Source organism: Stenotrophomonas sp. KH_052 (assembly GCF_057838755.1).
Map to the genome: position 1 here is coordinate 2,841,969 of NZ_CM174475.1, position 56,863 is coordinate 2,898,831.

The following is a 56,863-nucleotide window of genomic DNA, read 5'->3' on the forward strand; positions in this document are numbered from 1 at the left end:
TCGAGGGGGGTTGCCATGGTCTTACCTGCAGGGGTAGCGCCGGGCCATGCCCGGCGGAATATACGATTCCCGCGCGGTGCGCTCGCCGGGCATGGCCCGGCGCTACCGTGCGGTCCGCGCGCCGATCAGCTGGAGCACCACTCGCACTCGCTGATGTCGATGTCGTTGGAGCGCACGTAGTAGGTGGTCTTCAGGCCTTCGCGCCATGCGCTCAGGTGCAGCTCCAGCAGCGTGCTGGCGCGGATGGTGCTGGGCACGTACAGGTTGAAGCTGATCGACTGGTCGACGTGGCGCTGGCGGCGCGCGTTCTGGCGCACGCTGGCGAACTGGTCGACCTTGTAGGCACCCTTCTCGTAGTACGGCCAGGTTTCCAGCGACAGGCCCGGTGCAGCCACCGGACGCCGGAAATCCTTCTTTTCCTCGTAGTAGAACGCGCTGTAGATCGGGTCGATCGATGCGGTGGAACCGGCAATCTGCGCGGTGCTCATGTTCGGCGCGACGGCCAGCAGCCAACCGTTGCGCAGACCGTGCGTGGCGACCTCGCGGGCCAGGCTGTCCCAGGCCGCGCCACTGTAGTCGCGATCGCTGAAGTAGCGGCCGTTGTGCCAGTCGCTGCCGGCGAACATCGGGTAGCTGCCCTTTTCCTTTGCCAGCTGCGCGCTGGCCTGGATGGTCAGGAAGTTGATGCGCTCGTAGAGGCGGTCGGCCAGCTCTTCGGCATCCGGCGATTCCCACTGGATCGCCTGCTGCGCCAGCAGGTGGTGCCAGCCGAAGGTGCCGAGGCCGATGGCGCGGTACTTGCGGTTGGTGATCGTGGCCTGCGGTACCGGCAATGCGTTGAGGTCGATCACGTTGTCGAGCATGCGCACCTGGATCGGGATCAGGCGTTCCAGCACGTCGGTGGCCAACAGGTCATCCGGCGCACTGATCGCCCGACCGAGGTTGATCGAGGACAGGTTGCAGACCACGAAGTCACCGGCGCGGCGCGTGGTGACGATCTGGTCGCCGCTGACGATCTCCTGGATCATCCGCGTCGGGCTCATGTTCTGCAGGATCTCGGTGCACAGGTTGCTGGAATAGATCATGCCCGCGTGCTTGTTCGGGTTCCGGCGGTTGACCTCGTCGCGGTAGAACAGGAACGGGTTGCCGGTCTCCAGCTGGCTCAGCATGATCCGCTTGAACAGATCGATGGCCTTCACCGTGCGGCGGCTGATGCGCTCATCGGCCACCAGTTCGGCGTAGCGGTCACGGAAGCTGCCCGCGCCGCGCTTCTCGTCGTAGAAGTCCTGCAGGTACCAGCCCTTGGCCTGCTTCACCTCGTGCGGATCGAACAGGTACCAGTCGGCGCGACGTTCGACCGCTTCCATGAACAGGTCCGGCACGCAGACCGAAGTGAACACATCGTGCGCGCGCAGGCGCTGGTCGCCGTTGTTGAGGCGCAGGTCCATGAAGGCTTCGATATCGCGGTGCCAGATGTCCAGGTACACCGCCACCGCGCCCTTGCGCTGGCCGAGCTGATCAACCGACACCGCAGTGTTGTTGAGCTGCTTGATCCACGGCACCACGCCACCGGAGGAATTGGCCACGCCACGGATCGGCGCGCCGCTGCTGCGCACATAGCCCAGATAGGCACCAACGCCGCCGCCGTGTTTCGAAACACGGGCGATATCGGTGTTGGAGTCATAGATGCCCTGCAGGCTGTCGTCCACCGTGTCGATGAAGCAGCTCGACAGCTGCCCGCCCACCTTGCCGGCATTGGCCAGGGTCGGTGTGGCCACCGTCATGTACAGGTTGGACAGCGCCCAGTACGCCTCTCCGACCAGCTGCATGCGCCGCTCGCGCGGCTTTTCCTCCTGCATCAGGTACAGCGCGATGGTCAGCCAGCGCTCCTGCGGCAGTTCATAGACCTCACGGCTGCGGTCGCTGGCCAGGTAGCGCGTGGCCAGCAGGTACAGGCCGTTGTAGGCGAACAGGCGGTCGCGTTCCGGGTCGATCATCTCGCCGGCCTGCTGCAGCTCTTCCTTGGAATAGCAGCGCAGGATGTCGTTGCTGTAGATGCCGCGGTCGGCCAGGCTTTCCTGCAGGCCCACGTAGGAACCGTACTTCAGTCCAACGTCGTAGAAGCGGTTGCGGCTGGCGCGCTTGTACAGGCGGCGCAGGTAGATGCGCGCGGCAAACTGTTCCCACTCCGGCGCGACCAGGTCCACCCGCGACTCAGCCTCGCGGATCAGCAGATCGACCAGATCATCGGCGCTGATGCTGGACTTACGCTCGACCATCGCCTGCACCACGCGGCGGTAGTCGCTCACATCCAGCTGCGGGAACTCGGCATGCACGGCATCGATGCTGCGCTGCAGCCGCTCGGCCTCGAACGGCAGGCGACGGTTGCCGGCCTCCTTGGTGATCCAGGTCGGCACGCGCTCGCCACCGGCGCGCAAGGCGTCGCCAGCGCCGGCCAGATCGGCCACGCGGAAGGTACTGTCGGTCATGGTGGTGAAACTCCAGGCTCGCACGCGCGTTGGCGGTCGATGCCATGGCGGCCCTGCACGCGATACCGGCGCACGGGGCGAACGGGTGGATTGCCAAGGCACGGGAACGTAGGTCGTCGGCATCTGCCTGCGCCTGCGGCCGGTATCCGGGCCGTGGGGGCGACCTGCGTCCGCACGGTGGCGGCCGCGTCGACACGGCAAGCCTTCAGGGGCGGGCCGCGGGACGTTTGCTGCATGTCCGGCGGCGGCGGCTGACCGGGAGTGACGGCCACAACATAGTGGGGATATCCGAACCCGTCAACACAAGATGCGGTAATCAACACATGTCGCGACGATCAGTCGCAGGATGCCGTGTTGCACCTGCGGCGCCTTGTCGACAACGCCTGCGTCCCCAATTCGGTACAACATCAACTTTCCCCGGAACACCGCCCATGCGCGCTGCCCAGTACCCCTCCTTCGGCGACCCGGCCGACGTCCTTGCCATTGCCGATGCCGCCCTGCCCGAGCCCGGCCCCGGCGAGGTGCGCATTCGCACCGTGCTGGCCTCGATCCACAACCACGACCTGCTGACCGTGCGCGGTCTCTACGGCTACAAGCCGACGCTGCCGGCGATCGCTGGCAGTGAAGCACTGGGCGTGGTCGATGCAGTCGGTGACGGCGTCGAAGGCCTGCAGATCGGCCAGCGGGTTGCTGCCGCCTCGGTGCACGGCACCTGGGCTGAGGCCTTCATCGCACCGGCACGCATGGTGATTCCGATGCCAGAGGCGATCCCCGACGAAATGGCCGCACAGCTGATCGCGATGCCGCTGAGCGCGCTGATGCTGCTGGAGTTCCTGCACGTCGAGGCGGGCCAGTGGGTGGTGCAGAACACTGCCAACGGCGCGGTGGGCAAATCGCTGGCGATGCTGGCGCGGGCGCGTGGCGTGCATGTGGCCAACCTGGTGCGCAATGCCGATGCGGTCGCACAGTTGCAGGCATTGGGCATCGATCATGTGTTCGACACCTCGGTGGACGGCTGGAAGGATCGCGTGCGTGAGGCGACCGGCGAAGCGCAGGCCGCGGCCGCGGTGGATTCCATTGGCGGCGACGCCAGCGGCGATCTGGTCGACCTGCTCGGCCACCACGGCACGCTGGTGTCGTTCGGTGTGATGAGCGGCGAACCCATGCGCATTCCCGCCGGCGGCCTGATCTACAAGGAAGCCACGGTGAAGGGCTTCTGGGGCAGCAAGATCAGCCAGGCGATGGCGGTGGAGGACAAGCGCCGGCTGGTTGGCGAACTGCTGAAGCGCGCGGCGAGCGGCGAACTGACCCTGCCGGTGGAGCAGGTCTTCGCGCTGGACGACATCGCCCAGGCAGCAAAGGCCGGTGCGGGTTCGGGCCGCAACGGCAAGGTGCTGCTGCGGCCTTGATGGCCGGACAACCGGGGTCGGATCCCTTTCCGTTGGAACGGGATCTGACCCGCAGGAGGAGTGCGGACCAACGGTCCGCACCCACCGGAGCACAGACCGCCCCACCGAGGCCACAGACTTTCGTTAAGAACCTGTGATGTATAACTGAATGCGCTTTCGTCATTGGAAGGCGCATGTACCTGCGTGCGGTACTGACGGCTCCTCCCCCGTTCGGCGTTGTCGCTTCCATGTACCGCACCACCCTGAACCTGCTTGCCGGCGCGATCGCGCTGGGCCTCTCCGCCGGCGCTGCCGGCGCCGCTGAAACCGCCGACACCGGCAAGGACAGCACCACCCTCGGCACCGTGCTGGTGACCGGCTCCAACATCAAGCGCAGCGATACCGCCGGGCCCAACCCGGTGCAGATCGTCAGCCGCGAACAGATCGAACAGACCGGTCGCTCCACCCTTACCGATGTGCTGCGCAACCTGTCGGCCAATGCCGGCAACAGCTTCGACGAGCAGTACACCGGCAGCTTCGCCGCCGGTTCTGCATCGATCGGCCTGCGTGGCCTGTCACCGAAGAACACGCTGGTGCTGGTCAACGGCTATCGGGTGTCCAACTTCGGCTTCGCACTCAATACCCAGGACACCTTCGTCGACCTCAACGCACTGCCGATCAGTGCGGTCGAGCGCATCGAAGTACTGAAGGATGGCGCCTCGGCGGTGTACGGCTCCGACGCCATCGCTGGCGTCATCAACATCATCCTGCGCAAGAACTTCCAGGGCGTGGAAGTCGGCGGCGGCTTCGGTACCGCCACCCAGGGCGGCCTGAACGAACGCAAGGCCAACCTGCTGGCCGGCTTCGGTGATCTGGAACAGCAGGGCTGGAACGTGCTGTTCGGGCTGGACCTGCTCAAGCGCGACCGCCTCGATGGCGATGATCGTGCCTATACCCGCAGCGGCGATTTCCGCGACAAGCCCGGTGGCCGCCTGGCCGGCTGGTCCACTGCCGGTGGCAACTGGCTGAGCAACCCGCGTGCGCCGCAGCCGTTCGCCAACTGCCCCGATGGCAGCCAGCTGCGTCCGTACAGCGACTTCGGCAGCACCCTGCCCGGCCAGGCCTGCGCCTTCAATGCGCAGCCGTTCAAGACCCTGCAGCCCGGCGCCGAGCGCCTGCAGGCGTCGTTGAGTGCGACCTACCGCTTCAATGACAGCGTCGAGGCCTTCGCCGATGTGCTGTACAGCCACAACAAGGCCGACCAGATCTTCAGCGCGCCGCTGACCGTCGGGCCGGGCCTGCGTGCCTACAACCCGGCCACCGGCACCCTGATCGATGTGCCGGCGGTGCTGCCGGTCGGTCACCCGAACAACCCGGGCAGCACGCCGCTGCCGTTCGAGTACACCTTCTTCGATCTCGGCCCGCGCCTGAAGGACAACACCCAGGTGTTCTACCGTGCACTGGCCGGGGTGCGCGGCAGTGGCGAGCGCTGGGACTGGGAAGTGGCTGCGCTGACCTCGCAGAGTGCACAGCGCGAGTACGTCGACAACTTCGTCAACCGCTACGCCTTCGAGCAGAACCTGCACGATGGCAGCTACAACTTCCTCAACCCGTCCAGCACGCCGGGGGCGCTGGATGCACTGCGTCTGCAGACCAAGCGTCCGGGCTGGTACAAGCTGCACGCGTTGAACGTAAAGGCGTCGACCACGCTGTGGGAGCTGCCGGCCGGTGCAGTCGGCTTCGCCTGGGGCGCCGAGTTCCGCAAGGAATCATTGGATGCGCGCACCAGCGCACAGGTGCTGTCGGGTACCGAGCTGCGCCCGGCCATCAACGTGGTCAACGGCGAGCGCCAGGTCAGTGCCGCCTACGCCGAACTGAGCGTGCCGCTGCACCGCACTCTGGAGCTGCAGGTGGCCGGTCGTGGCGATCACTATGACGACTTCGGCAAGGCGTTCTCGCCGAAGGTGGCGCTGCGCTGGCAGCCGCTGGACAGCCTGCTGCTGCGCGGCTCGTTCTCGCGCGGCTTCCGTGCACCGTCGCTGCCCGAAATCGCGCCGGGCCAGACCGTCAGCTACGGCTCGGTGATCGATCCCTTCGACCCACTGCAACCGGGCGGCAGCCGCGGCGTGACCAACATCCGCACCGGCAACCCTGACCTGAAGGCCGAGCGCTCGCGTAACTTCAACGTGGGTGCGGTGTGGTCGCCGGATGGCGATACCAGCATCGGCCTGGACTGGTACCGCATCGAACAGGACAACCTGGTCAAGCCTGACAGTGCGCAATTCATCGTCGACAACCCGACCCTGTTCCCGGGCCGCGTACAACGCGAGAACGGACGCATCCAGTTCATCACCAACCAGTACGCCAACCAGGGCGAACTGACCACCTCGGGGCTGGATCTGGACGCCAGCCGCACCTTCCGCACCGACGGTTGGGGCAACTTCACCGTCGCCGGCAGCTGGACCCACCTGCTCAGCTTCAAGCAGCCGCTGGTGGCCGGCCAGGCCCCGTATGAAGGGGCTGGCAACAACCGCCATGGCGCGCTGCCGCGCACCCGCGGCACCACCTCGTTGAACTGGGCGGTGGGCGACTGGAGCAGCACGCTGAGCCTGCAGTACGTGAGTGGCTACGACCAGCGTGTGGCGACGGCCACCAGCAATCCGGGGCTACGCGACCGCATCAAGCCGTATCACCAGCTGGACCTGTACGTGGCCTACGAAGGTATTCCCAACACCACGCTGTCGCTGTCGGTGCTGAACCTGACCGACAAGGACCCGCCGTTCGACCCGGCCGGTGGCTCCAACGGCTTCGACATCAGCCAGTACAACCTGCGCGGGCAGTTCGTCTCGCTGGGGGCGCGCTACCGGTTCTGATGCGGCAACGGGGCGGCGGTGATGCGCCGCCCCAATTGTGCTGCCGGCCAGCGGCCGGCACTACCACTGACCAACGGTCCGCACCCACCGCATCAACGGCTCAGGTGCAGGAACTGCAGGTGCCGTTCGTACTGGCTGATGATGTCGTTGATGATCTGCTTGCGGCTGTAGCCGACCAGGTCGTAGTCCTGGCTGCCTTCGTACAGATGCACTTCGGCGCGGTAGTAGCGCTGGTTGCGCAGCTGTTGCGCGGCGAACGACGGCGTCAGGTAGCCACTCAGGATCACCCGGTACAGGAAGTCCTGCTGCTCGCCGTGGTTCACCGTCAACTCCATGTCGCCGGCCTCGAAGCGCGTCGCCACATCCCAGCCCTGCCCGCGCAGCTGTTCGGCCACCGCTTCCATCGCCGGCTTCACCGTGTCATCCATGAAGCGGTAGACCTGGTCGCGCACCGGGAAGTGCATGGCCTGGCTCAGGCGCTGGCGCCAGCCCTGGTGGTGGCGGTCGTCACCGATCAGCGGCGAGGGACGGTACTGCAGCGCGCGCTTGCGGTGCGATTCGTCACTGAAGGCGCGGGTCAGGCCCCACATCATCAGCAACAACACCGCCGAGAACGGCAGCGACGCCAGCACCACTGCCGATTTCAGCGCATCGATGCTGCCGGCCAGCAGCAACCCGGCGGTCAGCACCGCGATGACCGTGCCCCAGAACACGCGCAGCCAGCGCGGACCATCATCCTCCGGCGCCCCGCCATGCGAGGACAACGTGGACAGCACCACCGCGCCGGAGTCAGCCGATGTCACGAAGAAAATGAAACTGACGAACACCGTCACCGCGATCACTGCCTTGCTCCACGGGTAGCCGTCCAGCAGCGCGTACAGCACAGTGGGTGGATCATCCACCGCCAGTTGCGCCAGTTGCTGCTGGCCATGGTGCAGCACCTGGTCCAGTGCACTGTTGCCGAAGATCGACAGCCACGCCAAGGTGAAGCCGAGCGGGATCAGCAGGACGCCGAACACGAATTCGCGGATGGTGCGGCCACGCGAGATGCGGGCGATGAACAGGCCGACGAACGGCGCCCAGCCGATCCACCAGGCCCAGTAGAACACCGTCCAGCCGCCCAGCCATTCCGGTCGGCCGCCATAGGCGTACACATCGAAACTCTTGCCGACCACACTGCCGAGGTAGTCACCCAGGTTCTGCATCAGCGTGCTGAGCAGATACTGGGTGGGGCCGGCGCACAGCATGAACAGCACCAGCGCGATCGCCAGCAGCATGTTGATGTTGGCCATCCAGCGCACGCCCTTCTCCACGCCTGAAACGGCCACGGCCACCGCCGCGCCCATCATGCTGACCACCAGGATGATCTGCACCAGGTTGGAGTGCGGGATGTTGAACAGGTGCGACAGACCGGCGTTGAGGTGCAGCACGCCGAAGCCCATGTCGGCGCCGATGCCGAACACGGTGGCGACAATGCCCAGCGCGTCCACGGTGTAGCCGATCGGGCCATTGATGCGCTTGCCGATCAGCGGGTACAGCGCCGAGCGCAGCGCCAGCGGCAGGTTGTGGCGGTAGGCGAAGTAGGCCATCGCCATCGCCGCCAGCGCGAACACGCCCCAGCCATGCAGGCCCCAGTGCAGGAACAGCAGCTGCATGGCCTGGCGCGCACCGGCTTCACCGGCCGCCGGATCACCCTGCGGCGGCTGCAGGTAATGGGTCAGCGGTTCGGAGACGCAGAAGAAGAACAGGGTGATGCTGATGCCGGCGGCGAACAGCATGCCGGCCCAGGAGAGATAGCTGAACTCCGGCTCGTCATGGTCGGCACCGAGCTTGATGCCACCGTACTTGGACAGCGCCACGCCGACCACGAACACCAGGTAGAGGGTCATCGCCAGCAGGTAGTACCAGCCGACATTGAGTGCGGCCCAGTCCTGCGCCTTGACCAGAAGGCGGCCCGCACCGAGCGGGAACAGGCTGACAAACAGCGCGAACGCCACGACAACGATCGCCGCGAAGGCGAACACAGGTCGAAGAGTGCGCACCGGGGATTGTTGCGGCTCCAGTACTTCCATGGGGCGGCGTTCTCCGGTAGATCAAAGGGTTAGCCGACCGATTCTGGCTGAACCGCAGTGGACAGAGCATGAAGTTGCAGCCTGTGGTCACAGGCCCGGCCCACCATTCCGTGTTATCACGCGCGCGCCGAAGCGCGCCTGCGAGCGCGGCCGCGCGCGGACCGCGTGCATCGCGGCCACGCGCGTACTGTCCAATCACGACATCACATGCACCGCGCACAGCTTGTTGCCATCCGGATCGCGAAGGTAGGCCAGGAACAGCTGCCGCCCGGCCATGTTGCGGATGCCGGCCGGGTCTTCGATGGCGGTGCCACCGTGGCTTACGCCTGCGTCCTGCCAGCCACGCACGGCATCGGCGCTGTCCAGGGTGAAGCCGATGGTGCCGCCATTGGCATGGCAGGCCGGCTCGCCATCGATCGGTGCGGTGACGATGAACATGCGACCGTCCTTGAAATACACCAGGCGCCCCTTGTCATCGAAGACACCCGGACGGGCGCCCAATGCGGTGAACAGGGCATCGTAGAAGCGATGGGCGACGTCCATGTCGTTGGTTCCAACGGTGATGTGGCTGAACATGCGGGCACTCCCTGCTGAAAGACCGCAGTGTCGGCGAGCCCGGCGGGCATCGCAAACGCCCTGGCCATTGCCCCCTGCGCAAGGTTTGTCGTACACCGCTCGATCGCACTATAATGGGAATCATTCTCATTAATGATCGATGCCGATGGCCGTGCCCGCCGCCTCCAGCACTGCGCTGGCGGGGTTCTACCGCGAACACCATGGCTGGCTGCTGGGCTGGCTGCGCCGCCGCACCCACAACGCCGACTGCGCCGCCGACCTGACCCAGGACACCTTCGTGCGCCTGCTCAGCCGTCGTGTCGATCCGTCCGAACTGCGCCTGCCGCGTGCCTATCTCAGCACCATCGCGCACGCGCTGCTGGTCAATCACTGGCAGCGCGCGGATCTGGAGCGCGCCTACCTGACGGCCTTGGCCGCGCAGCCGGAGCCGGTGCATCCATCGGCGGAGGAGCGCACGCAGGCGCTGCAGCTGCTGCATGCCATCGCCGACATGCTGTCCGGCCTGGCCGAACGCCCACGCCGTGCGTTCCTGCTGGCACGACTGTCTGGCCTGGGCTATGCGGAGATCGGCCAACAGCTGGGCGTGTCCGAACGCATGGTCAAGAAATACATGGCGCAGGCGATGCTGCATTGCCTGCGCCTGTCCGGCGACGCAACAGCATGAGCACCGCGCTGGCCAGCCCGGCACTGGAGCAAGCCGCCGAATGGTTCGCGCTGCGCGAGCAGGGCTGGAGTGATGATGAGCAGTACCGCTGGCGCGCATGGCTGCAGGCTGATGCCGGCCACGCCGATGCGTGGCGTCGGGTCGAGTCGGTCTGGCAATCCTTTGCACCCCTGTCGGCACCGGCCGCTGCCACAGCGCTGGATGCCGCAGGCCGTCGCCGCCGGCAGGCTCTGCGCGGCCTCGGAGGTGCACTTGGCATCGGCGCAGTCTCGCTGCTGGGCCTGCATGGCCTGCAGACGCAACGCGGCCTGCAGACACAACGCACTGCTGCCGGGCATACCGGGCACTGGATACTGGCAGATGGCAGCCAGCTGTGGCTCAACGCCGACAGTGAAGTCACGATCGACATCGGCAGCGACCGCCGCGCCCTGCACCTGCTGCGTGGCGAACTACTGCTGCAGACCGGCCATCACCCTGCCTTCGCCGACATGCCCTTGAGCGTGCACGTGCCAGGCGCACGCCTGCAGCCGATTGGCACCCGCTTCGCGGTCGGTCGTGAGGCGCAGGGCAGCCGCCTGGATGTGTTCGACGGTGTGGTGCGCTGCCTGCCGCTGTTCGGCGCATCGTTGGACGTGCCCGCCGGCGGTGCGGTGCAGATCGGCCCGATGGGTGGACTCTCCCCGGTGGCTGCGGATCCGTTGCGCGGTGACTGGCAGGAGGGACGCCTACAGGTACAGGACACGCCTTTGATCCGCGTCATCGATGAGCTGGCCCGCCACCATCAGGGCTATCTCGGTTGTGATCCGGCGCTCGCCGCATTGAAGGTCACGGCGGTACTGCCACGCCTGGACAGCACCCAGGCGCTGCATCTGCTGGCCCGCGCCCTGCCGATCCGTGTCGAGCAGCGCTGGCCGTGGTGGACCGTCGTGCGTCCGCTTTGAAATCGCGGTTCCCTTTCTGTGCGCTCACCGGGCACTACAAGGGAACCCATTGCGGATGTTGCCGCCCCCATGAAACTGCCCTGCCCCTCCCCTCGCCCCCTGGCCATCGCCTTGTGCATGGCCCTGGCGACCCCCTGCCTGCTGCCTGCCTCGGTCCATGCACAGGAGACCGCCGCTGCGGTCCGCTGGCAGATTGCGCCCGGCCCGCTCGACCAGGCCCTGACCGCATTCGGCCAGCAATCGGGCCTGTCGATCGCCGCCGACGCGCGCCTCACCCGCGGCCGCCACAGCAAGGGTGTGCAGGCCACGCTCGGTACTGACGCTGCATTGGCGCAGCTGCTGGCCGGCACCGGCCTGGCCTTCCAGCGTGATGCCAGTGGCGTGGTGCTGCAGGCGGCGCCGAACGCCGAAGCCGGAGTGCGCCAGATCGGCACCCTGCGCGTGGCCGGCCAGGCCAGCGAAGGCGCTTCGCCGTGGGGGCTCGCCGATGCCGATGCGGTCTACCGTGACAGCGGCTCGCGCGTGCACCTGGACCACCAGCAACTGGAACGCTTCCGCGGTCAGTCGATCGGCGACGTGCTGGCCGGTGCGGTGGGCGTACACACCGCTGACGTCCGCAACGGCGGTGCTCTGGACGTCAACATCCGCGGCCTGCAGGGCCAGAACCGGGTGCCGGTGATCATCGACGGCGGCCAGCAGGCCATCGACGTGTACCGCGGCTATGCCGGCGTGCAGCAGCGCAGCTACCTCGACCCGGACCTGATCAGCGCGATCAGCATCGAGAAGGGGCCAAGCCTGGCCGCCAACGCCGCCAGCGCGATCGGCGGAGTGGTCTACATGGAAACGCTGAAGGTGGATGACATCCTCGACGACGGCCAGCACTGGGGCCTGCGCGTACGCGGCGGCGTGGCCGACAACAGCATCGACCGCACCCGCACCTTCAAGCAGATCGCGCGCGGCAGCGACAACCGCAACAGCCTGCGCGACCCGCGTGACTGGAATGGCAGCGTGGCCTTCGCCCAGCGCGGCGAGGACTGGCAGCTGGTTGCGGCCTATGCGCGGCGGCGCCAGGGCAACTTCTTCGCCGGCAGCAACGGTGCGCATCGCTATGACAAGCAGCACCTGTCCAGCGGCGGCACCGGCATGTCCAGCCAGGCCGTATCCAAGCTCTTCCATCCGGGCGATGAAGTGCTCAACACGCATACCAACAACGAATCGGCATTGCTGAAATTCACCTGGACGCCCAATCCGGACCAGCGGTTGGAGCTGAGCCACCGCTACTTCAATTCGAGCTTCGGCGAGATCATGCCGTCGGCGATCGGCCGCGTGGGTGAGTCCAACGAATGGGTGACCTACGTGGACAAGGCCAACACCATGTTCCAGTTCGAGCCCGGGAAGATGCGGGTCAACGCCACCTCGCTGCGCCATCGCTACCGGCCCGAGGCGCATCCGTGGCTGGACCTGAGCAGCACGCTGTGGTTCACCACCGCCACCAGCCGCATGTTCAACAGCAACATCGCCAACACGCCCCTGTTCAAGGACGTGCCCAACGACCAGATGCCGGACACGCTGGGCGAAACCTATGGCCCGGGCCTGCAGTCGGACGTGAAGACCCAGCGCTGGGGCGTGGACAGCAGCAACACCACGCGCTTCAGCAATGCTCTGGGCGACTGGACGCTGCGCTACGGCGCCTCCTTCCAGCACGAGGACACCGCGCCCAACTCACCGGTGCTGCCGGTGGATTTCAACAACAACCGCTACCTGCGCTCGGGCACACGCCGCGAAGCCAGCGTCGTCGCCTCGCTGCAGTGGCAGCCGTGGGACTGGCTGTCGCTGACTGCCGGCGGCCGCTTCACCGATTACCGCACCCGCGACCGCAATCGCGTCGCTTTCGTCAGCGAATCGCGTGACCTGCGCTACACCTTCGCGCGCCTGAGCAAGGGCGGCCAGCTGCTGCCGGGCTGGTACAAGGAGTGGTACCCGGATGCCCAGGGCAACTACACCTATGACTCGCTGCGTGCCACGCCCTATGGCGACAGCACGCTGGGCCAGGCCTACGATTTCGATGGATTCATTCCTGATCCGCGCGGCGCCAACGGTTTCTATACCAAGCAGATTCCCACCGCCTGGGGCTACAAGCCGGCGATCCGGCGCTCCGGCCACGGCTTCGCGCCGTATGCAGAGGCGCGCTTCAACCTCGACCAGGACATGTTCTTCTACGTGAAATACGCGCAGGGCTGGAAGATGCCCAGCCTGTTCGAGTCGACGCTGGGCAACAGCACCTCGGCACCGGTGGCCGACCTGAAGCCGGAGAAGAACCGCTCGTGGGACATCGGCTTCAGCCTGCTCAAGCAGGACCTGTGGCGCGACGGTGACCGCCTGGCGTTCAAGGTGGCGTGGTTCAAGAACGATATCGACAACGCCATCACCCGCCGCTTCGATTCCAGCAACTGGGCGTTCTACGTCGACAACGTCGACAACTACACGGTGTCCGGTTACGAGCTGCAGTCCGGCTATGACGCCGGCATCGCCTACCTGGACCTGTCGGCCAGCTACTACCAGCGCGCGCGCACCTGCGATGCGGCCACCGCCAAGCGCCTGCGCGAAGACCCGTATGCGAAGTGGAGCAAGCTGGACGCCACGCCGGACTGCGTGGACGGCGGCTTCGGCACCTCGTTCGTCAACGCACAGAACCCGCCGAAGTACTCGATCCACAGCACGCTCGGCTTCCGCCTGTTCGACAAGCGGCTGGATACCGGCATCCGCCGTACCTACAACAGCGGCCCCACCCACGAACTGGACAAGCCCTGGAACACCACCGGTTCGACCGGCCTGCAGAACATCTACCTGCCGACCGCGATCTATGACTTCTACGCACGCTGGCAGTTCACGCCGCGCAGCGAAGTGGAGCTGGTGGTCAGCAATCTGCGCAACACCTACTACATGGACACGCTGGCGATGAGCCTGATGCCGGGCCCGGGCCGCACCACGCGGCTGAACTTCACCGCACGCTTCTGAGTGCTTCAGAAACAGCAACGCCCCGGGGAGATCATCCCCGGGGCGTTTGCCCGCGGCGGCTCACGCTCTGGAAGGTGCCAACCGTGGTTCTGGTAGGCGCCAACCTTGGTTGGCGCAACGATGCATCACTTCGCGGTACTCAGCAGCAGCACTGCAATAGTGACCAGCGCAATGCCGACCCAGCCGATCGGGCGCAGTCGGTTGCCGAACAGCAGGCGGCCGCAGATGGCGGTACCGATCACGCCGATCGCACCCCACATCGCATACGCGGTGGCCAGGTCCATGTAGCGCACCGCCTGGCCCAGCAGGGCGAAGGCGATCCAGACCATGACGATCGCAGATACGCCCCAGCGCCAGCGGCGGAAACCTTCCGACTTGGCCACCATCATGTTGGCGGCGACGTCGATCAAGGCCGAACAGATCACGAAAAACAACGCCAAGGTATTCATCAGTGCGCCTCCCCAAGGGTGACGCAGACGATGCCGACCACTGCCAGCACCAGGCCGGCCAGCTGCTGCAGCGACAGGCTTTCACCGAAGACGGTGAGGCCGACCACAGTGAGCAGGGTCAGGCCGAGGCCTTCCCAGACCGCATAGGCCACGCCCACGGCGATGCGGCGCACCGACTGCGCGAGGAAGAAGTAGGACAGCGCCAGCGCGCCGGCCATGATAAGGTAACCGGTCCAGCCGCCATCGCGGGCGGCATGGGCCATGAACGAGGTGCCGACCACTTCGGCGACGATCGCCACGGTCAGGCAGGCCCAGGCGACCAGCGCGCCACGGGCGGGAACAGTACGGGACATGTGAAGCTCCTTGCAGGGCGGGGACCACGCCGCCTCATCAATGGATCCACGCCGAGCGTGGAGGGTCCGGAACGCCCCGCAGACGGGGGCGACGGAAGCCAGTATCATCGCCTTTTACGGTGGTATCAAAATGGATTCCATCGACAGGAGCGATGGATCAATGCCCTACTCCCCTGAATCCCTGCAGGCCTTCGTGGAAGCCGCGGCGCTGGGCTCGTTCTCGGCGGCGGCGCGACGCCTGCGCAAGACCCAATCGACGGTCAGCACCGCCATCGCCCACCTGGAAGCCGACCTGGGCGTGAGCCTGTTCGACCGCAGCGGGCGCTACCCGCAGCTGACCGAGGCCGGGCGCCAGGTACTTGGGCACGCGCAGGAAATCCTGGCTGCCGATGCCCGCCTGCAGCAGTTGAGCGTGCGCCTGGCCGCACCGGTCGAGCCGCGCTTGACCGTGGCATTCTCCGACGTCTACCAACTGGACCCGGAACAACGGGTGCTGCAACGCTTCGCCGAGGCATTCCCGGAGATCGAGCTGGAATGGCTGGATGCCGAGGGCGAGGACGTGCTGGAACTGGTGAGCAACGGACGCGCCGCGCTGGGTCTGCTGCCACGGCAGGAGCACTATCCGGACGGACTGGTGGCACGTCCGCTGGCGCACCACAGCGAGCTGTCGGTGTATGTGGCGCGCGAGCATCCGCTGGCCAGCGCTGGCCGTCGCGCCGCCGCACAGCTGGCGCGGCATAGACAGGTGCGCTTGAGCGCGGAAGTCGATCAATCCCGCGTGGTCACCGGCCTGGCCTGGACCGCCACCGACTACCTGATGGTGATGGAGATGGCCGAGGACGGCCTCGGCTGGGCCGAGCTGCCGCGGGCGCTGGTGCAGCGCTACGACCGCGGGCACCTGGTGGAACTGGTGCTGCCCGGCTGGCCGCGGCGCATCCACAGCGACCTGCTGTGGCGCCGTGATACGCCGCCGGGACCGGCCGCACTCTGGTGGGCCGACGCATTGGGGTGAACCGAAAAAGGGGACGGAGGGGATTAAGTCGTTTGTGGCACAAACGACTTAATCCCCTCCGTCCCCTTTTTCAGTTGCCGGCCAGAGGCCGGCACTACCGATCAACGATGGGCGAGCGCGTAATCCAGCGCCGAGCACACGGCTGCCACCTGCGCGTCATTGCACTGCTGCGGGGTCGCCCGCGGGCTGTCTGGGTAGACCTCGGTGGTGGTGGTGTACTTTGCGCCAGTGATGCCTGCACACAACGCCAGCTTCACCAGCGGGTACTCGATCACGCCATGCGCCACCACCGCTGAACCGATGATCTCGCCCTTGTCGTCGGCCGGCGCGATGTGGGTGACCTTTTCCACCGCGGCGATCACCGCCTGCTGGAACGCCGCCTGCGGGTTCTCGCTGTCGTCCACCAGGTAGAAGCCATCGGGAATCAAGCCCGGCTCGAACGGCTTGCCGTCACGCGCGGCCAGCGCCGGGCGGAACTCGCTCTCGTCGCTGTCGGTGGTCTCGTGCAGGTCAATGTGCAGCACGAACTGGCCCTTGATTGGTGCAACCAGCTCGATCAGCGCGGTCGATTCGCGGGCCGGGCCATCGGCGCGGAAGTTGCGATTCGGGTCGATCGCATCGAAGTTCCAGCGGTTGATGCGCTCGAAGCCCCACGGATTCACGCACGGCGCCACCAGCAGGTTGGCCTTGCCGGCGTAATCGGCTGCGTGCTTTTCGAGGAACTCCAGCGCACCCATCACGCCGCTGGTCTCATAGCCGTGCACGCCACCGCTGACCAAGGCGGCAGGCAGCGCCGGGTTCCAGTCGCGGCTGCGCAGGGCGAACAGGGTGTAGGTCTCGCCCGCGTAGTCGAGCTGGCCATAGGCCACTTTGTCGAAGCGCGAAGCCAGTGCCTCGATGCGCGGCAGCACCTCCTCGTCATAGCGACGCAGGCGCTGCTGGCGGCCCCGCCACGCCTCCCGTTCCGCCGCTCCCCACGGCTGGCCTGGGGTTCCGACGGGGTAGAAAGCGGCTTGGGACATGGCAGATCTCAGCGAGTCAGGAAGCAATCACCCACTTTACCACCGGCCCATCAGCATGAACCGGAGACGCATTCCATTGGCGAATGGAATCAGCAATAATTCTCATTTACACCATTCCACGACCTGCATCGATGCCCATCCACGCCCCGCAAACGGCCCGCCTGCCGCTGGCCGCCGCCCTCGCCCTGTGCCTGCTCCCGGCCACCAGTGCCTTCGCCCAGGACGGCGCCACCACGCTGGACAGCATCCAGGTCTCCGGCAGCTGGCTGGGCACCGGCCTGCATGACAGCGTCAAGAGCTTTGCCGGCGCACGCACGGTGGTCGACCGCCAGCGCATCGAGGCCAGCGGCGCGGCCAGCATCGGCGATGCCATGCGCCGCATCCCGGGCGTGCAGGTCACCGACAACTCCGGCACCGCCGGCAGCTCGGTCTCGCTGAACATCGGCGTGCGCGGCCTGACCGGGCGCTACTCACCGCGCTCGACCGTACTGCTCGATGGCGTACCACTGGCAGTGGCGCCGTACGGCCAGCCGCAACTTTCGTTCGCGCCGACCAGCCTGTCCAACATCGAATCGATCGACGTGGTGCGCGGTGGCGGCGCGGTGCGCTATGGCCCGCAGAACGTGGGCGGCATCATCAACTTCAGCACCCGCGCCATTCCCACCGAGGCCGGCCTGCACGGCGAAGCGGGCGTGCGCTACACCGCCTACGACCATGGCGGCGGCGACAGCACCCAGTACAACGCCTTCCTCGGCGGCACCGGCGACAACGGCCTGGGCGCGGCCCTGCTGTACTCCGGCCAGGACGGCCGTGGCTGGCGCCAGGGGAGCGATGACCGCTTCAACGACCTGGCGCTGAAGTTCGCCTATGCCATCGACGAACAGCAGGAACTGCGCGCCAAGCTCTCCTACTACGATGTTCGCTCGCTCACCCCGGGCGGCCTGACCCGCGCCCAGTACGAAGCCGACCCGTTCCAGAACACGCGCCCCACCGATTTCTGGAAAGGCCACCGCACCGGCATCGACCTGGGCTACACCAATACGCTCTCGGCCAACAGCGAGTTCGAGGTACTGGCCTATTACAACGAAAGCAGCCGTGCCAGCTCGCTGATCAACGCCGCCAATACCCAGCTGACCGTGCAGCCGCGCGACTACCGTGTGCTCGGCATCGAGCCGCGCTACACCCAGCGCCTGCACTGGGGCGCCAGCGTGCACGACATCACCGCCGGCTACCGCTTCCTGCGCGAGCGTGGCAACGACCGCAGCTACACAGTCACCCGCCGCACCGGCGCGGCCAGCGCCACCAACCGCTTCGACAACGCCACCGACGCCCACGCGTTCTACATCGACGACCGCATTGCGATCGGCCAGTGGCGGATCACCCCGGGCGTGCGCATGGAATGGATCGACATGGACCGCCGCCAGGCCGGTGGCACGGCGACCTTCAGCAGCCGCAACGACAAGGCCCTGCCCTCGCTCAACATTGCCTACCTGCTGACCCCGCAGCTGACCGTGTTCGGCAACTACACCACCTCGTTCGGGCCGGTGCAGAACATCCAGCTGAATTCGCAGACCGCGAGCAATCCGCTGAACCCGGAAATCGCCAAGACCACCGAACTAGGTGCGCGCTGGCAGGACGGTGCACTGCGCGCGGAAGTGACCGTGTTCAAGATGCGCTTCGACAACCAGATCCTGCAGGTGCCGGGGATCACCCCGCCAACCTTCCAGAACATCGGCGCCACCGATCACAAGGGCGTGGAGAGCGCACTGGAATACCGCTTCGCCGAGGACAGCGCGCTGGCCGGGCTGGAGCTGTACGCCAACTACACCTGGACCAAGGCGATCCAGCAGTCCGGTGACAACCGTGGCCTGGACGTGCCGTTCTACTCGCGCGACACCGACAGCGTCGGCGCACGCTATGCACTGGCCGGCTGGACCTTCAATGTCTCCAGCACCCACCAGAGCGGCCAGTTCTCCGATGCGGCCAACACCTGGGCCGAGAGCGCCGATGCGCGCGTGGGCCGCGTGCCGGGCGTGCGCCTGTGGAACGCGCAGGTGGCCTGGCAGGTGCCGGGACTGGGTGACAGCGAGATCGCGCTGGGCGTCAACAACCTGGCCGACAAGCGCTGGTACACCCGCAACGTCGATGGCAACGCCGGCCGCATGGTGGCTGCGCCGCGCACCTTCTACGTGCAGGGCCGCTACCGCTTCTAAGCCGGTAACCACCCGATGCAGTGACGGCGGCGATCACGGTGGCGGCGTATCATGCCGCCACCATGTCACTGCCTGTTTCGCCATCGCGCCTGCATGCGGCCTTCCAGGGCCTGCGCCTACGCCTGCGTGGCAGTGACTTGTGGTTCATTGCGCTTGCCCTGCTGGTCGGCCTGATCGCCGGCTACCTGACCCTGCTGCAATCCGGCATCGCACGCTGGCTGCAGGGCACCCTGTATGGGCTGGACGAAGGCATGCGCCTGAGCTCCCTGCCCTCGCTGACCTGGACCGCGCTGTTGGTGCTGCCGCTCGGTGGCCTGCTGGTCGGGCTGGTCAGCCTGGCCGCGACCCGGCTCAAGCGGCCCCTGCTGGATGCGGTGGAAGCCAACGCCCTGCATGGCGGCCGCATGTCGATGCGCGACAACCTGATCGTGCTGACCCAGACCCTGCTGTCCAACGGCTGTGGCGCCTCGGTCGGGCTGGAGGCCTCCTATACCCAGATGGGTGCCGGCAGCGGCTCGCAGCTGGGCCGGGTGATGCGCCTGCGCCGCAATGATGTGCGCATCCTGGTCGGCGCCGGTGCCGCCGGTGCCATCGCAGCCGCCTTCGGCGCACCGCTGGCCGGCGCGTTCTACGCCTTTGAGATTGTCATCGGCGCCTATACTCCGGCCGCGCTGGCGCCGGTGGCGGTCGCTGCACTGGCCGGCGCGTTCGTGGCCGACCAGGCCGGCATTGAGGCCTACCTGCTGCCTGCCGCCTCGACCATCGACGTGCGTGCGGCGGACTACGCCATTTATGGCCTGCTCGGCTGCTGCTGCGCGATGGTCGGCATCGCGGTGATGCGGCTGATTGCCTCGATCGAGGGCACGGTCAAGCGCAGTCCGTTGCCGCTGTGGGGCCGGCCGGTGGTCGGTGGCCTGCTGCTGATCCCGCTGGCGCTGGCCAGCCCACAGGTGCTGTCGTCCGGCCATGGCGCCCTGCACCTGGACCTGACCACGCACCTGCCACTGATCTGGATCGGTGGCCTGCTGACCCTGAAGTGCCTGGCCTCCGGCATCTCGCTCGGGTTTGGTTTCCGTGGCGGCCTGTTCTTCGCCTCGCTGTTCATGGGTACCCTGGTCGGCACCCTGTTCGCCGGCCTGCTCGCCATGGCCACCGGCGTGCCGGTGATCGACGCCACCTCGGCCGCACTGGCCGGGATGGCAGCGCTGGCCGCTGCGGTGGTCGGCGCACCGATGACCATGGCCATGCTGGTACTGGAAGGCACCCACGACTTCCTGCTGACCAGCGTGGTGATGAGCGCGGTGCTGGTCTCCAGCACGCTGGTGCGGCAGTGGTTCGGTTATTCGTTCTCGACCTGGCGCATGCACCTGCGCGGCGAGACCATCAAGAGCGCGCGCGACGTGGGCTGGGTGCAGAACCTCAACGCCGGCCGGCTGATGCGCAAGGGCGTGGCCACCGCGCCGGCCGACCTCGACGCCGCCGCCTTCCGCCAGCGCTTCCCGCTGGGCTCGGGCAGCCGGGTGATCCTGATCGACAGCGAAGGCCACTACGCCGGCATCGTGCAGATTCCGCGCGTGTACGGCGACGGCGTGAAGCCGGAAACCGCCATTGGCGAACTGGCCGAGAACCGCGACGTGTCGCTGCTGCCAGGCGCGGACGTGGTTGCGGTGATGCAGCGCTTTGACCAGACCCAGGCCGACGAACTGGCCGTGGTCGCCGCCGACGGCCAGGTGCTGGGCGTGGTCTCCGAAGCCTTCGTGCGCAAGCGCTACGCCGAGGAACTGGACAAGCGCCAGCGCGAACTGATGGGCGAGCGGGTCGAGGACACCGACTGACCCCGCAAAAAGGGGACGGAGGGGATTAAGTCGTTTCTGGCCGCCTCGAAATCCACGCATGGCGTGGATCTACTGTCACCTCGACCGGGTAGACTCCGGCCATGCGCTTCATTGAAACCTTCCAGGCCGGCCCCTTCGCCGACACCGTGATCAGCCTGCTGGCGGCCTTCGTGCTCGGCACGCTGATCGGCGCCGAGCGCCAGTACCGCCAACGCACCGCCGGCCTGCGCACCAACGTGCTGGTGGCGGTCGGCGCCGCTGCCTTCGTCGACCTGGGCATGCGCATCGCCGGCAGTGCCGAGGCGGTGCGGGTGATCTCCTACGTGGTCTCCGGCGTCGGCTTCCTCGGTGCCGGCGTGATCATGAAGGAAGGCATGAACGTGCGCGGCCTCAACACCGCCGCCACCCTGTGGTGCTCGGCGGCGGTCGGTAGCTGCACCGGCGCGGACATGCTGGCCGAAGGCGTGCTGCTGACGGTCTTGATCATCGCCGGCAACACCCTGCTGCGGCCGCTGGTGAATGCGATCAACCGCATCCCGATCAACGAGACGGCCACCGAGGCGACCTACGAGGTGCGCCTGAGTGTGGATGCCGAAGCGGTGCCACGTGTACGCGAACGCCTGGTCGATGCGCTGGAAGCGGCGCAATATCCGGTCGGTGATGTGCAGGTGGTCGAGCATGCCGACGCGCCCACCGATGTGATCGCGGTGCTGGTCAGTACCGCCGTCAGTGCCGATGAGCTGGACGTGGTGCTGGCGCGGATGGAGCATGTGCCGGGCGTGCTGCACGCCACCTGGGAAGTCAGTACCCGCGATTGATTCATCCACGCATGGCGTGGATCTACCGAGGTCGTGGTGCAGTAGATCCACGCCATGCGTGGATGCGCTTCTCTCACCCACCCGCCATGCGCTGCTGGGCCCGCAGCAACTTGCGGAACGAACCGCACTGGCGCGCGTCCTGTGCTTCCGGGCAGGCCGCCGCGCGCTGTAGATGACGGCGCACCCGCTGCAGCTGGGTGATCTGCTGCTGCAGCACATCGGCCTGTGCCAACAGGGCCTCCCGGTCCAGCGAGATGCACCCACGCTGTGGCGGCAGCGATGCACCGATCTGCTGCAACGACAGTCCCGCCGCCTGACCGAGACCGATCAGCGCCAGACGCTCCAGCACCTGCTCGTCGTACTGCCGGCGCAGGCCGCGCCGCCCCAGCACCTGCAGCAGGCCCAACTGTTCGTAATAACGCAGGGTCGAGGCCGGCACGCCACTGCGCTTGACTACCTCGCCGATATCCAGTTCACGCATGAGCTTGACCTCAAGTCGCCTTCAAGCATCAACCTATGGGCAACTTCCCGGCAGGACAAGGCCATGGCCAGTACATCCCCCGTTGATCAGAATGCGCTCTGGAATGGCCCTGGCGGCCAGATCTGGGTCGCCCAGCAGGCCATCCTCGACGGTCTGTTCCAGCCGATGGCCGACCTGCTGGTGGCCGAGCTTCCGCAAACCGTCACGCAACTGCTCGATATCGGCTGTGGCACCGGCGCCAGCCTGCTGGCATCAGCCGCCGCTCGCCCGGCGGCACACAGCACCGGCCTGGACATCTCCGCGCCGATGCTGGCTCTGGCCCGGCAGCGCGCAGAAACGGCGGGACTGGACGCGGACTTCATCGTCGCCGACGCGCAGCGGCATCCGCTGCCCTCCGCGCACTTCGACTGGATCCAGTCGCGGCTGGGCGTGATGTTCTTCGAGGACAGCCAGGCCGCCTTCGCCAACCTTCATCGTGCCGCAGCGCCAGGCGCGGGCCTGCGTTTCATCGCCTGGCGCAGTGCCGACGAGAACCCGTTCATGACCACGGCCGAACGCGCCATTGCTGATGAACTCGAGCTGACACCCCGTGCGCCTGGCGCACCGGGCCAGTTCGCCTTTGGCGATGGCAAGCGGGTACAGCGGCTTCTGCAGGCGGCCGGCTGGAAGGACGTCGAAGTGGTTGCGGTCGACCTGCCCTGTTCGATCGCCCGCGATGAGCTGCCAACCTATGTCGGCCAACTTGGCCCGCTGGGACTGGCCCTGCGCGCGATGCCGGAAGACCGCGCCGACGCACTTCGAAACAAGGCGCTGGCCGCGTTCGCGCCCTTCATCGAAGGCGACCGGGTGCGCGTGGATGCCGCCTGCTGGCTGGTCCGCGCCCGCGCCTAGAAAAAAGGGGACGGAGGGGATTAAGTCGTTTCCGGCACAGCCGGGGCAAGAACGACTTAATCCCCTCCGTCCCCTTTTTCTTCTACAGCGCCTCGCCGGCATCGGCCAGGCGCGATTCAATCAGCGCATACCACTGCTGCAGCACGTCGATCAGCATGTCCAGCTCGGCGTCGGTGCGCTGTGCGCGCCCACTGCGCAGGCAGGCCTGGGCTTCCTGCAGCTGGGCGAGGAAGCCGGCCACGGTATCGGCCTGCAGGATCAACCCCGGCAGGCGCCGCCCGGGAATGCGCACCACCGCATGATTGCCGAGCTGGCCGTACACACTCAGTGTGGTTTCCGTCTTCATGGAAAGAGGCAGGAATTGGGCGTTCATCGCGTGCACCAAGGAAAACCTGAGCCGCCGGCAGGCGTGGACAACGGGGGAGACGTGGCCACGTCCTGCCGGCGGTCAGGGGGGACTCGGGATGCCGGGGACTTGCCCCGGCGCAGGATTCTCAGCGTGGCTGCGCCACACCCGCGATCTGCACGCGGCGGTTCGGAGCCAGGCACGCGATCAGCTCGCGACGATTGCGCTGGTCGCACTGCACGACCGGCTCCGCCGCACCACGTCCTTCGGCACTGATGCTGGCAGCCGGCACTCCACCCTGCACAAGTGCCATGCGCACCGCTTCGGCACGTCGCTGCGACAGCGTCTGGTTGTAACTGGCACTGCCGATACGGTCGGTATACCCGGTCACCCGGATTGACTGCACCCGACTGGCCTCGCGCACCTGTGCCAGCACGCCCTGCACTGCTTGCTGCCCCTCGGCGCTGAGCACCGCGCTGTCGAAACCGAACAACGCGTCGGCGGACAAGCGCAGCGGCTGCTCCGGCAACGGCGCCGGAGCGGGCGGGGCCGGAGGCCGCGGCGGGTCCAGCACCGCCGCACATGATTCAGGCTTCCAATAGCCGCCCTGGGCGATGCCCTTGCTGTCGAATCGCACCTGGAACTGGCAGGTGAAGTACTCCGCGCCCTGCGCAGTGCGGAAGTTGAACAGGTAATTCCACTCACGTACGCCCCACATGCCTTCGTTGAAGTGCGGCGTACCCAGCAGCGTATACAGCTGGCGCTTGCTCATGCCCGGCGCGAAGCGGCGCAGGTCGGCGACGTCGGGATAGATACCTTCCTTCAGCGAGGCCTTCGAGGCCTTCGGGAAGTGCACGGCGGTGGCTTCGGCAGGACCCTCGGCGGCCGGCGCATGGCTGCGGCAGGCGGCCAGCAGGCTCATCCCCAGAATCAGGCCCAGCGTGGCGGCCAGCTGGCCGGCGCGGGCGATGCGATGCTGTTTCATGTCATTCCCCCTATGGACGTTTCCGCAATGCCGGGCCGCGGTTGCGGCCCGGCGGCGGGGATCACCACTGGATGCCGGCACCGACGGCCACACCGGCCTCGCCACGGCTGTTGGTCGAGCCGCTGAACTTGTAGATCCAGCGGCCACCTTCCGAGACACCGGAGATGCCGACCGCAACGCCGGATTCGCCGTTGTAGCTGCCGGCGGCGACCGAGGCCATGCTGCGGCCCGCTTCGCTGGGCTGCGGCAGTGCTGCGGTGGCCATCGCCGAGGCGATGCCGGCCGAGGCGCGGTTGTCGGTCTTGCGCAGGTCGCGCTCGAAGCCGCCCATGCGCTCGTCGGTGTAGGCCTTCGACCAGTCCAGGGTCTGCGCCATGCCCGACTTCAACTGGTCGACGTTGACTGCGTCGGTACCGGCGGTACCGGCGGCGACGTTGCGCACCATGGTCGGGCCGCCGTTGGTGCTGCCCAGCGTGACACTGTTGTAGTTGGTCGCGCCGTTCACCGTGGTGTCGTAACGGATCGTGCCCTGCTGCGAGGCCTGCAGCTGGCGCACGTTGACCGCATCGGTGGCCTGCGAGCCATCGGCCACGTTGACCACCTGGCGTTCGGCACCGCTGGCACCCACCGAAACCGTGTTGGCCCGGTTCGCCACCGAACCCGCGCCCAGTGCCACCGAGTTGTCGGCCTGTGCCTGCGAACCATTGCCGAGCGCGGTAGAGTTGGCACCGGCGGCGGTGGAGCCCGCACCACCGGCAGCCGAGTTGGCACCGCTGGCGGACGGATCGGCCAGGTTGTTGGTGTTGTTGGCGCGGAAGCTGCCGGCCACGTTGGTGATGTTCTGGATCTTCTGGTCGGTGTACTTCTTCGATTCGTCGATGGCGTAGTTCACGCCGTTCTTGAGCTGGCCGACGTTGGTTGCGCTGCTGGGGCAACTCCCAGCCACGACCGTCGGGCAGGACCAGATCCAGCAGCAGCAGATCGAAACGGCGCCCCTGAAGCTGCTCGCGTGCCTGCGCGAGGGTGGCGGCTTCAGCATCGACCCTGACCTGCGGAATGCCCGCCAGCAACTGGCGCAGGCGGTCACGTGCCAGCGCCACGTCATCCACCAGCAGCACGCTCAGCGGACGCGTCACGCGATGCACTCCGGCAAGGTCACGCGTGCACGATAGCCGCCGCCCTCGCTGGCGGTCTGCAACCGGCCTCCCATCATCGCCAGGCGCCGCTGCAGTGCAGCCTGGCCAGTGCCCAGTCCATCGTTCGTGCCGGGACGCAGGCAGGGGTTGAACAGCACCACATCAAGCAGGCCGTCTTCCACTCCGGCCCATAGCTCGATCCGCAATGGCCCGTCCCCCGGCTGCCAGCCACTGTGCAACACCGCATTCTCGATCAACGGCTGCAGCAACAGGCCAGGGACCGTCCAGGCCAATGCGTCAGCGTTGGCCTGTAGATGCAGATGCACCTCCTGATCGTGCAGCAGCGACTGCAGCGCGACATAGTCCTGTGCTGCGCCCAGTTCATCGGCAAAGCAGCGCTGCGACGGGCATTGCAGGGTATCGCGCAGCAGCGAGGACAGCTGCGCCAGTGCGGCGTCCGCTGCCCGTGGACGTTGCAGCGCCAAGCCACCGATGGCGTTGAGCGCATTGAACAGGAAGTGGTGCTGGAGATGCTGGCGCAGGGCTGTTTCACGAGCCTGCTGCAGCACCTCTGACTGCGCCCTCAACCGCTGCAGTCCGGCCAGGCCATGGCCCACGCCCGCCACCGCAATGAAGGTCGGCAACGCAAACAGCGCGGTAATACCAATCGCGCGCAACACCTGCTGCAGTGCTGGCCAGGGTTGCCCCTGCCACAGCTGCAGCAGCACATGGCCGAGGGTCCATCCCAATGCCGTCAACAGCGGAGTCAGCAGCAGGCACAGCGCCAACCATCCGGCCAGATGCCGGCGTCCAGACAGTGGCCAGCGCCGGCACGCATCCCACAACAATGGCGTCGCCAGCATCCAGGGCAGCTCGGCGCCAAGGATGAACAACGCTGCCGGAATCAGACCGCCAGGCTGTTGGCTCAGGTGCACCGCCGGCACGGCGGTGGCGATCAACACCCCCCACAGGGCCAGCATCACCCAGTGTGGGCGTGGCAGCGGAAGCGGCGCCTCATGGGCTGGCAGCAGCAAGGCAGGCGAAACAGGCATGCACGGATTCAAACGGGAAACGGGCACCATGCTAGATGCCCGCACCGAATCATTCCCGTGCCGGAAGCAAGGGGCTGTCCGCCGCCATGGATCCGCGTCGTGCCTGGATTCCGTTCGACGCTGGGGTCAGAGCCCTTCCCGGTCGGAAGGGATCCGACCCCGCCGATCATTGCGCCTTCGCCGCCTCGGCATTCCACGCTGCGACCTTGGCCTTGGTGTCGGCCAGCATCCTGTCCAGTGCGGCGCGGTCATACACGTTGCCACGCAGGATCACGCTGTCGATTTTCTCGGTCGCCGCAATGTCCTGCAGCGGATTGGCGGTCAGCAGCACCAGATCGGCAGCCTTGCCCTGCGCAACACCACCGTAGCGGTCCATCTGGCCGAACCAGGCCGGGCCGGAACGGGTCGCGGCAGACAGCGCCTGCGGAGCACTCAGGCCTTCCTTCACGAACAGCTGCAGCTCCTGGTGCAGGGCGATGCCCGGGAAGTTGAACGAATTGAGGAAGCCTGCGTCCGTGCCGGCGATGATCGTCACGCCGGCCTCCTGCAGCATCGGCAGCACTGCGGCCACCTGGTGGTACTGCGCGTGGCGCGCTTCGATCTGCGCCGGCGTGGCCTTCGCCGCGCGGTCCACGCGCCACTGGTAGGTCGCACGCAGGCCCGGACCGATGTAGGCCAGGTACGGATCGTTGGCGTGGTCATCCTGGTCAAGGAAATCGAGGATGCGGCCCCCGTTGAGGGTCGGGGTCACGAATACGCCACGCTTGGCGAAATCACGGTAGGCGTGCATCGCCGTGTCACGGTCGAAGCTGGCGTCAAGGCGGCGGTTGGCTTCGGCGCGGTCGATGCGGCCGGCACCGAAGTCGGCGGCGATCTGCGCTTCATCCTTGCTGCCTGCCTTGAATGCGTAGTCCAGATGCTCGATCGAGGCCAGGCCTGCATCGACCGCCTGTTCCACAGTCAGCGCCATCGGAATGTGACCCGAGGCCTTGAACCCGGCCTTGCGCGCAGCACTGGCCGAGTACAGGAACAGTTCCGGCTTCAGCGTGCTGTCGGTGATCTTCACGAAATCAACCTTGTCGTGCTGCAGGCGGGCGATCGCCTTGTCGGCGTCGGCCTCGCTGCCCACTTCGATCGTACCCTTCCAGACCGGCTTGATGCCTTCGATCTTCGCGCCGGAACTGAGCAGGCGCGGACCAAACAGCGTGCCCTTGGCGATCTCGCCGCGCCACTGCAGCACCTGCTCGGGCAGATCGCCGGAACAGTCACGCACCGTGGTGATGCCGTGCGCGATGTACAGCGGCAGCAGCGCCTTGTTCTCCTCGATCAGTGCCGGGCCACCACCGAAGTGCACGTGCATGTCCCACAGGCCCGGAATCAGGTACTTGCCCTTGGCATCGATCTGGCGGGCAGCGCTCCACTGGCTGCGCATCGTGGCGTCCGGGCCGACGGCGACGATGTCCTCGCCACGGATCACCACGCTCTGCCCGGCCAAGGTGCTGGCGTGCTCGACATCGACCACCGTGGCATTGCGGATCAACAGGTCAGCGCGCTCGGCGGCCGAGGCCGACAGCGGGGCCACCGCAAGGAGGATGGCAAGGGACAACGGACGGGTACGGAACATGGACAGCATCCTGGTGGGCACGCGCAGCGTGCAGGGTGGAAGGGGACGGTCTTCAGCGTGCCGCGCCGTGCTGGCGCAGCTGGGTCTCGATTTCGGTGTAGCCGCGCTTGCGCGCGTGCGCCAGCGGCGTCACGCCGTCGCCGTCGGCCAGCTCGGGGTCGGCACCTGCTTCAAGCAGCAGCTGCACGATCTGCACGTGGCGCGCGCCGCCGTCGCCTAGCAGGATCGCTTCCAGCAGCGCGGTCCAGTGCAGGCGGTTGACATGGTCCACCGCCACACCGGCGCGCAGCAGCGTGCGCACCGTTGCCACGTGGCCGCGCTCAGCGGCAGGAATCAGTGCGGTGCCGCCATAGCGGTTGGTGCTGCGCAGATCGGCGCCATGCGCCAGGGTCACCGCCAGGATCTCATCCAGTCCACGCGCGCCGGCGTACAGGTAGGCGCTGTCCTGCATGGCGTCCTTGGCATTGACGTCGGCGCCGGCTTCGATCAGTTCACGCGCGGCGTCTACATTGTTGCCATGCGTGGCAAGCAGCAGCGCGGTACGGCCCTGGCCATCACGCGCCTCCAGATCGGCGCCGTCCTCCAGCGCCCCACGCACTGCCTCGGCATCGCCGCGGGCGGCGGCATCGCGCAGGCGGGCATCGGCCGAGCCCGCGGTGGCCGAACAGGCTGGAATGACCATCGCCAGCAGGCACAGCAGCAACAGGCGCCCCACCGGAGCGGGCCAGCGATGGCAACGATGGATTCGCATCTTCGGTTCTCCTGTGCGGCGAGCACTGCGGGCGATGCCGGTACAACCGGGGCGCGGTGCTTGCTGCCCCCTCCCCTGCATGGTAGAAGTCGTCACGCGCATCCAGAAGTGAAATGTTCAAATGCAAGACAGTGCCAAATCGAATAGAACGCTGTTCGAACTGGACCTGCTGCGGGCGCTGGTGATGGTGGCCGACTGCGGCAGCTTCACCACGGCGGCCACGCGCCTGCATTCGACCCAGTCCACGGTCAGCCAGAAGGTGCGCCGGCTGGAGGAACTGGCCGGGCATCGCCTGCTCGAACGCGGCCACCGCGACGTACACCCCACCGACGCCGGTCACACCCTGCTTGGCTACGCGCGGCGCATGCTCGACCTGAACGAGGAAATGGCACAGGCGTTGGCCGGCGCCACCGTGGAAACCGCGGTGCGCATCGGTGTCCCCGAGGACTTCGTCAACGCACAGACCACACGCATGCTGGCCGCTTTCAGCCGCCGCCATCCACAGGTGAAACTGGAGATCAGCAGCGGCCTCAGCCGCGACCTGGCCCACGGCTTCGACCACGGCGAGCTGGACCTGGTGCTGGTCAAGCAACGCCGCAACACCCGCCAGGCGGTGCACTGCCGACGCGAGCCGATGCATTGGATCGACAGCCTGCGCAGCAGCTGCCTGCTGCAGGACCCCCTGCCGCTGGTGACCTTCCCGCCGCGCGGGCTGTACCGCGACGAGATGATCCACGCCGTGGAGGCGCTGGGCCTGCGCTGGCGCATCGCCTTCACCAGTTCGTCGCTGAGTGGCATCCAGGGTGCGGTGGCCGACGGCATCGGCATCAGCCTACTGCCGCGCCGCGCAGTCACCCGCGAACACCGCATCATCGATGGCGAACGCGAGCTGCCGGTGATCGACAATTACGAGATCGGCCTGCTGCATCGTGCCGACGCAGATGATGCCGTGCGCGCGCTGGCCAGTGAACTGTGGCGCCAGGTGCAGCGCGAACCGGATTGACCTCGGTAGAACCACGTCATGCGTGGATGGAAACGACCGCCCAGTATTCGAAATCGCGGTGAAGCGCCAGCAGGTACACGCTTGTCGTAAAAGGCCGACTGATGGCGTACCCAATGCCTGGGCGATAGGGTAGCGAACGCCCTTCTCCGAATTACCTCACCCATGACCAACACGTACCAGGTTACTCTGACCCCTGCTCCGAAGGACGAAGCCGACATCCGGTTCGATCCGCTGCCACCTGCGCTCATCGCCCACATGCAGCAGCAGCGTGCACAGGTTGCTGCCCTCGTCGCATCTGCGTTCCCTACCGTGCCTGTTCAATGGCCGCTGCTGCCGAGCACGCTGCAACGCGTAGTCGATGCAGAACTGATCGATCACGATGATTGTGACGGTTGGGAAGCACTGGGGGTCGCATTTGGTGATTGTCTGGCACAGCGTGTACCGGAACTTGCCTGGGCCCAGGTAACCGATGCCTGGGGCGTCGATGCGGTTCTCCGCTATGGAGACGTCAATATCATGGTCAGCGCCGGCACCCTGTTGATCAAACGTGTCGAAGAAGGCAAGACCATCGAGATCAACCATCTGCTTGAAGCTCTGGAGGAGTTCGTCATCCAGCAAGCGCGCAAGTCCGGCTGAGCCCATGAGAGTACGATTGAGTCGCGCAGAATGACGTATTCGCACATTGATGCTGCGCATGCGGAAGCAATCACAGTTCGCGCACTGATCATCGATATCTGATCAGACCTGCCGCACCAAGGCACTACATCGCAAGCTACAGTCGCCCTAGTTTCCGTGCCCCACGGCGCCTCGCCATGTCCGATGAAATCCCCACCCGCTTCGATCCCCTGCCCGCTGCACTGCAGACGCATCTGCAGCACCAGCGCTCGCTGATCGCTGCGCGCGTGGCCGCCGGCTTTCCGACGTTGCCGGTGCAGTGGCCGCTGGCGGCCACCACGCTGCAGCGCGTGGTCGATGCCGAGCTGATCGACCGCGACGACTGCGATGGCTGGGAAGCACTGGGCGTGGCGTTCGGTGACACCCTGGCCCAGCGCGTGCCGGGCCTGGCCTGGATGCAGGTCACCGATGCCTGGGGCATCGACGCGGTGCTGCGCTATGCCGACAGCAGCCTGCAGATCGGCGCCAGTACGCTGCTGCTCAAGCGCGTCGAGCAGGGCGAGCTCATCGACATCGCCCATCTGCTGGCGTGGCTTGAGGAATTCGTCGCCACCCGCGCCGACGATTACGCCTGAAAAGCTGCCGAGCATGGCTCGGCGCTACAAGGGTTGGCGCGGCGTGGATCTACAGCCAGCGGCCGTCGACCACTACCCGTCGCTCCACCGGCACTGCGGCCACAGCGGCCGGGCCGTGGTCGGCACGCACCGCCACGAAGGTGGCCGGATGTCCTTCTGCAAGGCCGTACTGTGGCAGCCCGATCACCTGCGCGGCATGGGTGGTCACCATGTCCAGCGCCAGCATCAGGTCGGCATCGGTATTGAAGCCGGAGCGGTAGCCCAGCAGCATCGCCCGCTGCAGCAGGTCGCCGTTGCCATACGGCCACCAGCAGTCACGAATGTTGTCGTTGCCAGCGAACACGCGCACGCCGGCATCATGCAGTGCGCGCAGCGGCGGGAACGGATGATCGCCCGGCGCGTTGCTCATGATCGCTACGCCCGCCGTCGCCAGCGCCTCGCCCACCTGCAGCGCGCGTGCCAGCGGCACCTCGCCCAGCGAATAAGCATGACTGACCGCCACCCGCCCCTGCAGGCCGGCGGACCGGGTCCGCGCGGCGATGCGCAGCAGCTGGGCCAGTCCGGTTTCGCCGGGCTCATGCAGGTGGATGTCCAGCTGCACGCCATAGCGCTCGGCCAGGCCGAACAACAGTGCCAGCTGGCCCTCGGCATCGCCATCGAGCGTGGTCGGATCGATGCCGCCCAGCACGTCCACACCCGCTGCAAGGGCCTGCTCAAGCACCGCTGCGGTACCAGCGCAGGACATCACGCCGGCCTGCGGGAACGCCACCAGCTGGATGCGCATGATGCCGGCGCAGCGCAGCGCGGCCTCGCGCACCGCTTCCAGGTGACGCAGGCCGGTGCTGCCATCGATATCGACATGGCAGCGCATTGCCACTGTGCCGAAGCCGCTGCATTGGCGGATCAGCGCCTCGGCGCGATCAACCATCGGCGCCGCAGCCGCCATCGCCGCCTTTTCCACCGCCAACCGCTCACGCAGGCTGTTCACCGGCTGATGCGGGTGCCAACGGTCGCCGACGAAGCTCTTGTCCAGGTGGATGTGGCCATCCACCAACCCCGGCAGCACCGCAAAGCCCTGCAGATCGACGCTTTCCGCCCCTTCAGCCGGGCCGGTATGGCCGTTGAGCCCGCTGATGCGGCCATCACGGATGTGGAAATGCAGCGGTGCACCGTCGCGGTCGACACCGCCGTGGATGAACTGCAGGGTCATCGGGAATTCCCGGAAAGCCAAGACTGGCGCCATCCTGCGCCTCGATAGCGCCATCGGCCAACGAAATATCTGGATGGCACGCATTCACCAGAACGATGATTCCCCCTGCGACAACCGGTCGCAGCCACGCCGTGCACACCCCTGAACGGGTAACATGGGCGCCTGTTTCCGCTGTGATGCCGCATGGGCCCGTCCGACCGCCACGATCGTCTCCGCCGCTGGCAGGCCGCGTCCCTGCTTGCCGCCGCTCCGATCGCCAGCCTGTCCGCCACTGATGCTGCGGCCGCTGCGCCGCTGCAGTCGCCGCCGGGCCAGCAGCGGATCGCCCCGGCTGCGCTGGTCGAGCGCCTGCACCAGCGCGTGCTGTCCGGGCAGAGCGCGACCGCGACCCTGGAACACTGGTGCGCCGAACACGGCTTGGCCGAGCAGGCACGGGTGCGCGCGGTGCGCGTACGCGGCCAGGGCAAGCCGGCGCCGACCGACGTGCTGCAGGCGCTGGGCGTAAAGCCAGGCACCGACCTGCGCTATCGCCGCGTGCAGCTGGTGTGTGGCAGCCGCGTGCTGTCCGAGGCCGACAACTGGTATCTGCCGGAGCATCTCAGCCCGGCCATGAACCAGGTGCTGGACAGCACCGACGAACCGTTCGGTCGCGTGGTCGGCCCGCTCGGTTTCCAGCGCCAGACCCTGGCTGACCAGACTTTCTGGCCGCCGCGGGGCGAAGGCGATCACGGCGTGATCCTGGAAGTGCGTGCCCTGCTGCGCGACCGCCAGCAGCAGCCTTTCAGCTACGTCATCGAGTCGTACCTGCTGCAGGCGCTGCCTTGATCGAGGCAGCGCCGGCCGACGTGCGGGCGCTGCCTGACCTGCAGGCCTATTGGCTGGTGATCATCGATCGGGCGGCAGGATCGGTAGAAAAAACGAACCTTCCCTCGTAGTTCCGCTGGTCGAGCTTCTTGCTCAGGCCCGAGAAACTGTAGGTGGGCGCAGCGGCGTCCAATCCGAATTTTTCAGTCCAGGCCTCGTACTCTTCAGCAGAGCCGGTACGTACTGAACCAATACACAGGCTGTATCCACACGCGAACTCACCCAGGGATTCATTCTTGCCGAGGCTGCGCGCAATCGCCTGCTTGTAGTGCGCGGTCAGGTCCTGCGCTTCAGGGCGTTTTCCGGCATCGTCAGCAAACGCTTGGACTGTCTTTTCGAAAGCCTTATCCGAAACGAGGATGGCATCGCTTTGCTCCACAGACAGCGCACCGTCCTGCATCATTGCACTTTCTGCAGCCAGGTAAGGCGAATCCCCGGCGGACATGCCTCCGCCAGGAGATGACGGAATCGTTCGGCGCGCGCTCGTATCCGTTGCAGGCGTCAGCTCCTGGCCACTGCCCGCGCTCTGTACGGCGGCAGGTGACGACCCGGCGTTCGCCTGTGCGGCTCCACCCGCTGCCACGTCATCCTGCGTGCAGCCCGCTACCAATACCGCTGCCATCGTGATCAAAAACGCACGTGCATCCATGTTCCGTTTCTCCATCATGCTCGTTGTCCGGCCCCCGTAGAGGCCGGATTCAAACGGGTACTGCCTGGCGAGCAGGCTGCAATCACTCCTCAGGCGGCGGCGTACGGATCACGCGAGTTACGCGCCCACCACAACAATCCGTCACGGTGTAGCCACCGTTGGCACTGGTCTGCACAACGCAGCTTGACGTGCAGGTATAGCGCGCGCCATTGACGGTTACCGTATCTCCCGCCGATGCCGTTCCACTGGCCATGGCGAGTCCACCCAACAGGATCGGACTTACGATGAGGCTTGCCTTCATTGATCTCTCCTTGACTCTGGCAGTTTGTATCGCTGGTTCACTCCAGCAGCCGAAAACTAGCAGCGGTTAATGCACCGGTCAATTACTTAAACGCCAATCAGCAACCACCATGAAAATGCAAAGAGAACTCAACTTGAATCTTTCGATTTCACCAGGCCCGATATCGAAACATACTGCCGGATAATCCTTTCGATAGCTGCATTTCCAATGCGCTTCAAACGTCGTGCATGATGTCGAGCATTCGTATTTCCTCGCCCGACCAACCCAAGTGAACTGAAGATGGATCTTCCCGCCAGCCTGTTTGTTCAGATACCCAGTTATCGCGATCCGCAACTGATTCCAACGCTCGTCGATCTCGTGCGGCGCGCAGCTGCGCCAGCGGCACTTCACGTGGTGGTGTGCTGGCAGCATGGTGATGAAGCAAATCTCCAGGATTTTCTGGCTGCGGGCTTCCAGCTGGAATCGAGCTGCATCGGCGATCAGCATCCGATTCATCGCCTGCGCTTGAACGGGGCCGAAGTTGAACTGATCGAGGTGGGCTTCATGCACGCCCGCGGCTGTGGGTGGGCACGAAGGCTGGCGCAGGAGCGCTATCGCGACGAGCGCTACAACTTGCAGATCGACTCTCACCACCGCTTCTCGGACGCGTGGGACGGGTTGCTGGTGGAGATGCTCGAATCCCTGCGCACACGCTCATGCAAACCGCTGCTGACCGGGTACCCGCCCGCGTTCCAGCCCGAGAGCTATCCTGAAACCCGGCAGAACCATGTCGGCCAGATGCTCGTCCGCGGCTTCAACAGCGTAGGCGTGGTCAGCTACAAAGCGGTACGCATGCCCCAGGTTCCAGTACGCAGCAAACCGATGCGCGCTCGATTCATCAGTGGCGGGTTCCTGTTCTCCGACGGCGAGTTCGTGAGGGAAGTCATGAACGATGCAGACCATTTCTTCTCGACCGAAGAAATCGTCATGGCGGTCAGGGCCTATACGCATGGTTATGACTTCTTCCACCCCCATCGACCGCTGCTGTGGCACCAGTACAACTCGGACGCAAACCGAGTGTGGGATGATCACTCCGATGAGTGCCGCTCGCGTGGTGAAATCGAAGCCAGTGCCTTCGATCGATCGCTGAAGGCGTCAGGCAAGGCAGTGAACATGCTCGCAGCAGCCGCATCAGGAGATGCGTTCGCACTTGCCAGGCACGGGCTCGGCGGCAAGCGCACGCTGCAACAGTACGAGCGCTACGCCGGGTTGAGCTTTGCTCACCGGGGCGTGCACGAGGACGCGACGCGTGCAACCGAACCTGACAATGCTCATTTCGCGACGGATGAGCAGCACTGGCTGGACAAACTGATCTGTCGACGTGTCTTTCAGGTGCAGGTCAAGCGGTTGGACGCAGAAATCGCCGCTGCCGCTGATCTCGAGTCGTTGGTCCTGACCGCCCAAGCCGGGGACGGTACCATCGTCGGCCGACGCCAGTTGTCACCGGAAGATCTCCAACAGCTGATCACCCGGGGTGAATATGTCTGCATCGACCATTTCAGCAGCTGTCCGTCGCGTCTTCCAACGTGCTACCAGATGCAGGTTGGCGGCAATTCCCAGGATGATGCCAACCGGTTTCTGGTGGTTGTAAGAGAGATCGAGGAAGACCTGATGGCCTGAGCGCTGAGCTCCAGACGAAAAGCCCGGCAATGCCGGGCCTTTCGTTAGCCTGCGGAATCAGCGGAACCGGTAGTCCAGCTGCACCCAGTACTGGCGGCCATATGGGTCGTAGTTGCCAACCGGATAGAACGGCCAGCCGCCTCCGTTCTTGTCCGCCGGCGGGCGGCTGTCACGCAGGTTGTTGACGATCACGCCCACCGACAGATTCTCGCCGAACTGGCGGAACACGCTGGCGTTGTAGGTCATGTACGGCGCGATGCGGCCACTGCCATCGGTCTTCGGCAGCGAGCCGAAGCGGTTGCCGTACAGCGTGGTGGTCCAGTCACCCTGGTTCCAGGTGATGCTGCCGTTGGCCTTGCTGCGCCACTGGTAGTCATCCAGCGAATTGCGGATGTCACGCTCCGGATCATCGGAGAACTGTCGGTATTTGTGCTCCAGCACCACGGTGTAGGCCAGGCGCGTGGTGAAGCGGCCATAGCGGCCGGCATCGAAACGCCAGTTGCCCTTCAGGTCCAGGCCGCGAACCGATTCGGAGGCCGCGTTGATCGGATTGATCAGCACGCGGGTCACCTGGTCCGGCTGCACGGTGGCATTGGACGGATTGCGGATCACCCGCGACAGCGCGTCCTGGCACAGCGGCGAACCGATATCGCGCGCTTCGCCGCCCAGCGTCCGGCCCAGGCGGCAATCGGCCTCATCACGCAGGATGCGGCTGGTATCGAGGCTGGTCACTTCGTTGTCGATGCGGATGTCGTAGTAGTCAGCGCTGAAATCCAGGCCGGACAACGGCGACCAGACCACGCCGAAACCATAGGACTTGGCCGATTCCGGCTGCAGCTGCGCATTGGCGCGGTTGCTGTAATCAATCGACAGGCCGTTGTAATCGCAGTTGTCGTACGACTGGCCCGCAGTGCGGCAGCGCCAGTAATCGGTCATGCCCGGGTTGTAGCCGCGGGTTTCGGTGGCAAACACGTAGTTCATGTCCGGCGCACGGAAGCTGGTCGCCGCCGTACCACGGATCAGCAGGCTCTCGATCGGACGGAACTCGACGCCGAAACTCCAGGTGGCCTTGCCGATGTGCTCGCCACCGGCACGGTACTGGTCATAGCGACCGGCCAGGGTGGTGGTCAGCGACTGCAGCAGCGGCAATTGCAGCTCCACACCTGCAGCGTAGCGGTCACGCTCGCCACCGGCGCCGACGCCTGCACTGGTGTTCCAGAACTCGCCGCTGCCCAGGCGCGGGTCCGGTCGGTTGCGATAGCCCTGGCTGCCGGCCTCGACCACCGCTGCCAACGCCGCATCGCCCCCAGGCAGCGCGAACAGGCGGCCGTTGACGCTGGCGCTGAAGGTCTGCAGCCATGCCGCGTTACGGCTTTCCTGGTAGTCGGACAGCCCCTCGTATTCGTTCGGGGTCAACGGCTGGAACAGGCGCGCCGGATCCGGCGCATAGACCTCAACGCCGTTGCGCACACCCAGCTTGGGGCCGAGCAGGTACTCGTTGATGCCAGCCAGCAGCACCGGCCGACGGGTACGGTTCTCGTAGCGCGAACGGCTGTAGACCGCCTCATAGTCCCAGCCACTGTCGCCGATCTGGCCACGTGCGCCGACGTTGAACGACCACGAGTTTTCCAGGAAGCGGTTGGCATTGCGCGGCAGGCCGCCGATTTCCTCCGGCGCGAAGCGGCGGTACCAGCTTTCCAGGTTGCCGGTGGTCTGGTTGTAGAAGTAGTTGCGGGCCGAGGTCCAGGTCGGCGCACGCGTGTTGTTGTAGATCCGCGCGCTGCCCACGGCGACATCGGCGAACAGGTCAGTGGTGTCGTTGACGTGGAAGGTCAGCAGGCCATAGCCATTGAGGTTGCGCTTCTGGGTCTGCACGGTCCAGTAGCTGGCGGCGGCCTCGTTGCTGCCGCAGTACCAGCCCTGGCGAGGGTTGAAGGCGCGGAACACGCTGCCGCCATAGATGTCAGACGCCCCGTCGCAGCCATTGACGCCCGGATCGATGTTGCGACCGGTGGCAGCATTGCGGCGATAGGCGATCGCGGTCGCCTGCGGTGCCTTGCCGGCCGGATCATCGTCCAGCGAATCCATGAAATCGCGCTGGCGCGCGTGGATCGCCTTGCGCACATCGAACTCGAAGCCGAACAGCGCATCCCAACGCTCGCCGGAACTACCACCGACCACCTGCGCGCGCTGGTTGTCGCCGCCGCCCTGCTGGGTGCCACCGGCGCGCACGTTCACATCCACGCCCTCAAAGCGGTCCTTGAGGATGATGTTGACCACGCCGGCGATCGCATCGGAGCCGTATACCGCCGACGCACCTGCCGCCAGGACCTCGATGCGCTCGATCAGCGCACTGGGAATGTTGGCCAGGTTGACCACGTTCACCGAGCCCTCGTAGGCCAGCGGGTAGTCGGCCTGGCGGCGGCCGTTGACCAGCACCAGCGTGCGGTTCGGGCCCAGCCCGCGCAGGTTGATGGTGTTGGCGGCCGGGGTGAAGGTGTTGCCGAAGTCCTCGCCCTGTACGTTGCCGGTGTTCTCGGTCAGCGCGCTCAGTGCGTCGAAGGCATTGCGGTAGCCCTGCGCATCGATCTGTTCGCGGCTGATCACCGTCACCGGCGACGGGCCCTCGACACTGGCGCGTGGAATGCGCGAGCCGGTGACCTTCACTTCCTGCAATGTGGTGGGTGCGCTTTCCTGCGCGAAGGCCGGCAGCGAGACCAGCATCAGGGACGACAGTGCGAGCACCAGCGGACGCGGGCGCAGCGCCTTGTGGGAGGCGGACATGGGCTTCCTGGGGAGTTGGGCGGGTGGTGGTACGGGGGCAGCGGCCTGTACGGCGCATAACGATCCCGTAACGAAAGTGTCCTGAATGGGGAGTTTCAACGGAAATGACCAGGCCTGATGGCCTTATGCCTGAACCGAATCAGACCCGCAGTGCCATCCACCACACTTTTGCAATGTTTTGAATGGTGCAGGGCTGCAGGCACGGCCATCGTGCCGGGGATGATGACCCCGTACCCCACTTCCCTCCTTCCCCCATTGCGCCCGGTGCTGCGCCGTCACCTGCTGCAGCTGCAGGCCGCACCGGTCACCCTGCGCCCTTTCCAGCGTGCCGACCTGCCGCGTTGGCGCCTGTTCGATGACCGCCGCCGGCGCGGCCGCCGCGATCCGTCCGTCATCGATGAGGAAGCGCGCTTCCTCGCCCACATGCATCGCTCACGCCTGGAACAGGACAACGACCAGCTGCTGCTGGGGGTGTTCGATGACGAGCACGGCAACGTGCTGGACCAGCTGCACGTCCGCCTGCAATCACTGCACGCGCGTTGCGCAGAACTGCTGTCGCTGCAGCATTGGCACCCGCATGCCGACGCGGCGCTGCAGGCGCTGTGTCCTTTCCTGTTCGAGGACGTCGGCCTGCATCGCCTGTTCGTGATGCTGCCACCGGACTGCAGTGATCCGTTCGCCACCGCGCTGCGGGCCTTCGGCTTTGAGCAGGAAGGCCTGCTGCGCGACCATCATCTGGATCTGGAAGGCTGGCAGGATCGCCAGCTGCTGGCGCTGACCGCACCCATGTGGCGGAGCAAGCACAGCGCGCTGGACTAGCGCACCCGCTCAAGCGCGTTGCCGGCACCGGTCAGCAACGAGCAGGCATGGTCCTGCAATTCTTCGCCGCTGGCCTCGTTGCCGGTGCCGGCGTCCACGCGTGTGGCCAGCAAGATGAAGCCCGGGCCGCTCTGCACGGGGTCCCGGCCCGCCACGACCAGGCTCCACTGGCCGACGTCGTCCACGCCTGCGAGGTCGTAGGCCAGCAGATTGAGCGGATTGGCGGTCAGTTCCGCGCCCGGCAGCAGGCGGGCCTGGTACTGATGGCCGCGCAGCGGCACCGGCAGCGGTGCCCACTGGCTGCCCATCGCGCCGGCGTGGGCATCCAGCGCCTGCAATACATCGGCACGCAGGCAGTCGACATGGATATGCAGCTGATGTTGCGAGCGGCCATGCGGTGAATTCAGCGCCAGGCTGGCAACGTTGCGCGGCAGCGGTTGGCCCAGCGCCCGTTCGGTGTGGGTGCGGGCCAGCCAGGCCGCGCCGAAGTAGTTGGGTGCGCCGCGCTGGTACAGGCTGCGGCTCTCGATGCCGCTGACCTTGTCCAGCGGCATCAGCAGGAACTGGTAATCACCGTGCGCGTCCTTGGCCAGCACATCGCGCCGGTCTGCTGCCATCTCCACCCGCAGGCAGTCGCCGCGCGGGCCTTCGGTGCCACGGCAGTCACGCTCGATCAACCGCCACAGCGCATCGGAGTGGGCCGGTGGCGGCGGAGGCACACTGGCACAGGCGGACAACAGCAACAGGGACGACAGCAGGAAGGGGCGCAAGGACACGGCAACGACTCACGGAGCAGGCGCGGCAGATGGCGCCGCGCTGCATTCTAGCCAGTGCAGTGCTGCAATCAGTAGGTGCCGAACGGCACTTCAACCACGAACGGGGCCGCGCCCTCGCCCGCCTGCAGGCTGTAGCGGTCCAACGCGCCATCGTCATCGGCGTGCGGCTGGCGCTGGAAATGCAGCGGGTAGCGGCTGTCCCCCAGGCGCACGGCGCTGCCGTCGGCCTCCAGCGCGGCACCTTCCGGAATCAGCAGACCGCCCAGGTCGCTGTAGGCGCCAGGTACATCGGCGAAGCTGTAGTCGGCCAGCTCGTCCACCCGCTGCATCGCATAGACGTGCGGCACATAGGGTCGTGCAGGGCTACGGCCATTGCTCAGGTCCGTCACCCAGGCCTGCGGCAGGTGGTACTCCCCGCGCAGCGCAGCTACGCCCAGCGAGGGGCTGGCCACCTGCAGGCAGCACACCGCCCGCTTGCCCTCGCGGTCGAGGATGGCGAAGCGGTCGCCGCGGGTGGCCGCCTGCGGCAGCATGGCGAAGGCCAGGTTACGCTGCGCCGGCGCGTAGCCGGATTCGGTCTGCAGGTTGCGCCAGGCGCCGAATACCGGGGATTGGACCTGCTCGGGTTCCGGATCGGCAGCGGAGGCGGCAAACGCCACGCCCAGCAACGACAACATCAGGGCCGTCATTGTCTTGTCCTTGCCGCGGAAACTGCCTGCCGTCATACCGTATCCAACACCTGCGCCGGAAAGGCCCGGCCTGCCCGCTGGCGTACTGCCAGCTATTCCTCCCACTATGCAATGACCACGCTGTGCCGGCAATGACCGGGGCGCTGACGCCTTTCGCACGCTCGGTGCTATCGTTCCTGCCATCGTCCCCTGCGCAGGAGCGCTCACATGTCTGCATTCCGTCTGTCCCTGTTGCTGCCGGCCTCCGCCCTGCTGCTGTCGGCCTGTGTCAGCACCCCTGGCCCGGAAGTCAAAGGCAGTGGCCGCTGCAACGCCAGCCAGCTGGGCTGGGCGATCGGCCAGCCGGCCAACGAGCCCAACATCCGCCGCCTGTCCCGCGAGAGCGGTGCCGGCCTGGTCAACCCGATCGGCCCCAGCACCATCACCACCAAGGACATCCGCCCGGACCGCCTGCGCGTGTTCGTGGACAAGGACAACATCATCACGTCCACGCGCTGCGAGTAAGCGCCGCGGCAGGCTTTTGTAGAGTCGAGCCATGCTCGACTGGTTTTCGGATGGGTCGCGCGGAAAACCAGTCGAGCATGGCTCGACTCTACATTTCAGGGTTCGGTATACCCCGCACAATCCGGCAGCGCCTGGTCGGGGTGGAATACCCCATCGCTGAAACGGAACAGCCGCGTGTAGGTGCACGCAGGGTCCTGCTCGGTGCGCAGATCCTGCTTCTTCAACGGCCCCTTGGCCAGCGAATCCTCGAAGCGCGAAACACCGGCCGGGAACCGGGTTGCCACCGTCTGGTAGCGCAGCACCGGCATGCCCGCTGCAACCGTATCCAGCGCCAGCTTCGCCGAGAAGCCGTATTCGTCGTGGCAGGCGCCTGCGCGCTGCTTGATGTCCTGCTCGCTGAAACAGGCACGGATCATCGCATCGCCCAGCCATGGCACGGTCAGCACGTCGTCGTCCACCTGGATGTCGTCCTGCAGGTGGCGCACGCGTGCCAGTTGCAACGTGGATGCATCGGCACCGCCGCCGGAATACATGCTGCTGAACGAGACGATGCCGCCCACCAGCACGTTCTGGCGGTCGCGCTGCTGCGGGTCGGTCACCGGTTCATCGCTACCCACGCCAGGTGCCAGCCGCACGATCCACGGCCACAGCGACAGCTCGCTTTCCTGCGGCACGTCGATGCTGACGTGGTAGGTGTGTGGCGTGCCCTGGCCCGGTGCCTTCTCAAGCACTTCCAGCACAGTCGGCAGGTCACCATCGTTGGCAACCGGCTGCACGCGCACGCACCAGTTGCCGTCCCGCGTGCACTCGTAGAGCCCCACCGGCCCCGTCTCATTGGCGATCAGCACCTGCCCCAGCGGCTCCATCACGTTGCCCGCAGCGTCACGCTGCTGCGGCAGGATCGAGCCTTGGGCGAGCACCAGCAGCGGGGTCGCCAGCAGTGCAACGCACACGGTCGTGCGGGCAACGATGGAGGGCATGGGCGGCTCCTGCGGTTGGGATTCCGATGGTAACCGTTGCCCGGGCAGAGTCGAGCCATGCCCGACTTCGTCTTTGTAGAGTCGAGCCATGCTCGACTGCTGTCTGTCGGGAAGTGCAGCCAAGCATAGGCTCGGCTCTACAGTAAAGCCACGTTATATCCGTCAATGCCCACTACAGTCGCAGCTACCCCACCCTTTTTCCTTCGAGGTCTGGCCGATACCGGGGTTGAAGGTGTTGCTCGGGTCCAGCTGCTTGTAGAACCCCGCCAGCGCCGGCTTGGCCGGATACAGGTGGCCAACGTTGTGCTCGGCCGGATACTCGGCACCGCGCTGATCCAGCAGTGCCCACATCGCATGCTCGATCGCCATCGGGTCTTCGCCCTTGCGCGCGATGTAGTCCTGATGGAACACGTGGCACAGGAAGTGGCCGTAGTACAGCTTGTGCAGCAGGCGGCCGTCGATATCCACCGGCAACTGCTCGAACCAGTCGGCGTCATCACGGCGCAGGGCGATGTCCAGCGCCACGATGTCCTGCACCTGGTCGCGATGCACCTCGCGGTAACGCACCGCCGCGCCGGCCACGGCGAAGCGATGCAGGAAGGCCTTGCGCCCCTCATCGGCCGTGCAGTGGAAGTAACCGCCCTCATGGTCGGCGAAGAAGCCGCGCAGCCAGGCCTCGGTTTCCGCTGCGTCCTGCGCGGAGACCTTCAGCAGCAGATGATGCTCGTAGCGCTGGCGGAACTCGCCCATGCGCCTGGGCAGGTGCGAGGGCAGCAGGCCGGTCAGCACCTGCATCACCCGGTCGGTCACCCCGCGCAGCCCCAGCCGCTCGAACCAGCCATCAACCCGGCTCTTCAATGCGAACGCAGCCGGCACACGCGCGGTGCCCAGGCGGTCGATCAGCAGGAAACTGTCCTTGCCGTAGCGTTCGCCGATGTCATAGGCATCGCGGTGGATGTACTCGCCGGCAATCGGCAGGCGTTCGAAGCCGGTCAGCAGCTGGCGCCGGATCGCGGTGAGGCTGTCGGTGCGGTTGCTGCCGATATAGAAGACCTCGGCGGCCTCCTTCTCGAAGGTATCCAGGCGCACCGCGAATACTGCCAGCTTGCCGGCAGACCCCGCTGCCTCGAAGTGACGGCTGGGGTCGGCATTGAAGCGTGCCGGCGTATCGGCATCCACCCGGCGCACTTCGTCGGCGTAGCGTGGATCGGAGGCGGCGCGGCCGTCGCCGTCACCCACGTCGGCAGCAGCATAGTCGCCGGCCTGCAGGCGCTGCAGGATCTGCTCGGGCGTATCGCCCAGCGCGATGCCCAGATGGTTGACCAGCTGCAGCTGGCCCTGCGCATCGACCTGCGCATACAGCGCCAGCTCGGTGTAGGCCGGGCCACGGCGCACCAGCGCGCCGCCGGAGTTGTTGCAGATGCCGCCCAGCACCGAGGCGCCGATGCAGGACGAGCCGATCACCGAATGCGGTTCGCGGCCCAGCGGTGCCAGCGTCTGCTCCAGGCGGTCCAGCGTCGCACCGGGAAGGCACAGCACCTGCCGGCCTTCGTTCAACAACTGGATGCCGGTCAGGCGCAGCGTGCTGACCAGCACGATCGGCCGCCCATAGTCGTTGCCATCCGGGGTCGAGCCACCGGTCAGGCCGGTGTTGGCCGCCTGCAGGATGATCGCCGCTCCACCCTGCACCGCCGCCTGCAGCACACGCCACAGCTCCAGCAGCGTACCCGGGCGCACCACCGCCAACACCGGGCCGTCGCCGAAACGGTAGCCACGGCGAAAACGGCGGGTTGCCTTGTCGCCGGTCAGTACATGGCGGTTGCCGACCGCATCGCGCAACTGCGCCAGCACGGCATCGTGGCCACTCACGGCAGGTTGACCAGCGAATCGCGGCCGATGTCGGCGATGCGGCGCGCGCCGGTCAGTGTCATCGCCACGCGCATTTCCTTGGCGATCAGGTCCAGCAGGTTGGCCACGCCGGCCTCGCCCTGCGCTGCAAGTGCATAGACGAAGGCACGGCCCAGCAGCACGGTATCGGCCCCCAGCGCCAGCATGCGCACCACGTCCAGGCCGGTGCGGATGCCCGAATCGGCGAGGATCTTCAGGTCGCCCTGTACCGCATCGGCAATCGCCGGCAATGCACGCGCGGTGGACAGCACGCCATCGAGCTGGCGGCCGCCGTGGTTGGAGACCACGATGCCATCGGCGCCGAACTTGATCGCATCACGCGCGTCATCCGGATCAAGGATGCCCTTGATCACCATCGGGCCCTTCCAGAATTCGCGGATCCACTCCAGGTCCTTCCACGAAATGGAGGGATCGAAGTTGCTGCCCAGCCAACCGATGTAATCCTCCAGCCCGGTCGGGTTGCCGCGGTAGGTGGAGATGTTGCCCAGATCATGCGGGCGACCGAACAGGCCCACGTCCCAAGCCCAGTGCGGATGGGTGATGGCCTGGCCGATACGGCGCAGCGAGGCATTCGGTCCACTCATGCCCGAGTGGGCATCGCGGTAGCGCGCACCCGGCACCGGCATGTCCACGGTGAATACCAGGGTGGTCACGCCCGCAGCCTGCGCGCGCTCCAGCGCATTGCGCATGAAGCCACGATCGCGCAGCACATACAGCTGGAACCACATCGGCCGCTGGATGGCCGGTGCCACTTCCTCGATCGGGCACACCGATACGGTGGACAGGGTGAACGGGATGCCACGGCTGTCGGCCGCGCGCGCCGCCTGTACTTCACCGCGCCGGGCATACATGCCGGTCAGGCCGACCGGCGCCAGCGCCACCGGCATTGCCAGCGTTTCGCCGAACAGCTCGGTTTCCAGGCTCAGGTCGGACATGTTGCGCAGGACGCGCTGGCGCAGCGCGATGTCGGACAGGTCGGAAACGTTGCGCTTCAGCGTGTGCTCGGCATACGCGCCGCCATCGATGTAGTGGAACAGGAACGGCGGCAGCCGGCGTTGCGCTGCGGCACGGTAATCGGTGGAGGCGGAGATGATCATGGGGTCAACCGTGTGGGGAAGGTAGACGCGAGGCCCGCGCACGCCGGGCTTCGTTGTCATCGAGGGTGCGCAGCGTGGTGTGCACGAACTCGAGGTGGGCATGCGCGGCGGCGCGCGCGCGTTCGGGGTCGCCGGCCAGCACCGCGTCCATCATCTCGCGGTGCTGGTCGGACAACGGCGAGAAGGTCCTCGCCGAGGTGTAGAGCTTTTCGCGGCTCTGCGAGATGTTGGTCTGCAGCAGTTCGAACAGCCCGCGCATCACCTGCAGCAGCACGAGGTTGTGCGAGGCCTCGGCGATGGACAGGTGGAAGGCCGCGTCGGCCTCAGCTTCGCCGGTGGGGTCATCCTTGCCGTGCGCGTCCATCATGGTCTGGAACGCTTGCGCGATGCGCGCGCGGTCCTCATCGGTGGCGCGCAGCGCAGCATGCCAGGCGGTGGCACCTTCCAGCGCGTGACGGATTTCCAGCACGTCGAAGCGATACTCCGGGTCGCCCTGGAACAGCGGCAGGTACGGCGCCAGCGGTTCATCCAGCGCCTGCCGTGCGCGTGCGGCCGGTTCGGCCACGTAGGTGCCGCCACCGACCCGTGCGGTCAGCAGGCCCTGGCTGGCCAACTGCGCGATGGCTTCACGCAGCGCGGTGCGCGAGACCCCCAGCTGCACCGCCAGGGTGCGTTCGGCCGGCAGACGGTCACCCGGCTGCAGCCGCTGTTCCTGCACCAGGCCGCGCAGCTGCGCGGCCACCTTGTCCGAAATACGTTGCGTGCTCATGGCGCCATTGTGGCCCGAAGCGCGCAGCGGGTGGTCGGCTGACGGTGCATGGCTCAGGGAATCATCCAGGTCAGCCAGTAGGCCTGGGCCAGGGTGATCAGGCCGACCATCGTGGTGAAGATCAGGCTGTGCTTGACCGTGAAACGGAACAGGTCCGATTCCTTGCCGGCCAGGCCGACCGCCGCGCAGGCAATGGCGATCGACTGCGGCGAGATCATCTTGCCGGTGACACCGCCGGTGGTGTTGGCCGCCACCAGCAGCACGTCGGACACGCCGATCTGCTGCGCGGTGGTCGCCTGCAGCGCCGAGAACAGCGCGTTGGACGAGGTGTCCGAGCCGGTCAGGAACACGCCCAGCCAGCCCAGGAACGGCGAGAAGAACGGGAACGCATCACCGGTGTGCGCCAGTGCCAGTGCCAGCGTTGCCGACAGACCCGAATAGTTGGCAATGAAGGCGAAGGCCAGCACCATGCCGATCGAGTAGATCGGCATGCGCAGCTCACGCACGGTCTCGCCGAAGGTCTGCAGCGCCGAACGGGCCGGCATGCGCAGCGCGATGATAGCGATCACTGCGGCAAGGATGATCGAGGTGCCGGTGGCCGAGAACCAGTCGAACTTGTAGATCGCCTCATAGTTGAGCGGCGCGTCCACGATCGGCGGCATCTTCTGCACCATCTGGTCCAGGCCCGGCACCGGGAGCTTCAACACCCAGCTTTCCAGCGGGCCACCCGCCGCGAACAGCGACTTGAACGGCTTGATGCTCCACAGCGTGACCATCGCAGTGAGGATCAGGAACGGCGACCACGCCTTGGCAATCTGGCCGACGTTGTAGCGCGGCGCTTCCAGTGCCTGTGCAGCTGCCTCGGCGCTGGTTTCGGTGTCGAAGCGGAAGATCCGCACTGGCTTCCAGCGGCGCAGGAACAGGGTCAGGCAGACCAGCGACGCCAGCGACGCGGTGATGTCCGGCAGTTCCGGGCCGATGAAGTTGGAGGTCAGGTACTGCGCGATGGCGAACGAGCCACCGGCCACCAGCACCGCCGGCCAGGTTTCCTTGATGCCGCGCCAGCCATCCATGATCGCCATGATCCAGAACAGCACGATGATGGTCAGGAACGGCAGCTGGCGCCCGGCCATCTGGCCGATCTCGAATGGATCCAGGCCGGTGACCTGCCCGGCCACGATGATTGGAATGCCCATTGCGCCGAACGCCACCGGCGCGGTGTTGACGATCAGGCACAGGCCGGCCGCATACAGCGGCTTGAAGCCCAGCCCGACCAGCAGTGCCGCGGTGATCGCCACCGGCGCGCCGAAACCCGCCGCACCTTCCAGGAAGGCACCGAAGGCGAAGCCGACCATCAGCATCTGCAGGCGCTGGTCCTCGGTGACCGACAGGATCGAGGCGCGGATGATGTCGAACTGACCGGTCTTGACCGAGACTTTGTAGAGGAACACCGCGCCGATGATGATCCAGGCGATCGGCCACAGGCCGTAGACGAAGCCGAAACCGGCCGCGCCCAGCGCCTGGCTCAGCGGCATGCGGTAGAACAGCAGGGCCACGCCCAGCGCGATGGCCACGGTGATCGTGCCGGCCAGCCAGCCCTTCATCCGCAGCACCGCCAGGGCGACGAAGAAGAACGCGATCGGCAGCAGCGCGATCAGGCTGGACAACCACAGGTTGCCGGCGGGGTCGTACAGGTGTTGCCAGGGCTGCATGGGGGCTCTCGACTGGGGCGGGATGTGCTCCACCGCAGGCGGTGGGTCGCCATGGCCGTCGATCATTGGTATTACCAACAATAATTTCGATCAGACCACTTGCAGCGGATTTAACCGCCGCTCCGACGAAGCGCCTATTAGACCATAGGTCTAGATGCCATATTGGTCCGACCATTTAGGTCCAGTGGTAGTGCCGGCCGCTGGCCGGCAACTCGAGATTCCCTACGAAATCCGCTTCTCCAACCGCCGCATCACCGCCAGCACCAGCACGCACAGCACGCTCACCCCGATGGCAATCACGTACTTGCCGATGCCCACGGCGATGCCGATGGCCGCCGCCATGATCAGCGAACTGGCCGTGGTCAGGCCGCTGACCTGATCCTCGCGTGACCCACGCAGAATGGTGCCGGCGGCAACGAAGCCGACGCAGGCGACCACGGCTTCGATCAGGCGCACCGGGTCGACCTGCAGCAGGTCGCGGTAACGCTCCTGCTGGAAATGCTCTGCCACTGAATCGCCGAGTCCAACAATCAGCGCAGCAGCACCGGCAATCAGCATGTGGGTGCGCAGGCCCGCAGCGTGCTTGCCCATCTCGCGCTCGACACCGAGCACGCCGCCGAACAGCATTGCTGCGGCCACGCGCAGCAGGATCGAGACATCCTGGGTGAGTTCCATGGGCAGGCTCCGGGTGTTTCCCGGAGCGTTGCGCAGCAGCCGTGGCACAACGGTGAAGGCCACACCACAGCCCTTTCACCCGGTAGCGCCGGGCCATGCCCGGCGTCACCGTCGCCTGCGATCACCGCATCATTGCGCCAGATAGCCGCCATCGATGGCGTAGTACGCGCCGGTCGCGAACGAAGCATCGTCGCTGGCCAGCCAGGCAACCAGCGCCGCCACTTCCTCGGCCGTGCCCAGCCGTTTCAACGCATGGCGCCCTTCCAGCGTCGCACGCACCTTGGCATCCATCTTGTCCAGCAGCGGCGTGCTGATGAAACCCGGGCCGACCGCGTTGACACGGATGCCGTCGGCGGCATGTTCCCAGGCAGCGGTCTGGGTCAGCCCCACCACGCCGTGCTTGGCCGCCACATACGCGGTGGAACCGGCATAACCCACCTGGCCAAGGATCGACGCCATGTTGATGATGCTGCCACCGGAACCTGCCGCACGCATGGCCTGGATCTGCGCACGCTGGCACAGGAATACGCTGGTCAGGTTGACGTCGATCACGCGCTGCCATCCCTCCACGGGATAATCACCACTGCTGGCAGCCGGCCCACTGATGCCCGCATTGTTGACCGCGATATGCACACCGCCCAGTTCCTTCACCGTGCGCCGCACCGCCGCTTCGACCGCCGCATCATCGGTCACGTCCAGCGCGATGCCGATCGCCTGCACGCCGCTGCCCTGCAATTGCGCCACCGTGGCATCAACTGCCTCCTGCTTCAGGTCCCATACCGAAATACGCGCACCGGATGCGGCAAGGGTCTGCGCGACCGCCAGACCGATGCCGGACACACCGCCGGTCACGATCGCGGTCTTGCCGGTGAGCTGGTAATCAATCATCTGTGTTCTCCGTCTGTGGGGGTATTGGCGCGGCCTGTCGCGGTTAACCCCCCACGCTACGCCTCCGCCTGTGATGGCCCAGCAGACAGCGTGTCCGCAGGCGATCGTTCCATCGATAAAACCTCAACCCAAGTTGATGTATGGAATTACGTACGGATATGCAGGCAAAACGCCGCCGTATGTTCTACGGAGCATTCAACTTGGCCGTATTGATCAATGGTTTTGACCATCTCGAAATCAAATGTGGGTGAATCGCGGCGACAATGGGAAACGCTTCCAGTTTCTTTGACACATTCATTCCAATCTGGCGTTTCCCCAGCCCTTCCAGATACCGCCTCCGACGCGCCGCAGCGTGTCCACGCAGGTATCTATCGGAAATGCATCTGCATTGCAGAGCGCATGGGTCAGGTGCTGCCAGTGTCCACCTCCAATGCAAGTGCCGAGCAATGTCCCGATACTTCACCTTTGCCGATTACCGCCGCTTCGGCCACCGCCACGGCTTCGACTACCGCGCCGATCCGGAACACCTGCGTGATGACCAGTGGGCCGGCCACGGCGAGGTCAACGAACAGTTCCTGCGCGGTGGCATGAGCCTGATCGCCTCCGACGTCCATAATCGCTTCCCGTATGTGGCCACCGCCCAGCAGAGTCCCGGCCTGGCCATCCGCGTGATGCTGCAGGGCCAGGTCGATGTACGTGTTCCGCGCCGTCCCGGATTTACCCTGCGCGCCGGCACCGCGATGACCGCCCACCACCGCGAGCAGGTCGAAATGACCGGCGCGCACCCCGGCGAAACGCACATGCGTGGGGTCAGCGTGATGGTGCCGGCCAAGATCGATCCGGACGTGTTCCAGCTGCCGCAGTTGGAGACCGCGCTCAATACCCATCTGGAATGCCGTCACTGGGCGATTCCGCACACCCTGCTGCCGGTGCTGGGGCAGCTGTTCGACAGCCCCTGGCAGGACGGCATCGATGCGTTGTGGCGCGAAGGCGTGGCCCTGCAGCTGCTGGCCGTTGGCCTGCAAGCCGAAGATCTGCAGACCGACCAGGTGCGCGCATTGCGCGCGGGCCAACGCGAGCGGCTGGAACGCGTACGCGCCTACCTGCATGACGATCCGAGCCACACCCACAGCCTTGTCGAACTGGCCCAGCTGGCCTGCATGAGCCCGAGCTCGCTGCGCCGTCACTTTGCCCAGCAATACGGCTGCTCGGTATTCGACTACCTGCACGAGCAGCGCATGCGCCATGCCGAACAGGGCCTGCGCGAGGATGGCTGGACGGTTGAACAGGCCGCCGCCGCCAGCGGCTACCGGCACCCCAGCAACTTCGCCGCCGCGTTCCGCAAGCGTTTCGGCCTGGTGCCCAGCCGCTGGCGTACCGGTCCCTCGAAAGTGGGATGAGCCGCCAGGAGCGACGCCGGGCATTGCCGCACGGCGTCGCGGCGGCTAACGGCCTCCGCGGTCCTGCAATGCCTGCATCACCGCGTCCGGCAGTCGGCAAGGCTGCTTTGGGTCGCTGTCCACGCGCCAGCCCCGGCCCAGCAGCACGCCCTTTCCATCGCCCTGCGCACCCTCCTGCGGCCTGCAGTGCACCGCACTGGCGACTACATGGCCGTCCCGATCCAGCCACTGCTGCAGTCGATAGGTATGGCCTTCAACATTGGCGTGCTCGAAGCTGACTTCAACGATGCCGGGAACACCCTCGCCTCCGTCTCCCGCAGGCACCCGGCTTACCCCGCCGGATTCGAAGAGGCGCTGCGCAAGCACGTTCTGGCTGCCATCGATCAGCGCGCCCCGGGTCTTCCACGCGCCATCGTGCCCGACATCCTGCCGTACCCAGATGCGCTCGGCCGACAACGGAAGGATCTGGGCGTGGATCGGCGGCAGCACTTCGCGGCCGTCGGCCCGCATCATTCCGTAGCGGCCATCGCGCAGGAAGATCAGGTGATCGGCTGCAAGCACCTCGACGGATCCGAAGGCAGGCGCCACCACGCTGCCCAGTGCGGTGTTGTAGAGGTGCGAGTTGCCTTCCACATCATCCAGTACCAATAGCGGCGGCGCGATGTGGTCTTCCCGAAGCCGCAGGCCAGGCGGCATCAGGTGTGGTGTCAGACCGGCGTCCAGCCATAGGCGCGGGTCCTGCTCACCTGCCAGCGTTCCCATCACACCGGCCGCAGCCGCCCGGTAGCTGGCCACATCGGCCTGTTCGAACAGCACCTTGCCATCACAATCGAGGACGGCTGCGCCGACGCCGGCATAGGCGTTGCGCAGTCGCCATGGAAGCACCGGGTGGACATTGAAACTCAACGACCGTGCCTGCCCGACCACACGGCCCTGCACGTCAACGATCACCTCGTCCTCGCCCTCGTCCTTGCTGCGCAGCAACCAGCGTCCCGGACAGTAGTCCACGATCATGCCGCTGGCGGACGCGGGCAGCAGCACAAAGCGCTCGTCCTGCAGCAGCCAGCCACGTTCGGGCGTATCGCTGTCGAGGCCGTTGGCATACCGCCTGACCTCCAGCGGAGCACCTGCGTCGTCGTCGGCGCCGGCGCCGGCGCTGTTGCGATGGTGTGGCCACAGTGCGGCGCCCTGGTACAGCGCCTGGTCGACGCGCGCACCCGCTGCATCGACCCGCATCCAGGTATCCAGCCGGCGCAGCCACCAGCCGTTGCCACCTGCGGGCCGCGCCTCGTCGAAGTCGCCGCTCAGCACTACGGTGCCGGATTCATCCTGCACGCGGCAGGTTGCCGTCTCACGGTCAGCGCAGATCACATAGGCCTGCCGACCCGGGAACGGTCCTCCCACCCATATCGCCGGCGCGTCGATGCGCAGCACCTCGCGACCGTCCAGGCTGAAGAATTGCGTGCTGCCGTTGCGGCCCTGCCAGACGATTCGATCACGCGACAGCCGCCGCCAGTCGCCGGCCTCGCCCGTCGGTGCGAAATGCACCCTGCCCTGGGCATCGGCCAGGCCGGTACCCAGGTAGCGCTCCTGCGCATCACTGATGTCGACGCGCCAGAGCGTATCGCTCCCCTGCAGGCGATCGTCATAGCGGATGCGGCCGGCGAACTCATGCAGCAGGCGGCCTTCATCATCGAACCACTGCGAGCGCGGTGACCGACCGTGGCCTGACTGCTTGTACCAGTCGCTGCGATACCAGCGGTCCGGCCCCAGCAGCATGAGGCTTGTACCGTCAGGCGCTACCAGCAGGCGGCCTTCGGCACTGACCAACGCCTCCCCCTGGAACCCGCCAGCCCGAACGGCGAAGGCACCTGTGGCTGCCATCGCCGGCCCCGTCACCAGCATCGCGCAGCAGAGCAACATCCTTTTCATCGTGCATACCATCCAAAGCAGGGATGCACGCTATGCGATGACGATGGTCGATGCAGGCGACTGCGGCCCGCGCACACGGCGGGCCGCATGTCGTCGCCCTTACCTCAGTACACCGGCAGATCGATGTAGCTGGCCTGCGCCGCGCTGTGCCAGACCCGCTGCGTGGCCTTCTGGTAATCGCCCGGTTTGGCCAGGTAGATGTTCGGCACGTAGGTCTGCGGGTTGCGGTCGTATAGCGGGAACAGGCTGGACTGCACCTGCACCATCACCCGGTGCCCCTTCTGGAAGGTGTGGTTGGCGTTGGGCAGGTCGAAGCGGTACGGCAGCACTTCGTTGGCGGCCAGCGGCTTCGGATCGCTGAAGCTCTCGCGATAGCGGCCGCGGAAGATCGCCAGCGACACCGGCAGCTCGTAACCACCCATCTCCGGCGTCGACGCTTCCTGGTCCGGATACACGTCGATCAGCTTCACCACCCAGTCGCTGTCGGTGCCGCTGGTCGACGCCTGCAGATGCACCACCGGTGCGCCGCCGATGCGCAGCGGCGCGGTCAGCGGTTCGGTGATGAAGGTCAGCACGTCCGGGCGGCCATCAACGAAGCGCTGATCCTTGACCAGCCAGGTGGTCCACATGTCACGGTCACCGAAACGCACCGGACGCGGCACGAACGGCACCGGCTTGGCCGGGTCGGACACGTATTCCTCGAAGTCACCCTCGCCCGCCGCCGGCGCCTGGAACGCCAGCTTGCCGCCGGCCCGCAGGTACAGCGGCTTGCTGCTGGCGGTGCAACCCTTGTCGCAGCTGCGCGGCCAACCCTTCAGGCGATCCCAGTGGTTCTCGCCGGTGTTGTAGATCAGCACCGGCGGCGTGTCCGCCTTCGGCGCACCGTCCACCAGGTACTGGTCGAAGAACGGCTTGAGCACATCGCGGCGGAACTGCAGTGCGGTATCGCCATCGAACTTCAGCGCGCCCAGCTCGCTGCCACTGTAGTTCACCTGACTGTGCCGCCACGGCCCCATCACCAGGTAGTTGCGGTTGTTGCCGCTGTCGCGCCCTTCCATTGCCTGGTAGGCGTGGTTGGCACCCCACATGTCCTCCTGGTCCCACAGGCCCTGCAGCCACATGGTCGGCACCTTCAACGGTGTCTTCGCCATCACCGCGTCCAGCGCCTGGCCCTGCCAGAAGCCGTCATAGGCCGGGTGCTCGACCAGCTTCTTCCACCAGGTCAGCTGGTCCACGCCGGTGAAACGCGCGTAGTCGCCGGCCGAACCGATGCGCAGGAAGGTGCTGTAGTCGTCGTAGCCGAGGCTGGGCAACGGCGTGCCCTTGCCGCGCTTCTCGGTCTGCATTGCGAAATAGTTGAAATTGACCTGGCGGAAGGCACCGTAGTTGAGCCAGTCGTCACCCATCCAGCCATCGACCATCGGGCTCTGCGGCGCGGCCACCTTCAGCGCCGGGTGCGGGTCGGTCAGCGCCATCACCACGGTGAAGCCCTCGTACGACGAGCCAAGCATGCCGACCTTGCCGTTGCTCTCCGGCACGTTCTTCACCAGCCAGTCGATGGTGTCCCAGGCGTCGGTGGAGTGGTCCACCTTGGTGTTGTTCAACGGCCCGCGCAGCGGTCGGGTCATCACGTAATCGCCTTCGGAGCCGTACTTGCCACGGATGTCCTGGAACACGCGGATGTAACCGCCGTCGACAAACACTTCGTCACCCTGCGGCAGCAGGTCGCGCATGCGCGGCGAATCACTGCGGCTGGCGCGACCGGCAGCGTCGTAGGGCGTGCGGGTGAGCAGGATCGGCGCATTGCGCGCACCCTTGGGCACCACGATCACCGTATACAGCTTGGTGCCATCACGCATCGGCACCATCACCACGCGCTTGTCGTAGTCACGACCGACATCGGGGGCAACGAAGGGCTTGCCGCTGATGTCCGGGGTCATCGGCGGGGTTTCGGCGGCCAGCACGGTGCTGGACAGGCAAAGGGCAATGGCTACAGCGACGGCACGCACACGCATGGACAACCCCTCCCGGCAGGAAAGCATCAAGCCTACTCCTGCCTTGAGCCGTGAAGTGTGGGCGGGCTTTGCATTCTGCGGTGGATGCAGGCAGGACTGATGGCACATGTGCACCTCACTGCCGCTGCGCTCGCCGGGCATGGCCCGGCGCCACCGGTCGCGCAGGTCATAGGGTAGCGCCGGGCCATGCCCGGCGGATCCATCAACCCGCTTGAACCTCATGCAGCGCCAGCCAGCGCCAGCGCCCTGCTTCCTGCCGCAGCACCGCCAGCGATTCCCGCCATGCAGGCTCGCCGCCATCGATCGAATGCCCCTCGCGATAGCGCAGCACGGCCAGCGGTGAAGGCGCTTCCACCGCCTGCACGGCTTCGATGGAAATCTGCAGCCCTGGACGCGCGCCATGGACGCCCGCGAACAGAGCCTGCACGGCCTTCCGATCCAGCCTTTGGCCCGAGATACCGACCATGCTGAAATCGGCGCAGAAATGCGCCGTCAGATCGTCCAGCGCGTCGGCGCCCATCTCGGCGCGGAACCAGGCCTGCAGCTTGTCGTGCAGGAGGTGGACTTCATGTTCTGCGGTGGTATCCATCAAGTGTTCTCCGGTTGTGAAAGGGTGAGCAACTGCGGCCGGCGCAGCAGCGCCATCGGCAACAGTGTCAGTACGGCGGCTAGACCCAGCGCCGCGCCGGTGGCGCGGGCAGGCAGCCACTGCATGGCCAAGGCCAGCAGTAACGCAATGGCGGCGGTACCCAGGCAGAAACTGAGCTGGCGGTTGAGGTTCCAGAGTGCGCTGGCATCGCCCAATGCTTCGCCCTCGACCCCATGGAAGGCCAGCGTCTGCGCGGTGCTGCTGCACAGGCTGCCGCCGGCGCCCATCAAGGCAAACAGCCATGCTGCAATGGCAAAGACCGGGTGTGGCAGCAGCGCCATCAACAGCAGGCCGCCGGCTTGCAGCAGCATGCCGGCGCGCAACACCGTGGCCGGGCCGAAGCGAGCCAGCAGGCGCTTGCTGGCCGTGATCGCCATGGCCGAGGCCAGCGCCCACGGCAGCATCAACGCGCCGATGCGCGCCGCGCTGTAACCGGCCTGGTACAACTGCAGGGTACTGACCAGCTGACTGCCGATGAACACACCGGGTACGGCCAGATAGATCAGCATCGCCAGGCGCAGCCCGCGATGGGACAGCAGCGACCAGCGCAGCAGTGGCTGCTCCTGCTGCCGTGCATGCCGCAGGTGGGCCGCCGCCAGCAGCATTGCGATCAACAGCAGTACGGCACCGGCGGTCCGATGGCCGGGTTCGCCCACCCAGGTCAACGCCAGCAGCAGCGCGCCCAGCGCCAGCATCGCGGTGGACAGCGCATAGGCCTGCAGGCGCGGCGCACTGCGCGCGCCGTCGGCCGGCATCCACGCCAGCACCAGTCCAATCGCCACCACTGCCAGCGGCAGGCTGGCCCAGAGCACACCGCGCCAGGACAACCACTGCACCAGCAGCCCACCGAGCGCAGGCGCCAGTGCCGGCACCAGCAGCGCCACCAGCAGGATGCGGCGGGTCAGCGCGCCACGCTGGTCGGGCGTGCACTGTCGGTACGCTGCCGCCTGTGCCACCGGAATCAGCAGGCCACCAGCAAGCCCCTGAAGCAGCCGCCAACCCAGCAGCCAGCCGATACCTGGTGCCGCACCGGCCAGCACAGCGGCAACCGCGAACAGCAGCAACGCCACCAGCAGCAGGCGACGCTCACCACAGCGCGCGGCCAGCCAGGGCGCCAGCGGAATCACCACGCTCAGGCCCAGCATGTAGGCGGTGCCGACCCAGGCCAAGGTAGCGACGTCGGCATGCAGTTCCGCCGCCAATGCCGGATAGGCCACCGTGGCGATGAACATGTTGACCAGATCCAGGGCGAACACCAGCAGGAAGATCGCCTCATGGCGCAGGCGGGGGGACGGCATCGGCGGCGCTCCAGCGGGGAAGCGGCCAGCATGCCGCCCGGAT

47 protein-coding genes and 2 pseudogenes (1 of these 49 running past the window's edge) are annotated in these 56,863 nt (G+C 66.4%); 18 read left to right on the forward strand and 31 right to left on the reverse strand.

The genetic code is table 11. The annotated features are described in order from the left end of the window. On the reverse strand, positions 1-17 hold the 5' portion of the coding sequence (locus AC3ITW_RS13095; RefSeq protein ID WP_024957408.1) for a ribonucleotide-diphosphate reductase subunit beta. 1,024 nt of this gene lie to the left of the window's left edge; 17 of the gene's 1,041 nt are visible here — the first part of the coding sequence; it begins with the start codon at positions 15-17; its stop codon lies beyond the left edge, outside the window. Positions 18-125: 108 nt separating this feature from the next. After that, the gene (locus AC3ITW_RS13100; RefSeq protein WP_489389623.1) at positions 126-2,489 is read right to left on the reverse strand and encodes a ribonucleoside-diphosphate reductase subunit alpha; all 2,364 of its coding nucleotides are present in this window, start codon (positions 2,487-2,489) and stop codon (positions 126-128) included. Between the two features lie 431 nt (positions 2,490-2,920). Between AC3ITW_RS13100 and AC3ITW_RS13105 the strand changes: the two genes are divergently transcribed. Continuing rightward, on the forward strand, positions 2,921-3,898 hold the full coding sequence (locus AC3ITW_RS13105) for a zinc-binding dehydrogenase (protein ID WP_100434829.1): 978 nt from the start codon (positions 2,921-2,923) through the stop codon (positions 3,896-3,898). Positions 3,899-4,125: 227 nt separating this feature from the next. Beyond that, on the forward strand, positions 4,126-6,750 hold the full coding sequence (locus AC3ITW_RS13110; RefSeq protein WP_100434953.1) for a TonB-dependent receptor: 2,625 nt from the start codon (positions 4,126-4,128) through the stop codon (positions 6,748-6,750). 92 nt (positions 6,751-6,842) lie between these two features. Here AC3ITW_RS13110 and betT read toward each other — a convergent pair whose 3' ends face one another. Continuing rightward, positions 6,843-8,822 (reverse strand): choline BCCT transporter BetT, encoded by a 1,980-nt coding sequence (gene betT, locus AC3ITW_RS13115; protein ID WP_006372779.1) that lies wholly within the window; start codon positions 8,820-8,822, stop codon positions 6,843-6,845. 195 nt (positions 8,823-9,017) lie between these two features. Further along, positions 9,018-9,398, reverse strand: a complete 381-nt coding sequence (locus AC3ITW_RS13120; RefSeq protein WP_006372781.1) for a VOC family protein — start codon at positions 9,396-9,398, stop codon at positions 9,018-9,020. Positions 9,399-9,543: 145 nt separating this feature from the next. Between AC3ITW_RS13120 and AC3ITW_RS13125 the strand changes: the two genes are divergently transcribed. The 3 genes from AC3ITW_RS13125 (at position 9,544) to AC3ITW_RS13135 (ending at position 14,021) form a co-directional block, all read left to right on the forward strand. Next, positions 9,544-10,062 (forward strand): sigma-70 family RNA polymerase sigma factor, encoded by a 519-nt coding sequence (locus tag AC3ITW_RS13125; RefSeq protein ID WP_032970849.1) that lies wholly within the window; start codon positions 9,544-9,546, stop codon positions 10,060-10,062. Then, a complete protein-coding gene (locus AC3ITW_RS13130; protein ID WP_012511325.1) occupies positions 10,059-11,003 on the forward strand; it encodes a FecR family protein in 945 nt (314 codons plus the stop codon). Before AC3ITW_RS13125 ends, AC3ITW_RS13130 begins: the two co-directional genes overlap by 4 nt. A gap of 69 nt (positions 11,004-11,072) precedes the next feature. Further along, complete coding sequence (locus AC3ITW_RS13135) at positions 11,073-14,021, forward strand: TonB-dependent receptor (RefSeq protein WP_100434830.1); 2,949 nt, start codon at positions 11,073-11,075, stop codon at positions 14,019-14,021. 125 nt (positions 14,022-14,146) lie between these two features. On the opposite strand, the gene AC3ITW_RS13140 is transcribed toward AC3ITW_RS13135, so the two are convergent. After that, the gene (locus AC3ITW_RS13140) at positions 14,147-14,470 is read right to left on the reverse strand and encodes a DMT family transporter (RefSeq protein WP_100434831.1); all 324 of its coding nucleotides are present in this window, start codon (positions 14,468-14,470) and stop codon (positions 14,147-14,149) included. Then, a complete protein-coding gene (locus AC3ITW_RS13145) occupies positions 14,470-14,823 on the reverse strand; it encodes an SMR family transporter (protein WP_010485170.1) in 354 nt (117 codons plus the stop codon). The genes AC3ITW_RS13140 and AC3ITW_RS13145 overlap by 1 nt, the downstream gene beginning before the upstream one ends. Before the next feature lie 160 nt (positions 14,824-14,983). Between AC3ITW_RS13145 and AC3ITW_RS13150 the strand changes: the two genes are divergently transcribed. Further along, on the forward strand, positions 14,984-15,835 hold the full coding sequence (locus AC3ITW_RS13150; protein WP_100434832.1) for a LysR family transcriptional regulator: 852 nt from the start codon (positions 14,984-14,986) through the stop codon (positions 15,833-15,835). A 101-nt stretch (positions 15,836-15,936) separates the two neighbouring features. On the opposite strand, the gene AC3ITW_RS13155 is transcribed toward AC3ITW_RS13150, so the two are convergent. Further along, positions 15,937-16,857: a M14 family metallopeptidase gene (locus tag AC3ITW_RS13155; protein WP_100434833.1), complete on the reverse strand. Its 921-nt coding sequence runs from the start codon at positions 16,855-16,857 to the stop codon at positions 15,937-15,939. Between the two features lie 131 nt (positions 16,858-16,988). Between AC3ITW_RS13155 and AC3ITW_RS13160 the strand changes: the two genes are divergently transcribed. The 3 genes from AC3ITW_RS13160 (at position 16,989) to AC3ITW_RS13170 (ending at position 21,723) form a co-directional block, all read left to right on the forward strand. Further along, positions 16,989-19,070, forward strand: a complete 2,082-nt coding sequence (locus AC3ITW_RS13160; protein ID WP_489389624.1) for a TonB-dependent receptor family protein — start codon at positions 16,989-16,991, stop codon at positions 19,068-19,070. Between the two features lie 62 nt (positions 19,071-19,132). Beyond that, the gene (locus tag AC3ITW_RS13165) at positions 19,133-20,905 is read left to right on the forward strand and encodes a chloride channel protein (RefSeq protein ID WP_489389625.1); all 1,773 of its coding nucleotides are present in this window, start codon (positions 19,133-19,135) and stop codon (positions 20,903-20,905) included. 101 nt (positions 20,906-21,006) lie between these two features. After that, the gene (locus AC3ITW_RS13170) at positions 21,007-21,723 is read left to right on the forward strand and encodes an MgtC/SapB family protein (protein WP_257471776.1); all 717 of its coding nucleotides are present in this window, start codon (positions 21,007-21,009) and stop codon (positions 21,721-21,723) included. 73 nt (positions 21,724-21,796) lie between these two features. Here the strand turns inward: AC3ITW_RS13170 and AC3ITW_RS13175 are convergent, their stop codons facing one another. Beyond that, the gene (locus tag AC3ITW_RS13175) at positions 21,797-22,204 is read right to left on the reverse strand and encodes a MerR family transcriptional regulator (protein WP_489389626.1); all 408 of its coding nucleotides are present in this window, start codon (positions 22,202-22,204) and stop codon (positions 21,797-21,799) included. Between the two features lie 63 nt (positions 22,205-22,267). On the opposite strand from AC3ITW_RS13175, the gene AC3ITW_RS13180 reads away from it, so the two are divergent. Beyond that, positions 22,268-23,095 carry a class I SAM-dependent methyltransferase gene (locus AC3ITW_RS13180; protein WP_489389627.1) on the forward strand — a complete coding sequence of 276 codons (828 nt, stop codon included), beginning with the start codon at positions 22,268-22,270 and terminating at the stop codon, positions 23,093-23,095. Between the two features lie 82 nt (positions 23,096-23,177). Here AC3ITW_RS13180 and AC3ITW_RS13185 read toward each other — a convergent pair whose 3' ends face one another. From AC3ITW_RS13185 to AC3ITW_RS13215, 7 genes and pseudogenes are all read right to left on the reverse strand, one after another. Next, complete coding sequence (locus AC3ITW_RS13185; RefSeq protein WP_019659952.1) at positions 23,178-23,468, reverse strand: DUF6959 family protein; 291 nt, start codon at positions 23,466-23,468, stop codon at positions 23,178-23,180. Positions 23,469-23,589: 121 nt separating this feature from the next. Continuing rightward, a complete protein-coding gene (locus tag AC3ITW_RS13190) occupies positions 23,590-24,426 on the reverse strand; it encodes an outer membrane protein assembly factor BamE (protein ID WP_489389628.1) in 837 nt (278 codons plus the stop codon). 61 nt (positions 24,427-24,487) lie between these two features. Next, positions 24,488-25,357: pseudogene (locus AC3ITW_RS13195) on the reverse strand (YadA-like family protein); the annotation flags it as partial. A 46-nt stretch (positions 25,358-25,403) separates the two neighbouring features. Next, positions 25,404-25,571 (reverse strand): annotated as a pseudogene (locus AC3ITW_RS13200) (LytR/AlgR family response regulator transcription factor); the annotation flags it as partial. After that, positions 25,559-26,614: a sensor histidine kinase gene (locus AC3ITW_RS13205; RefSeq protein WP_229298142.1), complete on the reverse strand. Its 1,056-nt coding sequence runs from the start codon at positions 26,612-26,614 to the stop codon at positions 25,559-25,561. The gene AC3ITW_RS13205 and the pseudogene AC3ITW_RS13200, both read right to left, overlap by 13 nt. Positions 26,615-26,780: 166 nt before the next feature. Continuing rightward, positions 26,781-28,238: an amidohydrolase family protein gene (locus AC3ITW_RS13210; protein WP_006372967.1), complete on the reverse strand. Its 1,458-nt coding sequence runs from the start codon at positions 28,236-28,238 to the stop codon at positions 26,781-26,783. A gap of 52 nt (positions 28,239-28,290) precedes the next feature. Beyond that, positions 28,291-28,989 carry an ankyrin repeat domain-containing protein gene (locus tag AC3ITW_RS13215; RefSeq protein ID WP_006372969.1) on the reverse strand — a complete coding sequence of 233 codons (699 nt, stop codon included), beginning with the start codon at positions 28,987-28,989 and terminating at the stop codon, positions 28,291-28,293. Between the two features lie 121 nt (positions 28,990-29,110). On the opposite strand from AC3ITW_RS13215, the gene AC3ITW_RS13220 reads away from it, so the two are divergent. The 3 genes from AC3ITW_RS13220 to AC3ITW_RS13230 all read left to right on the forward strand — a co-directional run bounded on the left by AC3ITW_RS13220 (position 29,111) and on the right by AC3ITW_RS13230 (position 31,242). Further along, on the forward strand, positions 29,111-29,992 hold the full coding sequence (locus AC3ITW_RS13220; protein WP_006372971.1) for a LysR substrate-binding domain-containing protein: 882 nt from the start codon (positions 29,111-29,113) through the stop codon (positions 29,990-29,992). 162 nt (positions 29,993-30,154) lie between these two features. Continuing rightward, entirely contained in the window at positions 30,155-30,628 is a 474-nt protein-coding gene (locus AC3ITW_RS13225) for a DUF3806 domain-containing protein (protein ID WP_006372974.1), read from the forward strand. A gap of 176 nt (positions 30,629-30,804) precedes the next feature. Then, entirely contained in the window at positions 30,805-31,242 is a 438-nt protein-coding gene (locus AC3ITW_RS13230; RefSeq protein WP_006372976.1) for a DUF3806 domain-containing protein, read from the forward strand. Between the two features lie 49 nt (positions 31,243-31,291). Here the strand turns inward: AC3ITW_RS13230 and AC3ITW_RS13235 are convergent, their stop codons facing one another. Continuing rightward, complete coding sequence (locus AC3ITW_RS13235; protein WP_032970869.1) at positions 31,292-32,452, reverse strand: amidohydrolase family protein; 1,161 nt, start codon at positions 32,450-32,452, stop codon at positions 31,292-31,294. A 183-nt stretch (positions 32,453-32,635) separates the two neighbouring features. On the opposite strand from AC3ITW_RS13235, the gene AC3ITW_RS13240 reads away from it, so the two are divergent. After that, positions 32,636-33,277: a hypothetical protein gene (locus AC3ITW_RS13240; RefSeq protein WP_012511369.1), complete on the forward strand. Its 642-nt coding sequence runs from the start codon at positions 32,636-32,638 to the stop codon at positions 33,275-33,277. Between the two features lie 46 nt (positions 33,278-33,323). On the opposite strand, the gene AC3ITW_RS13245 is transcribed toward AC3ITW_RS13240, so the two are convergent. After that, the gene (locus AC3ITW_RS13245; RefSeq protein ID WP_006373030.1) at positions 33,324-33,965 is read right to left on the reverse strand and encodes a hypothetical protein; all 642 of its coding nucleotides are present in this window, start codon (positions 33,963-33,965) and stop codon (positions 33,324-33,326) included. Positions 33,966-34,545: 580 nt separating this feature from the next. Here AC3ITW_RS13245 and AC3ITW_RS13250 point away from each other — a divergent pair. After that, entirely contained in the window at positions 34,546-35,925 is a 1,380-nt protein-coding gene (locus tag AC3ITW_RS13250; RefSeq protein WP_012511372.1) for a GlcNAc-transferase family protein, read from the forward strand. A gap of 57 nt (positions 35,926-35,982) precedes the next feature. On the opposite strand, the gene AC3ITW_RS13255 is transcribed toward AC3ITW_RS13250, so the two are convergent. Continuing rightward, the gene (locus AC3ITW_RS13255; RefSeq protein WP_180889441.1) at positions 35,983-38,709 is read right to left on the reverse strand and encodes a TonB-dependent receptor plug domain-containing protein; all 2,727 of its coding nucleotides are present in this window, start codon (positions 38,707-38,709) and stop codon (positions 35,983-35,985) included. 219 nt (positions 38,710-38,928) lie between these two features. Here AC3ITW_RS13255 and AC3ITW_RS13260 point away from each other — a divergent pair, with 219 nt between their 5' ends. Further along, positions 38,929-39,528 carry a GNAT family N-acetyltransferase gene (locus AC3ITW_RS13260; RefSeq protein ID WP_012511374.1) on the forward strand — a complete coding sequence of 200 codons (600 nt, stop codon included), beginning with the start codon at positions 38,929-38,931 and terminating at the stop codon, positions 39,526-39,528. Here AC3ITW_RS13260 and AC3ITW_RS13265 read toward each other — a convergent pair. Both AC3ITW_RS13265 and AC3ITW_RS13270 read right to left on the reverse strand, forming a co-directional pair. Continuing rightward, positions 39,525-40,304, reverse strand: a complete 780-nt coding sequence (locus AC3ITW_RS13265; protein ID WP_489389629.1) for a CDP-diacylglycerol diphosphatase — start codon at positions 40,302-40,304, stop codon at positions 39,525-39,527. The two genes, AC3ITW_RS13260 and AC3ITW_RS13265, sit on opposite strands and share 4 nt — an antisense overlap. Positions 40,305-40,372: 68 nt before the next feature. Next, positions 40,373-41,029, reverse strand: a complete 657-nt coding sequence (locus tag AC3ITW_RS13270; RefSeq protein WP_100468825.1) for a decarboxylase — start codon at positions 41,027-41,029, stop codon at positions 40,373-40,375. A gap of 171 nt (positions 41,030-41,200) precedes the next feature. Here AC3ITW_RS13270 and AC3ITW_RS13275 point away from each other — a divergent pair, with 171 nt between their 5' ends. After that, positions 41,201-41,497, forward strand: a complete 297-nt coding sequence (locus AC3ITW_RS13275; protein WP_100468826.1) for an I78 family peptidase inhibitor — start codon at positions 41,201-41,203, stop codon at positions 41,495-41,497. A 95-nt stretch (positions 41,498-41,592) separates the two neighbouring features. On the opposite strand, the gene AC3ITW_RS13280 is transcribed toward AC3ITW_RS13275, so the two are convergent. The 7 genes from AC3ITW_RS13280 to AC3ITW_RS13310 all read right to left on the reverse strand — a co-directional run bounded on the left by AC3ITW_RS13280 (position 41,593) and on the right by AC3ITW_RS13310 (position 49,526). Then, a complete protein-coding gene (locus AC3ITW_RS13280) occupies positions 41,593-42,477 on the reverse strand; it encodes a hypothetical protein (RefSeq protein WP_489389630.1) in 885 nt (294 codons plus the stop codon). A 162-nt stretch (positions 42,478-42,639) separates the two neighbouring features. Beyond that, positions 42,640-44,346, reverse strand: coding sequence for a D-lactate dehydrogenase (dld, locus tag AC3ITW_RS13285; protein WP_012511375.1), 1,707 nt, complete (start codon positions 44,344-44,346; stop codon positions 42,640-42,642). Continuing rightward, a complete protein-coding gene (gene lldD / locus AC3ITW_RS13290) occupies positions 44,343-45,482 on the reverse strand; it encodes an FMN-dependent L-lactate dehydrogenase LldD (protein ID WP_489389631.1) in 1,140 nt (379 codons plus the stop codon). The genes dld and lldD overlap by 4 nt, the downstream gene beginning before the upstream one ends. Before the next feature lie 4 nt (positions 45,483-45,486). Continuing rightward, positions 45,487-46,251 carry a transcriptional regulator LldR gene (lldR, locus tag AC3ITW_RS13295; RefSeq protein ID WP_012511377.1) on the reverse strand — a complete coding sequence of 255 codons (765 nt, stop codon included), beginning with the start codon at positions 46,249-46,251 and terminating at the stop codon, positions 45,487-45,489. A 53-nt stretch (positions 46,252-46,304) separates the two neighbouring features. Then, positions 46,305-47,963 carry an L-lactate permease gene (gene lldP / locus AC3ITW_RS13300; RefSeq protein WP_006373138.1) on the reverse strand — a complete coding sequence of 553 codons (1,659 nt, stop codon included), beginning with the start codon at positions 47,961-47,963 and terminating at the stop codon, positions 46,305-46,307. A gap of 222 nt (positions 47,964-48,185) precedes the next feature. Continuing rightward, the gene (locus AC3ITW_RS13305) at positions 48,186-48,638 is read right to left on the reverse strand and encodes an MgtC/SapB family protein (protein ID WP_005410036.1); all 453 of its coding nucleotides are present in this window, start codon (positions 48,636-48,638) and stop codon (positions 48,186-48,188) included. 129 nt (positions 48,639-48,767) lie between these two features. Beyond that, positions 48,768-49,526: an SDR family NAD(P)-dependent oxidoreductase gene (locus AC3ITW_RS13310; RefSeq protein WP_100468829.1), complete on the reverse strand. Its 759-nt coding sequence runs from the start codon at positions 49,524-49,526 to the stop codon at positions 48,768-48,770. Positions 49,527-49,972: 446 nt separating this feature from the next. On the opposite strand from AC3ITW_RS13310, the gene AC3ITW_RS13315 reads away from it, so the two are divergent. Further along, positions 49,973-50,926, forward strand: a complete 954-nt coding sequence (locus AC3ITW_RS13315; protein WP_012511379.1) for a helix-turn-helix transcriptional regulator — start codon at positions 49,973-49,975, stop codon at positions 50,924-50,926. Between the two features lie 45 nt (positions 50,927-50,971). Here the strand turns inward: AC3ITW_RS13315 and AC3ITW_RS13320 are convergent, their stop codons facing one another. The 4 genes from AC3ITW_RS13320 to AC3ITW_RS13335 form a co-directional block, all read right to left on the reverse strand. After that, positions 50,972-52,858, reverse strand: coding sequence for a hypothetical protein (locus AC3ITW_RS13320; RefSeq protein ID WP_489389632.1), 1,887 nt, complete (start codon positions 52,856-52,858; stop codon positions 50,972-50,974). 104 nt (positions 52,859-52,962) lie between these two features. Beyond that, positions 52,963-54,873 carry a CocE/NonD family hydrolase gene (locus tag AC3ITW_RS13325; RefSeq protein ID WP_006373273.1) on the reverse strand — a complete coding sequence of 637 codons (1,911 nt, stop codon included), beginning with the start codon at positions 54,871-54,873 and terminating at the stop codon, positions 52,963-52,965. Positions 54,874-55,075: 202 nt separating this feature from the next. Continuing rightward, entirely contained in the window at positions 55,076-55,462 is a 387-nt protein-coding gene (locus AC3ITW_RS13330; protein ID WP_012511382.1) for a DUF4440 domain-containing protein, read from the reverse strand. Next, positions 55,462-56,820 carry an MFS transporter gene (locus tag AC3ITW_RS13335; protein ID WP_012511383.1) on the reverse strand — a complete coding sequence of 453 codons (1,359 nt, stop codon included), beginning with the start codon at positions 56,818-56,820 and terminating at the stop codon, positions 55,462-55,464. Before AC3ITW_RS13335 ends, AC3ITW_RS13330 begins: the two co-directional genes overlap by 1 nt. Positions 56,821-56,863 lie beyond the last annotated feature (43 nt).

Coding starts and splice junctions, on each gene's coding strand:
- AC3ITW_RS13180 (WP_489389627.1), top strand. CDS start 22,268: ATGGCCAGTACATCCCCCGTTGATCAGAATGCGCTCTGGAATGGCCCT.
- AC3ITW_RS13155 (WP_100434833.1), bottom strand. CDS start 16,857: ATGTCCCAAGCCGCTTTCTACCCCGTCGGAACCCCAGGCCAGCCGTGG.
- lldR (WP_012511377.1), bottom strand. CDS start 46,251: ATGAGCACGCAACGTATTTCGGACAAGGTGGCCGCGCAGCTGCGCGGC.
- AC3ITW_RS13150 (WP_100434832.1), top strand. CDS start 14,984: ATGCCCTACTCCCCTGAATCCCTGCAGGCCTTCGTGGAAGCCGCGGCG.
- AC3ITW_RS13255 (WP_180889441.1), bottom strand. CDS start 38,709: ATGTCCGCCTCCCACAAGGCGCTGCGCCCGCGTCCGCTGGTGCTCGCA.
- AC3ITW_RS13165 (WP_489389625.1), top strand. CDS start 19,133: ATGTCACTGCCTGTTTCGCCATCGCGCCTGCATGCGGCCTTCCAGGGC.
- AC3ITW_RS13225 (WP_006372974.1), top strand. CDS start 30,155: ATGACCAACACGTACCAGGTTACTCTGACCCCTGCTCCGAAGGACGAA.
- AC3ITW_RS13105 (WP_100434829.1), top strand. CDS start 2,921: ATGCGCGCTGCCCAGTACCCCTCCTTCGGCGACCCGGCCGACGTCCTT.
- AC3ITW_RS13250 (WP_012511372.1), top strand. CDS start 34,546: ATGGATCTTCCCGCCAGCCTGTTTGTTCAGATACCCAGTTATCGCGAT.
- AC3ITW_RS13190 (WP_489389628.1), bottom strand. CDS start 24,426: ATGAAACAGCATCGCATCGCCCGCGCCGGCCAGCTGGCCGCCACGCTG.
- AC3ITW_RS13260 (WP_012511374.1), top strand. CDS start 38,929: ATGATGACCCCGTACCCCACTTCCCTCCTTCCCCCATTGCGCCCGGTG.
- AC3ITW_RS13280 (WP_489389630.1), bottom strand. CDS start 42,477: ATGCCCTCCATCGTTGCCCGCACGACCGTGTGCGTTGCACTGCTGGCG.
- AC3ITW_RS13110 (WP_100434953.1), top strand. CDS start 4,126: ATGTACCGCACCACCCTGAACCTGCTTGCCGGCGCGATCGCGCTGGGC.
- AC3ITW_RS13100 (WP_489389623.1), bottom strand. CDS start 2,489: ATGACCGACAGTACCTTCCGCGTGGCCGATCTGGCCGGCGCTGGCGAC.
- AC3ITW_RS13275 (WP_100468826.1), top strand. CDS start 41,201: ATGTCTGCATTCCGTCTGTCCCTGTTGCTGCCGGCCTCCGCCCTGCTG.
- lldP (WP_006373138.1), bottom strand. CDS start 47,963: ATGCAGCCCTGGCAACACCTGTACGACCCCGCCGGCAACCTGTGGTTG.
- lldD (WP_489389631.1), bottom strand. CDS start 45,482: ATGATCATCTCCGCCTCCACCGATTACCGTGCCGCAGCGCAACGCCGG.
- AC3ITW_RS13205 (WP_229298142.1), bottom strand. CDS start 26,614: ATGCCTGTTTCGCCTGCCTTGCTGCTGCCAGCCCATGAGGCGCCGCTT.
- AC3ITW_RS13215 (WP_006372969.1), bottom strand. CDS start 28,989: ATGCGAATCCATCGTTGCCATCGCTGGCCCGCTCCGGTGGGGCGCCTG.
- AC3ITW_RS13185 (WP_019659952.1), bottom strand. CDS start 23,468: ATGAACGCCCAATTCCTGCCTCTTTCCATGAAGACGGAAACCACACTG.
- AC3ITW_RS13240 (WP_012511369.1), top strand. CDS start 32,636: ATGGGCCCGTCCGACCGCCACGATCGTCTCCGCCGCTGGCAGGCCGCG.
- AC3ITW_RS13230 (WP_006372976.1), top strand. CDS start 30,805: ATGTCCGATGAAATCCCCACCCGCTTCGATCCCCTGCCCGCTGCACTG.
- AC3ITW_RS13125 (WP_032970849.1), top strand. CDS start 9,544: ATGGCCGTGCCCGCCGCCTCCAGCACTGCGCTGGCGGGGTTCTACCGC.
- betT (WP_006372779.1), bottom strand. CDS start 8,822: ATGGAAGTACTGGAGCCGCAACAATCCCCGGTGCGCACTCTTCGACCT.
- AC3ITW_RS13130 (WP_012511325.1), top strand. CDS start 10,059: ATGAGCACCGCGCTGGCCAGCCCGGCACTGGAGCAAGCCGCCGAATGG.
- AC3ITW_RS13310 (WP_100468829.1), bottom strand. CDS start 49,526: ATGATTGATTACCAGCTCACCGGCAAGACCGCGATCGTGACCGGCGGT.
- AC3ITW_RS13270 (WP_100468825.1), bottom strand. CDS start 41,029: ATGACGGCAGGCAGTTTCCGCGGCAAGGACAAGACAATGACGGCCCTG.
- AC3ITW_RS13175 (WP_489389626.1), bottom strand. CDS start 22,204: ATGCGTGAACTGGATATCGGCGAGGTAGTCAAGCGCAGTGGCGTGCCG.
- AC3ITW_RS13135 (WP_100434830.1), top strand. CDS start 11,073: ATGAAACTGCCCTGCCCCTCCCCTCGCCCCCTGGCCATCGCCTTGTGC.
- AC3ITW_RS13245 (WP_006373030.1), bottom strand. CDS start 33,965: ATGGATGCACGTGCGTTTTTGATCACGATGGCAGCGGTATTGGTAGCG.
- AC3ITW_RS13315 (WP_012511379.1), top strand. CDS start 49,973: ATGTCCCGATACTTCACCTTTGCCGATTACCGCCGCTTCGGCCACCGC.
- AC3ITW_RS13220 (WP_006372971.1), top strand. CDS start 29,111: ATGCAAGACAGTGCCAAATCGAATAGAACGCTGTTCGAACTGGACCTG.
- AC3ITW_RS13235 (WP_032970869.1), bottom strand. CDS start 32,452: ATGACCCTGCAGTTCATCCACGGCGGTGTCGACCGCGACGGTGCACCG.
- AC3ITW_RS13320 (WP_489389632.1), bottom strand. CDS start 52,858: ATGAAAAGGATGTTGCTCTGCTGCGCGATGCTGGTGACGGGGCCGGCG.
- AC3ITW_RS13325 (WP_006373273.1), bottom strand. CDS start 54,873: ATGCGTGTGCGTGCCGTCGCTGTAGCCATTGCCCTTTGCCTGTCCAGC.
- AC3ITW_RS13305 (WP_005410036.1), bottom strand. CDS start 48,638: ATGGAACTCACCCAGGATGTCTCGATCCTGCTGCGCGTGGCCGCAGCA.
- AC3ITW_RS13160 (WP_489389624.1), top strand. CDS start 16,989: ATGCCCATCCACGCCCCGCAAACGGCCCGCCTGCCGCTGGCCGCCGCC.
- AC3ITW_RS13145 (WP_010485170.1), bottom strand. CDS start 14,823: ATGTCCCGTACTGTTCCCGCCCGTGGCGCGCTGGTCGCCTGGGCCTGC.
- AC3ITW_RS13170 (WP_257471776.1), top strand. CDS start 21,007: ATGCGCTTCATTGAAACCTTCCAGGCCGGCCCCTTCGCCGACACCGTG.
- AC3ITW_RS13120 (WP_006372781.1), bottom strand. CDS start 9,398: ATGTTCAGCCACATCACCGTTGGAACCAACGACATGGACGTCGCCCAT.
- AC3ITW_RS13140 (WP_100434831.1), bottom strand. CDS start 14,470: ATGAATACCTTGGCGTTGTTTTTCGTGATCTGTTCGGCCTTGATCGAC.
- AC3ITW_RS13210 (WP_006372967.1), bottom strand. CDS start 28,238: ATGTTCCGTACCCGTCCGTTGTCCCTTGCCATCCTCCTTGCGGTGGCC.
- AC3ITW_RS13330 (WP_012511382.1), bottom strand. CDS start 55,462: ATGGATACCACCGCAGAACATGAAGTCCACCTCCTGCACGACAAGCTG.
- AC3ITW_RS13335 (WP_012511383.1), bottom strand. CDS start 56,820: ATGCCGTCCCCCCGCCTGCGCCATGAGGCGATCTTCCTGCTGGTGTTC.